The organism is Asaia sp. A2 (genome assembly GCF_057319415.1).
Genome location: NZ_JBXWTO010000003.1, coordinates 1 through 57,671 on the forward strand (window position 1 = coordinate 1; position 57,671 = coordinate 57,671).

Annotated in this window: 49 protein-coding genes, 1 tRNA gene and 1 pseudogene; 28 read left to right on the forward strand and 23 right to left on the reverse strand. The window is 59.2% G+C overall.

All coding sequences use genetic code 11. The features are described 5' to 3' along the window. Positions 1–110: pseudogene (locus ACWNRM_RS03485) on the forward strand (IS630 family transposase); the annotation flags it as partial. Positions 111–326: 216 nt separating this feature from the next. Here the strand turns inward: ACWNRM_RS03485 and ACWNRM_RS03490 are convergent. The 8 genes from ACWNRM_RS03490 to hisB form a co-directional block, all read right to left on the reverse strand. Beyond that, positions 327–402: transfer RNA gene (locus ACWNRM_RS03490), tRNA-Glu, on the reverse strand. A gap of 57 nt (positions 403–459) precedes the next feature. Beyond that, on the reverse strand, positions 460–837 hold the full coding sequence (locus ACWNRM_RS03495; RefSeq protein ID WP_485169679.1) for an HIT domain-containing protein: 378 nt from the start codon (positions 835–837) through the stop codon (positions 460–462). A gap of 3 nt (positions 838–840) precedes the next feature. Next, positions 841–1,323 (reverse strand): phosphoribosyl-ATP diphosphatase, encoded by a 483-nt coding sequence (locus tag ACWNRM_RS03500; RefSeq protein ID WP_485169678.1) that lies wholly within the window; start codon positions 1,321–1,323, stop codon positions 841–843. A 38-nt stretch (positions 1,324–1,361) separates the two neighbouring features. After that, positions 1,362–2,123, reverse strand: coding sequence for an imidazole glycerol phosphate synthase subunit HisF (hisF, locus tag ACWNRM_RS03505; protein WP_485169677.1), 762 nt, complete (start codon positions 2,121–2,123; stop codon positions 1,362–1,364). Then, a complete protein-coding gene (gene hisA, locus ACWNRM_RS03510; protein ID WP_485169690.1) occupies positions 2,111–3,466 on the reverse strand; it encodes a 1-(5-phosphoribosyl)-5-[(5-phosphoribosylamino)methylideneamino]imidazole-4-carboxamide isomerase in 1,356 nt (451 codons plus the stop codon). Before hisA ends, hisF begins: the two co-directional genes overlap by 13 nt. Continuing rightward, the gene (hisH, locus tag ACWNRM_RS03515; RefSeq protein WP_485169676.1) at positions 3,454–4,095 is read right to left on the reverse strand and encodes an imidazole glycerol phosphate synthase subunit HisH; all 642 of its coding nucleotides are present in this window, start codon (positions 4,093–4,095) and stop codon (positions 3,454–3,456) included. Before hisH ends, hisA begins: the two co-directional genes overlap by 13 nt. Then, positions 4,092–4,439: a hypothetical protein gene (locus tag ACWNRM_RS03520; protein WP_485169675.1), complete on the reverse strand. Its 348-nt coding sequence runs from the start codon at positions 4,437–4,439 to the stop codon at positions 4,092–4,094. Before ACWNRM_RS03520 ends, hisH begins: the two co-directional genes overlap by 4 nt. Beyond that, on the reverse strand, positions 4,436–5,032 hold the full coding sequence (hisB, locus tag ACWNRM_RS03525) for an imidazoleglycerol-phosphate dehydratase HisB (protein WP_485169674.1): 597 nt from the start codon (positions 5,030–5,032) through the stop codon (positions 4,436–4,438). The genes ACWNRM_RS03520 and hisB overlap by 4 nt, the downstream gene beginning before the upstream one ends. A gap of 78 nt (positions 5,033–5,110) precedes the next feature. On the opposite strand from hisB, the gene ACWNRM_RS03530 reads away from it, so the two are divergent. Together ACWNRM_RS03530 and ubiM are read left to right on the forward strand one after the other, a co-directional pair. Beyond that, on the forward strand, positions 5,111–5,719 hold the full coding sequence (locus ACWNRM_RS03530) for a nitroreductase family protein (protein ID WP_485169673.1): 609 nt from the start codon (positions 5,111–5,113) through the stop codon (positions 5,717–5,719). Continuing rightward, positions 5,716–6,954 (forward strand): 5-demethoxyubiquinol-8 5-hydroxylase UbiM, encoded by a 1,239-nt coding sequence (gene ubiM / locus ACWNRM_RS03535; protein ID WP_485169672.1) that lies wholly within the window; start codon positions 5,716–5,718, stop codon positions 6,952–6,954. The genes ACWNRM_RS03530 and ubiM overlap by 4 nt, the downstream gene beginning before the upstream one ends. A gap of 96 nt (positions 6,955–7,050) precedes the next feature. On the opposite strand, the gene ACWNRM_RS03540 is transcribed toward ubiM, so the two are convergent. Both ACWNRM_RS03540 and ACWNRM_RS03545 read right to left on the reverse strand, forming a co-directional pair. After that, positions 7,051–9,417, reverse strand: coding sequence for a mechanosensitive ion channel domain-containing protein (locus tag ACWNRM_RS03540; RefSeq protein WP_485169671.1), 2,367 nt, complete (start codon positions 9,415–9,417; stop codon positions 7,051–7,053). Between the two features lie 90 nt (positions 9,418–9,507). After that, a complete protein-coding gene (locus ACWNRM_RS03545) occupies positions 9,508–10,581 on the reverse strand; it encodes a quinone-dependent dihydroorotate dehydrogenase (RefSeq protein WP_485169670.1) in 1,074 nt (357 codons plus the stop codon). 265 nt (positions 10,582–10,846) lie between these two features. Between ACWNRM_RS03545 and ACWNRM_RS03550 the strand changes: the two genes are divergently transcribed. From ACWNRM_RS03550 to purF, 6 genes are all read left to right on the forward strand, one after another. Then, positions 10,847–11,095: a hypothetical protein gene (locus tag ACWNRM_RS03550; protein WP_485169669.1), complete on the forward strand. Its 249-nt coding sequence runs from the start codon at positions 10,847–10,849 to the stop codon at positions 11,093–11,095. 317 nt (positions 11,096–11,412) lie between these two features. Beyond that, positions 11,413–13,284, forward strand: coding sequence for a phosphomethylpyrimidine synthase ThiC (gene thiC / locus ACWNRM_RS03555; protein WP_485169668.1), 1,872 nt, complete (start codon positions 11,413–11,415; stop codon positions 13,282–13,284). 292 nt (positions 13,285–13,576) lie between these two features. Beyond that, on the forward strand, positions 13,577–13,906 hold the full coding sequence (locus tag ACWNRM_RS03560) for a DMT family transporter (protein WP_485169667.1): 330 nt from the start codon (positions 13,577–13,579) through the stop codon (positions 13,904–13,906). A gap of 90 nt (positions 13,907–13,996) precedes the next feature. Then, complete coding sequence (locus ACWNRM_RS03565) at positions 13,997–14,473, forward strand: hypothetical protein (RefSeq protein WP_485169666.1); 477 nt, start codon at positions 13,997–13,999, stop codon at positions 14,471–14,473. Positions 14,474–14,497: 24 nt separating this feature from the next. Further along, positions 14,498–15,025, forward strand: a complete 528-nt coding sequence (locus ACWNRM_RS03570) for a CvpA family protein (RefSeq protein ID WP_485169665.1) — start codon at positions 14,498–14,500, stop codon at positions 15,023–15,025. 105 nt (positions 15,026–15,130) lie between these two features. After that, positions 15,131–16,561 carry an amidophosphoribosyltransferase gene (gene purF / locus ACWNRM_RS03575; RefSeq protein ID WP_485169664.1) on the forward strand — a complete coding sequence of 477 codons (1,431 nt, stop codon included), beginning with the start codon at positions 15,131–15,133 and terminating at the stop codon, positions 16,559–16,561. Between the two features lie 18 nt (positions 16,562–16,579). Here purF and ACWNRM_RS03580 read toward each other — a convergent pair whose 3' ends face one another. Next, complete coding sequence (locus tag ACWNRM_RS03580; RefSeq protein ID WP_485169663.1) at positions 16,580–17,272, reverse strand: TetR/AcrR family transcriptional regulator; 693 nt, start codon at positions 17,270–17,272, stop codon at positions 16,580–16,582. Between the two features lie 170 nt (positions 17,273–17,442). Between ACWNRM_RS03580 and ACWNRM_RS03585 the strand changes: the two genes are divergently transcribed. From ACWNRM_RS03585 to ACWNRM_RS03620, 8 genes are all read left to right on the forward strand, one after another. Then, on the forward strand, positions 17,443–18,678 hold the full coding sequence (locus tag ACWNRM_RS03585) for an efflux RND transporter periplasmic adaptor subunit (RefSeq protein ID WP_485169662.1): 1,236 nt from the start codon (positions 17,443–17,445) through the stop codon (positions 18,676–18,678). Positions 18,679–18,687: 9 nt separating this feature from the next. After that, positions 18,688–21,843, forward strand: a complete 3,156-nt coding sequence (locus ACWNRM_RS03590; protein ID WP_485169661.1) for an efflux RND transporter permease subunit — start codon at positions 18,688–18,690, stop codon at positions 21,841–21,843. Between the two features lie 5 nt (positions 21,844–21,848). Beyond that, positions 21,849–23,324 (forward strand): efflux transporter outer membrane subunit, encoded by a 1,476-nt coding sequence (locus tag ACWNRM_RS03595; protein WP_485169660.1) that lies wholly within the window; start codon positions 21,849–21,851, stop codon positions 23,322–23,324. 16 nt (positions 23,325–23,340) lie between these two features. Beyond that, a complete protein-coding gene (locus ACWNRM_RS03600; RefSeq protein WP_485169659.1) occupies positions 23,341–23,682 on the forward strand; it encodes a hypothetical protein in 342 nt (113 codons plus the stop codon). A 185-nt stretch (positions 23,683–23,867) separates the two neighbouring features. Beyond that, positions 23,868–25,163, forward strand: a complete 1,296-nt coding sequence (locus tag ACWNRM_RS03605) for a TolC family protein (protein ID WP_485169658.1) — start codon at positions 23,868–23,870, stop codon at positions 25,161–25,163. Then, a complete protein-coding gene (locus ACWNRM_RS03610; RefSeq protein ID WP_485169657.1) occupies positions 25,160–26,449 on the forward strand; it encodes an efflux RND transporter periplasmic adaptor subunit in 1,290 nt (429 codons plus the stop codon). Before ACWNRM_RS03605 ends, ACWNRM_RS03610 begins: the two co-directional genes overlap by 4 nt. A 2-nt stretch (positions 26,450–26,451) precedes the next feature. Beyond that, positions 26,452–29,604, forward strand: coding sequence for an efflux RND transporter permease subunit (locus tag ACWNRM_RS03615; protein ID WP_485169656.1), 3,153 nt, complete (start codon positions 26,452–26,454; stop codon positions 29,602–29,604). A gap of 143 nt (positions 29,605–29,747) precedes the next feature. Beyond that, on the forward strand, positions 29,748–30,800 hold the full coding sequence (locus tag ACWNRM_RS03620; RefSeq protein ID WP_485169655.1) for an NAD(P)-dependent alcohol dehydrogenase: 1,053 nt from the start codon (positions 29,748–29,750) through the stop codon (positions 30,798–30,800). Between the two features lie 92 nt (positions 30,801–30,892). Here the strand turns inward: ACWNRM_RS03620 and ACWNRM_RS03625 are convergent, their stop codons facing one another. Continuing rightward, positions 30,893–31,708, reverse strand: a complete 816-nt coding sequence (locus ACWNRM_RS03625) for a DeoR/GlpR family DNA-binding transcription regulator (RefSeq protein ID WP_485169654.1) — start codon at positions 31,706–31,708, stop codon at positions 30,893–30,895. Positions 31,709–32,000: 292 nt separating this feature from the next. Between ACWNRM_RS03625 and ACWNRM_RS03630 the strand changes: the two genes are divergently transcribed. The 10 genes from ACWNRM_RS03630 (at position 32,001) to ACWNRM_RS03675 (ending at position 44,018) form a co-directional block, all read left to right on the forward strand. Beyond that, positions 32,001–33,722, forward strand: a complete 1,722-nt coding sequence (locus ACWNRM_RS03630) for an FGGY-family carbohydrate kinase (protein WP_485169653.1) — start codon at positions 32,001–32,003, stop codon at positions 33,720–33,722. A gap of 71 nt (positions 33,723–33,793) precedes the next feature. Then, positions 33,794–35,485 carry a glycerol-3-phosphate dehydrogenase/oxidase gene (locus ACWNRM_RS03635; RefSeq protein WP_485169652.1) on the forward strand — a complete coding sequence of 564 codons (1,692 nt, stop codon included), beginning with the start codon at positions 33,794–33,796 and terminating at the stop codon, positions 35,483–35,485. A 29-nt stretch (positions 35,486–35,514) separates the two neighbouring features. Beyond that, positions 35,515–36,471 (forward strand): hypothetical protein, encoded by a 957-nt coding sequence (locus tag ACWNRM_RS03640; protein ID WP_485169651.1) that lies wholly within the window; start codon positions 35,515–35,517, stop codon positions 36,469–36,471. Between the two features lie 189 nt (positions 36,472–36,660). After that, positions 36,661–37,425 carry a triose-phosphate isomerase gene (locus ACWNRM_RS03645; RefSeq protein WP_485169650.1) on the forward strand — a complete coding sequence of 255 codons (765 nt, stop codon included), beginning with the start codon at positions 36,661–36,663 and terminating at the stop codon, positions 37,423–37,425. Continuing rightward, positions 37,422–38,249 carry a DeoR/GlpR family DNA-binding transcription regulator gene (locus ACWNRM_RS03650; protein WP_485169649.1) on the forward strand — a complete coding sequence of 276 codons (828 nt, stop codon included), beginning with the start codon at positions 37,422–37,424 and terminating at the stop codon, positions 38,247–38,249. The genes ACWNRM_RS03645 and ACWNRM_RS03650 overlap by 4 nt, the downstream gene beginning before the upstream one ends. 22 nt (positions 38,250–38,271) lie before the next feature. Further along, on the forward strand, positions 38,272–38,739 hold the full coding sequence (locus ACWNRM_RS03655) for an RpiB/LacA/LacB family sugar-phosphate isomerase (protein ID WP_485169648.1): 468 nt from the start codon (positions 38,272–38,274) through the stop codon (positions 38,737–38,739). Between the two features lie 32 nt (positions 38,740–38,771). Then, positions 38,772–39,698: a substrate-binding domain-containing protein gene (locus ACWNRM_RS03660; protein WP_485169647.1), complete on the forward strand. Its 927-nt coding sequence runs from the start codon at positions 38,772–38,774 to the stop codon at positions 39,696–39,698. 17 nt (positions 39,699–39,715) lie between these two features. Continuing rightward, positions 39,716–41,221: a sugar ABC transporter ATP-binding protein gene (locus ACWNRM_RS03665; protein WP_485169646.1), complete on the forward strand. Its 1,506-nt coding sequence runs from the start codon at positions 39,716–39,718 to the stop codon at positions 41,219–41,221. Further along, positions 41,211–42,233, forward strand: a complete 1,023-nt coding sequence (locus ACWNRM_RS03670) for an ABC transporter permease (protein WP_485169645.1) — start codon at positions 41,211–41,213, stop codon at positions 42,231–42,233. Before ACWNRM_RS03665 ends, ACWNRM_RS03670 begins: the two co-directional genes overlap by 11 nt. A 63-nt stretch (positions 42,234–42,296) precedes the next feature. Then, positions 42,297–44,018 (forward strand): dihydroxyacetone kinase family protein, encoded by a 1,722-nt coding sequence (locus ACWNRM_RS03675; protein ID WP_485169644.1) that lies wholly within the window; start codon positions 42,297–42,299, stop codon positions 44,016–44,018. Between the two features lie 209 nt (positions 44,019–44,227). Here ACWNRM_RS03675 and ACWNRM_RS03680 read toward each other — a convergent pair whose 3' ends face one another. Further along, entirely contained in the window at positions 44,228–45,646 is a 1,419-nt protein-coding gene (locus ACWNRM_RS03680; RefSeq protein ID WP_485169643.1) for an amino acid permease, read from the reverse strand. Between the two features lie 199 nt (positions 45,647–45,845). Then, positions 45,846–46,691, reverse strand: coding sequence for an undecaprenyl-diphosphate phosphatase (locus tag ACWNRM_RS03685; RefSeq protein ID WP_485169642.1), 846 nt, complete (start codon positions 46,689–46,691; stop codon positions 45,846–45,848). 128 nt (positions 46,692–46,819) lie between these two features. Between ACWNRM_RS03685 and ACWNRM_RS03690 the strand changes: the two genes are divergently transcribed. Continuing rightward, positions 46,820–47,272 (forward strand): MlaD family protein, encoded by a 453-nt coding sequence (locus ACWNRM_RS03690; RefSeq protein ID WP_485169641.1) that lies wholly within the window; start codon positions 46,820–46,822, stop codon positions 47,270–47,272. 201 nt (positions 47,273–47,473) lie between these two features. Here the strand turns inward: ACWNRM_RS03690 and ACWNRM_RS03695 are convergent, their stop codons facing one another. The 9 genes from ACWNRM_RS03695 to ACWNRM_RS03735 form a co-directional block, all read right to left on the reverse strand. Continuing rightward, positions 47,474–48,574 (reverse strand): D-alanine--D-alanine ligase, encoded by a 1,101-nt coding sequence (locus ACWNRM_RS03695; protein ID WP_485169689.1) that lies wholly within the window; start codon positions 48,572–48,574, stop codon positions 47,474–47,476. Between the two features lie 61 nt (positions 48,575–48,635). Beyond that, positions 48,636–49,232: a DedA family protein gene (locus tag ACWNRM_RS03700; protein ID WP_485169640.1), complete on the reverse strand. Its 597-nt coding sequence runs from the start codon at positions 49,230–49,232 to the stop codon at positions 48,636–48,638. Positions 49,233–49,344: 112 nt separating this feature from the next. Next, positions 49,345–50,106, reverse strand: a complete 762-nt coding sequence (lra1, locus tag ACWNRM_RS03705) for an L-rhamnose 1-dehydrogenase Lra1 (RefSeq protein ID WP_485169639.1) — start codon at positions 50,104–50,106, stop codon at positions 49,345–49,347. A gap of 350 nt (positions 50,107–50,456) precedes the next feature. Continuing rightward, a complete protein-coding gene (locus ACWNRM_RS03710) occupies positions 50,457–51,446 on the reverse strand; it encodes a sugar phosphate isomerase/epimerase family protein (RefSeq protein ID WP_485169638.1) in 990 nt (329 codons plus the stop codon). Between the two features lie 94 nt (positions 51,447–51,540). After that, positions 51,541–52,482 (reverse strand): LysR family transcriptional regulator, encoded by a 942-nt coding sequence (locus tag ACWNRM_RS03715; protein WP_485169637.1) that lies wholly within the window; start codon positions 52,480–52,482, stop codon positions 51,541–51,543. A 50-nt stretch (positions 52,483–52,532) separates the two neighbouring features. Next, positions 52,533–54,002 carry a carbohydrate porin gene (locus tag ACWNRM_RS03720; protein WP_485169636.1) on the reverse strand — a complete coding sequence of 490 codons (1,470 nt, stop codon included), beginning with the start codon at positions 54,000–54,002 and terminating at the stop codon, positions 52,533–52,535. Between the two features lie 119 nt (positions 54,003–54,121). After that, on the reverse strand, positions 54,122–55,102 hold the full coding sequence (locus ACWNRM_RS03725) for a 2-hydroxyacid dehydrogenase (RefSeq protein WP_485169635.1): 981 nt from the start codon (positions 55,100–55,102) through the stop codon (positions 54,122–54,124). An 87-nt stretch (positions 55,103–55,189) separates the two neighbouring features. Beyond that, on the reverse strand, positions 55,190–55,996 hold the full coding sequence (locus ACWNRM_RS03730; protein ID WP_485169634.1) for a 2-keto-4-pentenoate hydratase: 807 nt from the start codon (positions 55,994–55,996) through the stop codon (positions 55,190–55,192). Between the two features lie 103 nt (positions 55,997–56,099). Continuing rightward, the gene (locus ACWNRM_RS03735) at positions 56,100–57,515 is read right to left on the reverse strand and encodes an MFS transporter (protein ID WP_485169633.1); all 1,416 of its coding nucleotides are present in this window, start codon (positions 57,513–57,515) and stop codon (positions 56,100–56,102) included. Positions 57,516–57,671: the final 156 nt, after the last annotated feature.

The window sequence follows — 57,671 nt, forward strand, 5'->3', positions numbered from 1 at the left end:
CCGAACGCACCCGAGACGGGCTTTGGAACAGGATCGGCAAACTCATCGATCAGGTCGCGCCCGCAGAATGCGCCAACTTCTTCACCGCCGCTGGATACAAGCCAGATTGAGAGGAAAACGCTCTAGCTGAGGCCGGGTGCTCAACACACCAGATTGCCGCCATCACAGGCCATGCAAGCCTGTCTGAAGTACAGCGCTACACCAAGGCCGTAGACCAAAAGCGCATCGCGAAAGAAGCTATGGAAAGAATGACAAGTGTCAAACCGATCTGAAAAAGTGTCAAACTTTCTCAGAAATGGCAGTTTTCTGCGGCTGTCACTTGTGATTGGCGTCCCATAGGGGATTCGAACCCCTGTTGCCGCCGTGAGAGGGCGGTGTCCTAGGCCTCTAGACGAATGGGACGAGGCGAGGTGCGTTCTATGATACCGAACGGAACCCCGCAAGAGGAAAAATGCAAATCTAGCGAACTAATTTCGCGCTGAGCTTTTCGCCGGCCAAAAGATGGACATGATAATGCGGCACTTCCTGCCCTGCATCGCCGCCGGCATTGCTGATCAATCGATAGCCCGTCTCGGTGACATCAAGGGCTTCAGCGACTTTCGAGATCGCTCGTGCAAAACCGGCGATCTCCGCAACGGATGCATGCAGGCCGAAATCCCCTGCACTGACATAGTGCCCCTTAGGGATAATCAATGCATGCACGGGGGCTTGTGGCGCGATATCCGGGAAAGCGAGGGCAAAGTCATCTTCGTAGATGGGCTTGACCGGAATCTCTCCACGCAAGATCTTCGCGAAGATGTTTTGCGGGTCGTATGGAAGGCGCAAGTCAACAGCCATCGGTCAGACTCCTGGCTCGACGGGGCGCGAGGCCTTTTCCTCAACACCGCTCATGGCTTCCCGGCGGCGTAACTCCTGCCATACGTCATGCGGTGTGACGCCAGCGTCCACCCACATCACAATGAGATGGTAGAGCACATCCGCACTTTCACTGACGAGCTCTGATGGTTTCCCAGCAACCGCCTCGATAAGACACTCGACCGCCTCTTCCCCAAACTTCTGGGCAATCTTCTTGCGCCCACGCGAGAGAAGTCGCGCCGAATGGCTCAATGATGGATCGGTACCTCGACGGGATTCAACAGTTGCGAACAGACGATCGAGAACCTGCGCATCAATCGGGCTCAGATCAGCTTCAGGCTTTTTGACGGCGTTCTTCTTGCCCTGCGCTTTCTTCGTGCTCGCACTCTTGGGCGCAGCGTTCTTGACGCCCTTCTTTCCGGCGCCTCCTTCAGTCTTGCGGGTCGTCCGTTTAGTGGCAAGCGCCATGATCGTCATCCGTTTGAAAACGAGGTGAAAGGAATGCGTTAGTTGGCTGGCCTCACAGGCAGTCCCGCAGCTTCAAGCGCTGCCTTGACCCCCGCAATACCGAATGTGCCAAAATGGAAAACGCTGGCCGCCAGAAGGCCACTCGCCCCGGCCCTGGCACCTTCCACGAAGTGCTCGAGCTCTCCCACACCACCGGAGGCGACGACCGGAATGGTGATCTTGCCGCAAACCTCACGCAGAAGGTCTAGGTCGAAACCCTTGCCTGTTCCATCGCGGTCCATGCTTGTGAGCAATATCTCGCCCGCACCCCGCGCCTGTGCCTCCTGCGCCCAGGCGACCGCATCGATCTCGGTCGGTTCCCGGCCGCCCTTGGTATAAACTTCCCAACCGCCCTTGCCATTGGAACGCGCATCAATTGCGACCACGACACATTGACTACCGAACCGGTTGGCTGACTCATTAATCAGGTCCGGGTTCACGACTGCGGCCGAATTCACGGCACATTTGTCAGCGCCGGCAAGGAGCAGTTTGCGCATATCCTCGGGCGCACGCACACCACCGCCGACAGTCAGGGGCAAAAAGACACGCTCGGCGGTGCGACGGACCACATCGTAGATCGTGTCGCGGTTCTCGACGCTCGCCGTAATGTCCAGGAAAGTCAGCTCATCGGCCCCTGCCGCGTCATAGACGACGGCCTGCTCCACCGGGTCCCCCGCATCGCGCAGCGATACAAAATTGACCCCCTTGACCACGCGACCATCCTTGACGTCGAGGCAGGGGATAACCCTCAGCTTGAGCATGCTGCCCCCTCGACAATGCTGAGCGCCTCTTTGAGCGATATACGCCCGTCATAGAGCGCGCGCCCTACGATCACCCCCTCAAGCCCAGCAACCTCCTGAGCAATCGCACGAAAATCACGCAGATGCTGCGCCGAACCAACGCCGCCGCTGGCAATGACAGGAATGGACAATACACGTGCCAGATCAGCCGTCTGTTCCAGATCCAGCCCTTCAAGCATGCCGTCGCGTGTGATCTCAGTGAAGATCACGGCAGCCACGCCGGCATCCTGCATGCGCAGGGCGAGGTCACGGGCATTGAGCTCGGAGACTTCGGCCCAACCTTCGGTCGCAACACGACCCTGACGCGCATCGATGCCCGCGACAATCCGCCCTGGGAAAGCCTTGCAGGCCTCACGCACGAGTTCGGGGTTCTTCACTGCAACCGAACCAAGAATGACCCGGTCCAGACCGGCTTCCAGCCAACGCGTGATGCCCGCCATATCGCGAATGCCACCACCAAGCTGCACCGGCAGATCGGTCGCAGCGATAATCGCCTCTACCGCGGCACCATTTGCCGATTTCCCGGCGAAGGCCCCATTGAGATCGACCACATGCAGTCGCGAACATCCGGCTTCGGCGAAAGAACGCGCCTGTGCGGCAGGGTTATCGGAATAAACGGTAGCTTCGTCCATCTCACCGCGTCGGAGGCGTACGCAGGCGCCGTCCTTCAGATCGATGGCCGGATAGAGGGTAAGGGCGCGATGGGGGGTGCTGTCCGTACTGGCCACGATATGATCCTTCCCGGAATATTTCTTGTGTCTCGCGCCACCACTTTCGGGAGAGAGGGGCAGGGTCATGAAGACACCCCGTACCACCCCGTCGTGATTGCGGGCATAAAAGGGGTGCGTGCCCCAGGGCTCGAAACCGAGCGAGCGGAACATGGACAACGCGGAGGCCTGTGTCTCCGGAACCTCACAGTTCAGCACGCGGCAGCCCAGCGCTCTGGCGGCCGCAATCACGGCATCGGCCAGAACATAACCCAGCCCACGACCGCGCATATAGGGTGCCACGAAATAACCCCTGATCTGCGCCGTCTGGGCTTGTGCCTCGTTATTGCGTGAAGGCCGCACAAGCTGGGCGCAGCCCTGTATCTGCCCCGTTTCATCGCGCACGACGAAAAACCGGGTTTCCGGCACGAGCAGCAGCCCGCTGAAATAGCGCTCGAGCACGGCCCGCCCGGGCGGCGTAAGCCAGCCCAGACCACCCCCGTCAATGATCGCCGCCGTCGTGATCTCGCACAGGGCGGCCATGTCACTGTCATCGATGCGCGACAGGCGCTCGGCAATGCGGGTCACGGCATCCAGCTCAGAAAGTTCGCCATGATTGTCAATCCGGTCTTCTGGCTCTTCTCAACATGGAATTGAGTGCCACACCGGTTATCCCGCGCAACGATTGCCGGCACGGCCCCGCCATAACTTGCTGTAGCGACGATGTCAGCAGGATTCCACTCTGTCAGAGCGTAGGAGTGTACGAAATAACCGTGATCGCCCTGTTCCAGCCCCGCAGTCAGCCTGTGCGCGCCGGGTTCGAACTCCAGAACGTTCCAGCCCATGTGAGGCAGGCAGAGCCCCGCCGCAAGCGCGAACTCCATCTTCGCGATACTGCCCTCTATCCAGCCGAGCCCCGGCGTGCGTCCGTGCTCAAGGCCCCATTCTGCCATAAGCTGCATGCCCACACAGATGCCCAGAAAAGGTGTGCCGCGATCCGTCGCCTCAACCAGCGCTTCACGAAGGCCACCACGCAGCCCGGAGGCGCAATGAGCAAACGCCCCCTGTCCGGGCAGGATGATATGATCAGCCTTCAGAACCGTCTCAGGATCGGCCGTTATCTGCACCTCGGCGTCCAGTCCGCGTTCCGCAACGACGTGGCGCGCCGTTTGTGCCGCTGAGGCCAGATTTCCACCATCATAATCGATGACTACAACGCGTCTCATAAGGCAGCGCGATCCTTGTCCATCAGCCTGAGGCGAGCTTCATCAGCCGAGCGCCCCATCCAGAGCCCGTTGCTGGCATAGCCCTTGAGCCGGGCATCCCAACCGATCACTTCAGCCCCGAACACGGCCAACACGACGTTGAATGCCCATGAAAGCAGCAGCCCGGCACCCCCGCTGTAACGCAAGAGAACCACGCTGATCAGCGCCGTCAGGGCGAAGGCAATCCAGCGTCCTTTGACGAGCAACGCCAGAGGACCGAAGAGAAGCAGGGACCAGTGGAAACCCTGCTTGACCATAAGCGGCGCCGCATTGCCATCGGCGCGATAGGCAAGATAGTCGTTCACAAGACCCCCTTCGTCGATGGAATCATGCCAAGTGCTCGCGGATCATGCGCGACCGCCATTCGCAGGGCGCGGGCAAATGCCTTGAAGCCGCTTTCTGCAATATGATGAGCGTTGCGCCCGGCCTTGCAGGTCACATGCAGCGCAATCGACGATGCCATGGCGAAGGCGCGATAGAATTCCTCGAACAAATCCGTATCCATCTCGCCGATACGCTCGCGCTCGAACGTCACGTTCCAGGCGAGATAGGGCCGGCCCGAGATATCCACGACCACCTCGCAAAGCGCCTCATCCAGCGGTACCAGCGCGTGTCCGAAACGGGTAATGCCCTTCTTTTCACCCAGCGCCTGGGCAAAGGCCTTGCCGAGGGCGATGCCGATATCCTCAACGGTGTGATGGCCATCTACATGGAGGTCACCGTGACAGCGCACATCGAGGTCGAATCCGCCATGCTTGGCAAGCGCGGTCAACATATGGTCGAAAAAACCTATGCCGCTATCGAGTTCGGCCTGCCCGCTGCCATCAAGATTGATCGCAACGGAGATATCGGTCTCACCGGTCTTGCGGTGGATGCGGGACTGTCGGGCGTCTGTCATGTTTCCTTCCATAAACTATTCGTCGCGAATACGCGATGGCCTCTTGGCGACCACGCGGGAACTTGCCATCTATCCCGTATGAGCAGCTCTCCCGCATCATCCCCCGCCCTTGATGTCCTGCTATCCAGGGCCTCGACCGATCATCTGAGTGCGCCCGCTCCCGACAAGGAGCAGATCGCCCGCATTCTCTCTGCCGGGCTGCGAGCGCCGGATCATGGGAAGATGCGGCCCTGGCGATACATCGTGATCAAGGGCAAGCATCGCGCGGAATTTGCCGAGCAGGTCGTCAAGGCCATGAGCGCCGCCGATCCAGAGGTCCCGCAGAAGAAGATCGACAAGCGCCGCCAGCGTTTCGGTGAGATGCCCATGACCATAGCCCTTGTCATGGACATCGACTCCCGAGGCAAGATCCCCGTCTCGGAGCAGGAACTGTCGGTCGGCGCAGGGGCCATGAACGTGCTGAATGCGCTTCATGCCGAGGGTTTTGGCGGTTTCTGGGTATCGAGCGACTTTGCCGAGCAGCCCTGTTTCCGTGAGGCCCTGGGCCTTCGGGATTCCCAGCGCCTCGCCGGGTTCCTTTTTGTGGGGACGCCGGACAAACCTGTTCATGGTAGCAAACGCCCCGACATTGCCGATTATATGGCCTTCTGGAAGGGCGAACCTGTCAGCTTCGAGGCCGACAAGTGACGCGCACAGGCTCAACGCTCGGTTTTGATATCACGATTGCCGGGGCTGGGCCGGCAGGGCTGGCCTGCGCGCTTTCTCTTGCCGAGAGTGGCTGGCGCGTCGGCGTTATCGATCCGGCACCCGATGCGGCCCTCAGCGCGCCTTCGTTCGATGGTCGTGAGATCGCCCTGACACATCACTCGCGCAGTTGGCTGCAGACGCATGATATCTGGCGTCACATCCCGTCCGAGTGCGTCTCGCCCCTGAAAACTGCCCGTATTGAAACCGGCCAGGAAGCCCCGGATCATCCCTCGGGGGCTTTGCTGTTTCGGGCCCCGGCAGGGCAGGACCTCGGCGACGCGACTGATGCGCTGGGTTATCTTGTTCCCAACCACCTGATCCGCACTGCGCTGCATCGCGCGGTTCAGGAGCAGGGCAAGGTATCGATCCTGTCGGGCCGCTCTGTGGCCAGAAGCTCCGGCACCAGCAATGTCGCGACGGTCTTGCTCGATGATGGCAGGCTCGTCGAGAGTGCTCTTCTGGTCGCAGCGGATGGACGGTTCTCACGTATCAGACAGTCTCGCGGAATTGGCGCAATCGTGCATGATTTCGGCAAGGTCATCATGGTCTGCCGCATGCGCCACTCCGAGCCGCATGACGGCGTGGCGCTGCAGTGGTTCGATGAAGGGCAGACAATTGCGCTCTTGCCGGTGGCAGATGACGATAAGCCCGGTCATTTGTCATCACTCGTGCTGACACTTGACCCTGCCGAGATCGCAGCGCTGAAGCAGCTTGATAAAGGTGCCTTTGATGAGGACATCACGCGCAGGACACAGGGTCGACTGGGCCCGATGAGTCTTGAAAGTGCGCGCTGTACCTATCCCCTCAAGACCGTCTTCGCCCATCGCTTTCAGGCCCCGCGCCTTGCCTTGATCGGCGATGCCGCTGTGGGCATGCATCCGATTACCGCCCACGGCTTCAATCTTGGGCTCAAAGGCCAGAGTATCCTGAATGAGGAAATCGGCTCGGGTGATGCCGATCCGGGCGCTGCCGATGTGCTCCGACGCTTCGAGCGCCGTCATCGCCGTGCCACGGCACCCTTGTTTGCCGCGACGAATGGTATTGCTTCACTTTACACCCATGACGCCAAACCTGTTCTGGCATTGCGCCGGGCGGGGCTGGCGCTTGCCGAGCGTCTGACACCATTCAAATCGCTCGTCACAGATTTTTTGATGGACCGTGACCACGCAGCCTGAGCCGTTGCCTGCAAAAAACAGGGTGGGAGATGAAACAAGGGGGCGGGAGATTGATCTCCCGCCCCCTCTTCCAATTCAGAGCCGAACGCTGTGACGTCAGGCTGGCTTGCCGAGTTCGACCCCGGCTTCCTGCAACACCCGGTAAGCATCCAGCATGATGGCATTGGTGACACCCCCAACATCGCGCACCGAGGCGACTTTTGCGGAAAGCGCGAGCGTTATACCCGTATCGGTAATCGCCGAGATGGCCACGCCGGGCGCGGGGTTCTGCAGGATATCCTCACGTCGGGTCATCATGTCCATCAACGCTGCCTGAGCCTTTGTCGCATCGGCACGCGGAGAAATCGTGACGGTTGCGGAAGCGGCGCTCAGCGCAGTGCCGAGCGTCGCATTGCGAACGGCGGAGGTGATGAACTGCGAGTTCGGGACAATCATGGTCGATCCGTCGCCCAGCCCGATTTCGGTCGAACGAACACTGATGCGTTTGACATCCCCCTTGATCGAGCCGAGTTCAATCAAGTCACCAACGCGGATCGGCCGTTCCGCCAAAAGGATCACACCTGAGACGAAATTCTGCACAATGGCCTGCAGGCCAAAGCCGATACCGACAGACAGGGCGCTCACGACCCAGGTCAGATTTTTGACCGTCACACCGGCTTCCGAAAGGACCATCAGGAAAACCGCGATCCAAGCAACATATTTGAAGATATTGAGAATGGACGTGCGAGCACCAATATCGAGATTGGTGGTCGGAAAAAGTCGTGATTCAAGCCACTGGCTGAAGGCGCCTATGGCGTAATAAGACGCGACGAGAATGACCAGACAAATTACCGCGGTGTTCAGCGAGAACTGTACGCCGTTAATGGTTTGGCCGACGAAAAGTCCCCGGACATTATCTGCAATCACCGGCACATCGAGCTTGCCCTGCGACAGGCAGACTGCGACGAAAATGATGATCAGACCGATATTCACGGCACCGGAGAAAATCACGCCAAACTGGGCAACCCGGTTGGAATGCACCCCGAGACGTGAAAGGCGTCGGGATATGACCGATCCCACAGAAAAGGTGCGGGCCGTGAATTCTTTTACCGCAATCGAGAGGAGAAGCAGGGACAGCAGGCTGACCGAAAGCGTCAACGCCCAGATTGCCACTGCGAACGCGAAGGCCAGGTAGCCCAAGGCGATAGCAGCCCAACTGACGAGAAGCACCAACCAGGCCATGCCATAAAACGCAGGCGCCATCCGGGCATCCGTACGCCCCGTCAGCTTGCGGCACAGCCCAACAAAGAGAAGGCTCACGACGATGGTGAACAGGGCTTCAACCAGGCGCCGGGCCGTGGTCGGGAACGCGTTTTCCTCTCCGACGATAAGAAAGAGTGTCTGCAGAAGCACGAGCACCGCAGCACCCCAGTCCACACCCCACAAGGCGCGCGTCACGTGCTGCGAAACACCGTCGACTGCTGTAGCGCGGCTGAGCGCAGGCAGACCAGCCCCGAGGATAAAGCCGCAAAGGGGCATGATACCAGCAAGACCGGCCACAAAAAGTGGACTACGCCCGCCCCCTAGAGAGAGGACACCCGAGGTGATCTCCCAAAGCACGAACATGAGAAGTCCGCAGGCGAGCCCGCTTAACGCGACTGGAATGAAGGACTGGTGGTTTTCCGGAAGTGGCTCACCGGTGAAACGCTGGGCGATGTTGCTTTCGGCACTACGAAATAGCCGATAGATCGGGCGTGAGAGCAGGGCGGTCAGGACAAAGACCCCGACAAGGGCGCCAAGCATCCAGGGCCAGTTATAAAGCACCCCGGCATAACCATTATTGAGCGGCGGTGCGAAAGTCAGTTTGAGTTCCGGCCCCTCATCGCGCAGATCACGCCAGAACGAGAGAGTGAGCGGAGAAGCGATACGTTCGGACAGGAGCGCTTGTTGGCTCACGCTGCCTCGACGCTGAACCTCCAGCTGTACCTGCTTGGCCTGCAGCCCCAATAGCTTGCCCTGAGTAACAGTGGATTTGATATCCTGCAGCACGGATTGCAGATGCGCGCGCTGCGCAACGATCGCCTGGCTTTCACCATCCGCCTTCGCGCCGATGATCTCAAGGTAGCTCTGATAGACTGTCTGATAGGATGTCGCCTGCGTTTGGATGGACTGGGCGACAGTCGCGATACCGTCAATCTGGTCGGATAGATCCGAGAGTGTCTCGCTTCCAAGCACAATATCAGTACGGTTGAGTTGACCGTATATATATTTCAGCCGTCCCTGCGCCGTCGTAATTTGTCGGTTGAGTGTGGCGGATACGGTCGTCCAGCCATAGCCGTCAGCGACTGAGGGAACCAGCGGCGACGCTGCCGGCGCATTATCCCCCGGTGCTGCCTGAGCCGCAAAAGCCGATACCGAAAGGGCAAAGACAAGGAAGAGCCCATGAAGGATTTGCAGGGCCGACCGCCTTTTCAGAGCAGACATCTCGATGATCGCCTCCAGTGTTTGTTCAGAATGATAAGGATGCAAACGGTTGGGGTGGCATTACGTTCGCATCCAGAGTTCACCGGCGGTTCAGCGTCCCGATGACTTCAGATCGCCGACCGATTCAAAACCTTCACGGGAGAGCTCGCGCAGCAGCTCTTCCTTGATGCGCTGCACCAGATAGGGCCCGTGATAGATCAGGGCGCTATAGACCTGCACCATATCGGCACCAGCCCGCAGGCGCTCGAAAACGTCGAAACCGCTTTCGACGCCGCCGCAAGAGATGACCGCGACACGCCCCCTAACGAGCGGCACAATCCGGTGAAGCATCCGCAACGCCAGCTGTGCCAGAGGACGGCCCGACAATCCGCCGGTTTCATGCGCAAAAGCCGAGCGCAGGGAAGGGGGGCGACTGATGGTTGTGTTATTCACGATGATACCCGCAGCCCCGCCCTCGATAGCCGCCTCGACAATTTCCGGCAGCGCATCAGGGTCGAGATCAGGCGCCAGCTTGATAACGAGGGGCGGGTGCTCGGCATTATGGCGCTTCACGGCATTGAGGATGTCAAGGAGCGTGCCTGCGCTCTGCAGATCACGCAGTCCCGGCGTATTGGGCGATGAAAGATTGATGGTGATGTAATCAGCCAGGGGAGCGACGCGCGAGACGAGATAAGGATAATCTTCCAGAGGGCGTGCACCGAGCTTGTTGATGCCCAGATTGGCCCCGACCGGCACTGCGCGAAGCGCGGCCTTACGCCCAGCCTGAAGCGAGCGGAACCGTTCAAGCCGCTGAACAAAGGCGTCGATACCATCGCCGTTGAACCCCATACGGTTGATGATCGCCTGGTCTTCCGTCAGACGGAAAAGGCGCGGCTTGGGGTTTCCCTCCTGCGGGCGCGGCGTCACGGTCCCACATTCGACATGACCAAAACCCATGCGGGCCAAAGCAAGCGGGGCGCGGGCATTCTTGTCAAACCCCGCTGCAAGGCCGATCGGATTGGGAAAACGCAGACCCATACAGCGAGTACTCAGCGCTGGCACATCCTTTGCGACGCTGGGCCCAAGCCCCAGAGCAAGCGCCTCAATGGCGGCCTCGTGTGCCGTCTCCGGGTCAAGGCCGTGGAACATCCGGGTTGAAAGTGTGGATAGAAACGCGCGCGCCATGACATATCCTGCAGGTAATTTCTGTGGGCCTCTCTATAACGTGGTGACCGGGTGGGTCGACCCCTTTCCAAGTCGATTTGCAAAACCTGATGTCACCACCCGACCTGTTTCCTGCCGTGGCGCACTATCCTGACAAGGGTTCTGCTCACTGCCCGAAAACGAGTAAAACGCGACACTGACATGCGATGGACCGTGGAAAGGCCGGGCACGACCTGTTATGCGAAGCGCCACGCTACGCACTCGGGCGCAATATGGAGACAGCATCATGTGGGATGAACCCTATCTCGAAACGTGCTGTCGCTCGACGCTGCATCGTGTACTGCTCTGCGAGGGCATAGGACGTCCGCAGGATTTGCGCGACCAGCCCTGTCTGGAACGCCTGCAGGCAATGGGCTTTGTGACTCTCGGCGACGACGGACGCTTTCACATCACGCCAGCGGGCATGAATCGCCATGATCAGGAAATAGGACAGCTCAAGCCAATGAGCGCCCGAGCTTCCCATGTGCGCGCCTGACAGGCCACGCAAGGGCTATCAACCCACCCCAACAATCTTGCAGGGGCGTAATCCTGCGTCGTTAATTCGATTGACAGTACGCGCCTAACCACGCCATGATCGCGTCCATACCAGGGGGGGCCTCGACAAGAGGCTGAGAGGCTGATGGCGGGATTTCCGCAGCGCAGCGACCCTTTCGCCCCGGCATGTGGGCGAAGAACCTGATCCGGTTCGTACCGGCGTAGGGATTGGTGTGAGCGGCCCGGTCCCCCTACACGCGACTTCCGTTCACTCTGCTCTTGCGCTGTCGGACATAACTCCACGCCGCAAGGGGAGACATGATGGACGACTCAACGCTTCATTCCACCAAGATCAATACGCTTGATCGCGCGCCCGCGCATGGCACGGTAACAACCGGCCCGATCTCGGGCTCGCGCAAGATTGTTTCCAGCCCGGCTGACCGGCCCGATATCACGGTGCCGTTTCGCGAGATCGATCTCGAATCCACCGCGAACGAGCCCGCGGTAAGGGTTTACGACACATCCGGCCCCTATACCGCCCCCGGCTATCATGCCGATGTATCCCTCGGCCTGCCCCGACTGCGCGACCATTGGCTGTCGCGCCGTAGCCTCATGAAAGTGACCGAGACCCGCGCGATCAAGCCCGAGGATAACGGTTTCGCCAAGGGCGATCATGCCGTGCCCCAATGCCCGGCCCCCCACGGCGTTCTGTGTGGGCAGGATGGCCACCCCGTGACCCAATACGAGTTTGCTCGTGCAGGGATCATCACGGAAGAGATGATTTTCGTCGCCCATCGTGAAAATCTCGGGCGCGCCGAAATGGTCGAGGGAGCCGAAGCACGTCGCGCAGATGGAGAGGATTTCGGGGCTGAAATTCCGAGCTTCATCACCCCGGAATTCGTGCGCTCGGAAATCGCAGCCGGTCGCGCAATCATCCCTGCCAATATCAATCATCCCGAACTTGAGCCCATGATCATCGGGCGCAACTTTCTGGTGAAGATCAACGCCAATATCGGCAATTCGGCTGTGACATCTTCCGCCGCCGAGGAAGTTGAAAAACTGGTCTGGTCCATCCGCTGGGGCGCCGATACGGTGATGGATCTCTCAACCGGTCGCAACATCCACAATATCCGCGACTGGATCTTGCGCAATTCGCCCGTGCCGATCGGCACCGTGCCGCTGTATCAGGCGCTTGAGAAAGTGGGCGGCGTCGCGGAAGACCTGACCTGGGAAATCTATCGCGACACCCTGATCGAGCAGGCGGAGCAGGGGGTGGATTACTTCACCATCCATGCAGGCGTCCGCATCGCCCATGTGCCGCTGACTGCGCAACGTACCACAGGTATCGTCTCACGCGGCGGGTCGATCATGGCCGCATGGTGCCTCGCGCATCATCGTGAAAATTTCCTGTACGAGCATTTCGACGAGATCTGCGACATCATGCGTCGCTACGACATCTCGTTTTCGCTGGGTGACGGGCTACGCCCCGGTTCGATCGCTGATGCGAATGACGCAGCCCAGTTTGCCGAGCTGGAAACGCTCGGCGAGCTCGCCCGTATCGCATGGGCGAAGGGCTGTCAGGTCATGATTGAAGGGCCGGGCCATGTGCCCATGCACAAGATCAAAGTCAACATGACCAAGCAGCTGCGCGAATGCGGCGAAGCCCCTTTCTATACGCTTGGTCCGCTCACCACCGATATTGCCCCCGGCTATGACCACATCACCTCAGGCATCGGCGCGGCGATGATCGGTTGGTATGGTTGCGCCATGCTCTGTTACGTCACGCCAAAGGAGCATCTCGGGCTGCCGGACCGATCTGATGTGAAGGTGGGAGTGATCACCTACAAGATCGCTGCCCATGCCGCTGACCTTGCAAAAGGGCATCCAGCCGCGCAGATTCGTGATGATGCCATCTCGCGTGCACGCTTCGAGTTCCGGTGGCAGGACCAGTTCAATCTGGCGCTCGATCCGGATACGGCCCGGTCCTATCATGACGAGACCTTACCAAAGGAAGCGCATAAGACTGCCCATTTCTGTTCGATGTGCGGGCCCAAATTCTGCTCAATGAAGATCAGTCATGACATCCGACGCAATGCCGAACGCGAGCAAGGTATGGAAGACATGAAAGAGAGCTTCAAGGCGCATGGTGGCAAGCTCTATCTGAGAACGGACGAGGTCGAACCGGCCTGACACGCTGGCCTCGGTGGCCCCGACCAAGGCCGCCGAACAACCCCCGAGCTCGGTCGTTCTACATGTCAAAGGGCTAGGGAGAATGGGGCAGGGGACGTCGGGTCGGGAGCCGCCATCCTGAGAGAAGCATCCCATCGACAGGTGATTTTTTTTGCCAATACCCAGGCTGGGTCATCGCGATCTGTAAACTCCTAGGGTGCAGGCCCGGCATAGCTGCCCGGGGGAATACGGACGACGTGACACTCCAATCGGGTTGCGATAAGGAAAACCCGGTTTAAGGGTCCGGGGTCTCATGACATATCTTTATCTTCTGATCGCCATCTGCTCGGAGGTGTTCGCCACCACGATGCTCAAGATGTCGGACAACTTCACGCGCGCCGTGCCCGGCATGCTGAGTGTTCTGGGTTATGTCATCTCGTTTTATGCACTATCCTTCACCCTGCGTACCATGCCAACCGGTATTGCCTATGCCATATGGTCCGGTGTCGGTATCGTGCTCATTTCCGCCATCAGCTGGATCAAGTTCCGGCAAGCCCTCGACACGCCTGCCCTGATCGGGCTCTCCCTCATCCTCGTTGGGGTTGTTGTCGTTAACGTGTTTTCGCGCTCGGTTGGACACTGACAGGCGACCCCGGTGAAAATTCACTGAGATGCACGCATTTAATTGACGATTAGCATGGCAAGTTCATATGCGGATAAGATGAAGGTGCCCATGGTTGACCCGCATATTCTCGACGTTCTCGTGGCCCGGCATGCCGCCACCGCCAAGCCTGTATCACCTGTCGTGACGGCCAGGCAAAAAAGTAACAAGAAACGTCAGAACACCTCAGACAAAGGGCGAGCGAAGGGCGGAGCCGCGAAACCCGCGAAAAGCCTCCCGGTGGTATCGCCATCTAAGGCCGTCTTGTCGGACGAGGCGCTGCGGCGTGACCTCGCTCACGCCACTATACGCTGCATTACCTTCTATTCTCTCGGTCAACCATCAGATCTGGTCGCGCAAAGCGCTGCATTTCTAGAGGCGCTCTCGAGATTATGGGCGCTCAGAGGCATTGACGTGGACGCCGTGTGGCGCGAGATCGATCATCGTGTGCAGCTCGGGAACCTGCTCAATCAGATCAATCGTGAAATTCCCGCCAGCGCCGAAACGACCCGAAAATATTGGCGACCATCTTCCACCAAACTTCCCTGACCGGATCTGTTTCAGAACAATATCATGGAAAACTCAGCCGATATTGCCGTTCTCTTTGTGCTTCTTGTCTCGGCGCTCTGGGGCGGTGCGCGAGGCTTCGCCCGCGAAGTCTTCAGCCTGGCTGCCTGGATTGGCGGCTTTGTGCTGGCCGCCCGCACGGCGCCACTGATCCTGCCATGGGTGTCACAGAAGATCAGCGACCCGCTCGCTGCGACAGCGCTTTCCTACATCGTCTCGTTTATCGTTATCGTGCTCATATTGTCTTCCATCGCGCAGCGCTTCGCCACCGGGTTGCGCAGCGTGCTAGTCGGCGGCACAGACAGGTTGCTCGGCTGCCTCTTCGGTGTGGCGCGCGGTTACATCCTGCTGGTTGTACTCTATCTGGTCTGTGTCTCCGTGGCTGGTGCGACCATGGCGCATCTGCTCATTGCAGGAAGCAGATCGGGGCCCTACATCCTCGACGGGGTATATCTTGTTCAGGAACTAATGCCATATTTCGCGCAACTTCATCTTGCCATGCCGCCCGCAACAGGTCATGAGGCTGCCTTCTGACAGACCCCGGTCCCGAATAACCTATCTCAGATCGCCCGATCGCCGCATCACCGATCGCCCCATTTCCGGTCGCCCAAGCGTGACCATGCCCAGGAGCGCCGCCCGATGATTGATCCCGCCACACTTGAAACTGCGAACCGCCCCTATGAGGAATGCGGCGTGGTTGGTATCTGGGGTGCCCCCGATGCCTCCGCCCTGGCAGCGCTCGGCCTCCATGCCCTCCAGCATCGCGGGCAGGAAGCTGCCGGTATCGTCAGCCATGATGGTGAGCGCTTCTGCCAGCACAAGGGTCTTGGCCTCGTGGGAGACGTATTCAGTGATGCGCGCGTCATGAGTACGCTCAAGGGAAGCGGGGCCATTGGGCATAACCGCTACGCCACGACCGGCGGCACATTGCTGCGCAACGTTCAGCCACTCTATGCCGATTTCGAGTTTGGTGGCCTGGCGGTGGCGCATAACGGCAATCTGACTAATGCAGCAACGCTGCGACAGGCGCTGGTCAAGCGTGGCTGCCTGTTCCAGTCCACGACGGACACGGAGGTGTTCGTTCATCTCATCGCCATCTCGCTTTATGCCACCGTGCTGGAGCGTCTGGTGGATGCCGCCAAGCAGGTGAAGGGTGCCTACTCGGTGGTGGCGCTGTCACCCGACTTCCTGATCGGGCTTCGTGATCCGCTTGGCGTCCGCCCGCTTATTCTCGGTCGCGTAGCAGATGGCGGCTGGATGCTGGCCAGCGAGACCTGTGCGCTGGATATCGTAGGCGCCGAATTTGTACGCAATGTCGAGCCAGGCGAGATGGTGATTATCGACAATGACGGGATACGCTCCATGCGTCCCTTCGCACAGACCAACCCGCGCTTCTGCGTTTTTGAATACATCTACTTTGCCCGCCCTGATTCGATCCTCGAAGATCACTCGGTCTATGAGGCGCGCAAGCAGATCGGTGTCGAGCTTGCCCGCGAGAGTGGTGTGGAAGCCGATGTGATCGTGCCGGTACCCGATTCAGGTGTGCCTTCTGCAATGGGTTTTGCCGCAGAGAGCGGTATCCCGTTCGAAATGGGTATTATCCGCAACCACTATGTCGGACGCACTTTCATTGAGCCAACGGACCAGATTCGCAATCTGGGGGTTCGCATGAAACACTCGGCCAACACGCCTGTGCTCGCGGGCAAGCGTGTCGTGCTGGTGGATGACTCAATCGTACGCGGCACCACATCGCGCAAGATCGTTGATATGGTGCGCGCTGCCGGGGCAACCGAAGTGCATATGCGTATCAGCAGCCCGCCCACGAAGCATCCTTGCTTCTATGGCATTGATACCCCCGAAGAGAGCCAGCTCCTGGCTGCGACCCACAGCATCGAAAAGATGGCCGAGGCCATTGGCGTGGACAGCCTCGCCTTCATCTCGTTCGATGGTCTGTATCGTGCGCTTGGGCATGACGGCCGCACCGGTGCACAGGGTCGGTACTGCGATGCCTGCTTTACCGGTGATTACCCAATTGAACTGGTAGACAAGGAAGGCAGGCTGGTTGCCTGACGAGTGCGAGGGGCCTTTTCAGGCCCCTTTTTCGTTCTCGAGACCGCAGAGAAACATCCTGACAACGCGGCGCAGATAACGCGGCGTTTCGTCCCAGTGCTGACGCGGCCGACAATGGCTCAGCTCGCACAGCATCGACGTCGCGAGCGAGGCCCCGAAAAGCAGATCGGACGCCTCCTCAACATCGTCGATCGCCAAGGCCCCTTCATCAACAAAGCGCTCAAGCCATACGCGCAGGGGGAACGGGCCAGCCGCGCTGGAGAAAAACTCGCGAACGAAGCGACTGACCTCGGGGTTGCGCGAGACTTCCGCGATCACCACACGAATCAGGCTCAGACGCTTTTCGGTCATCATCGCGACGGCCAGCTTTTCGAGCCCGTAAACGAGCTTGTCTTCTACGGTATCACCGCAAAGCTCAAGATCACGCAGACCTGAAAGAAGAAGGCGATCCCTGAGCAGTAGCTCAACCATCTCCTGCTTGCTTGCGAACATGTGATAGAGCGTTTTCTTCGACATGTTAGAGCATTGAGCAATACGGTCCATAGATGCGCCGGAGTATCCATGCTCCTGCAATACAATCTCTGCCGCATCAAATATTCTATCTCGCCTCTCGGTCTCGCATAATACTGGCGGTCGACCACAATGCTTGCGCAGTACAGCAGACTCCTGATCGCGGACGGGACTTTTGATGGTGTGGGGCACAGTTGACATCGTATTGCGAAAAACCGCTCCAGAGCTGCATCGGGTCCGTTGACCGGGGTTCGGAAACCGTATAGTTCCCTATGCCAGAGAAACTCAAGGGTTTCCGAAACCTTTTTTGGCGCGAGCGCACGGTTTGCGGTTACCCTTCATAAACATCGGTAATTTTGGATAGCGCCAGCATGCGAGCATTTCAGTCTTACACGCCACGTTTGCCGTGGTCTCTCAAGGCAACAACAAGTCTTTCATTGCGCCTGATTCCCCTGGCTCTCCTGACGTTCGATCTGGCAGGATGCAAACATAAGGCTGCCGCCCCCAAGCCGCCGCCGCAGACCGTTGGCATCATCACGGTCCATCCACACCCGCTGAAGTCTGCAACTTCGCTTCCGGGTCGTGTCGAGGCCTTCGAGCAGGCGCAGGTTCGTCCTCAGGTTGGCGGCGTGATCCTCAAGCGTGCCTTCGAGCAAGGAACGGACGTCAAGGCCGGGCAATTGCTCTATGTGATCAACCCCGCCCCGTACAAGGCCAGTTACGATCAGGCAAAAGCCCAGTTGCTGCACGCACAGGCGGCCGCATTGAGCATTCGCGCCCAGCTGGAACGTTATCGCCCGCTCGCTGCGGCTCATGCTGTCAGTAAACAGGACTACGATAATACTCTTTCGTCGTCGCGTCAGGCAGAAGCCGATATCGCGCAGGCCAAGGCCAATGTCGATAGCGCAGCCGTCAATCTGGACTGGACCCAGGTACGATCCCCCATCGACGGTCGTATTGGACGTATGCTGGTTACCCCCGGCACACTTGTCACCGCGGGTCAGACCACGGCCATCGCCACAGTCACGCGCATGGACCCGATCTATGTGGACGTGAACCTCGCCACCTCGGACATGCTGCGCCTGCGACGCGAATTTGCCAGCGGCAAGCTGGAAAAGGTGTCGGGCAATGCCGCGGCCGTTGAGCTCACCCTCGAGGATGGCAGCCGCTACGACAAGGCGGGTCAGCTGCGCCTGACTGAAGTCACGGTCGACCCCGCGACGGGCACCATGGTCGTCCGAGCCGAATTCCCCAACCCTGATCGCCTGCTGATGCCTGGCATGTACGTTCATGCCGAGGTCGCCGAAGGTGTCGACCCCAGGGCCATCACCATCCCGCAGCCGGCATTGCAGCGTGACTCCAAGGGCGATCCCTTCGTTTACGCGCTTGATGGCGACAACAAGGTGACCATGCGCTTCGTGCAGCTCGACCGCGCCCTTGATGGCGACTGGGTTGTGATGGGGGGCCTCAATAACGGTGACCGCATCATCGTTGAAGGAATCCAGAAGGCCCATCCGGGCGCCGTCGTGAAGCCGGTTGAAAAATCAGCCGACGACAAGGCCGCGGAAGGCAAGGCATCCGACACCCAGCCCGCGCACGCAGGATAAGAGTAGTTCATGTCTCGTTTCTTTATCGACAGACCGATCTTCGCCTGGGTTATCGGGCTGATCATCATGCTGGTCGGTGGCGTAGCCATTTTCCGCATGCCAATTGCCCAGTACCCGTCCATCGCTCCCCCTCAGATCGCGATTACGGTCGATTATCCCGGCGCTTCGGCCGAGACGGTGAACAACACCACCGTGCGTCCGATCCTGCAGCAGATGTTCGGCCTGGATCATCTCGAATATCTCTCGGCGTCGTCCTATGGCAGCGGCCATATGGAAATCGACCTGACCTTTGCGCAGGGAACAAACCCGGACATTGCGCAGGTTCAGGTGCAGAACAAGCTGCAGCTCGCACAGCCGCGCTTGCCGACAGAAGTGGTCAATCAGGGCCTGAGCGTGACGAAGGCCGTGAAGAACTTCATGCTCGTGATCGCCTTCATCTCGACCGACAGCAGCATGTCGGGACAGGATATCGCCGATTACGTGGCCTCGAACGTATCCGATCCGCTGTCGCGCGTTTCCGGTGTAGGTGACCATACGCTGTTCGGTTCCGAATATGCGATGCGCGTGTGGATGGACCCCAACAAGCTCTATAAATATTCGCTCAATGTCAGCGATGTTCAGACGGCCATCCAGCAACAGAACATTCAGGTCTCCTCGGGTGAACTGGGCGGTCTGCCCTCCACCAAGGAGATCGGCTTTGACGCCACGATCATCGGTCCGACCCGCCTGAGTGAACCTGAGCAGTTCAAGAAGATCGTGCTCAAGGTGCAGCAGGATGGTTCACAGGTTCTGCTCAGCGATGTCGCCCGTGTCGAACTTGGCGCGCAAAACTATAATCTGTCCTCGTTCTACAACAACCTGCCCACTGTCGGTATGGCACTCAAGCTTGCGCCGGGGGCAAACCAGCTGACGACCGAAACGGCCGTGCGTGCCAAGATTGCGGAGCTGGAGAAGTTCTACCCGCAGGGCCTCAAGACGGTTTACCCGCTCGATACCGAGCCGTTCATCACCCTGTCGATCAAGGAAGTTGTCATCACGCTGGTCGAGGCCATCGCGCTCGTCTTCGTTGTCATGCTGATCTTCCTGCAGAATTTCCGTGCCACGCTCATTCCGACAATTGCTGTTCCGGTTGTGCTTCTTGGCACGTTCGGTGTGCTTTCGGCGCTCGGCTTTTCCATCAACACCCTGACCATGCTTGCCATGGTGCTCGCCGTCGGCCTTCTCGTTGATGACGCGATTGTGGTGGTGGAAAACGTCGAGCGTGTAATGAGCGAGAAGGGGCTATCGCCCAAGGAAGCCTCGCGTCAGTCGATGGATGAAATCACGGGTGCCCTCGTGGGTATCGTGCTGGTCCTTACCGCCGTGTTTCTGCCTATGGCAGCATTCAGCGGCTCGACAGGCGTGATCTATCGTCAGTTCTCGATTACCATCGTTTCCGCCATGTGGCTCTCGGTGCTGGTGGCGACGGTCATGACGCCCGCACTTTGTGGCTCCATGCTCAAGCCAACCCACAAAGAGCACAAGACCGGACCAATCGCCTGGTTCAACCGCAATTTCGATCGCATGACCAATGGTTATCTGGGCGGGGTACGTCGCCTCGTACGCAGCCGTCTGATCAGCATGCTTCTTTTTGCCGTTTTTGCCTTCGGCGCCGTGTTTTTGTTCCTTCGCGTTCCCGGCGGCTTCCTGCCGGAGGAAGATCAGGGCATCATTTTTGGTCAGGTCACCATGCGTCCGGGCGCCAATAACGCGCAGACCGCAGCGGTCAACCGCAAGATCACCGATTATGTGATGCATAAATACGGTGACATTGCTCAGTCCGTTTTTGCCATGAACGGCTTCAACTTTGCCGGTCAGGGCCAGAGTGCTGGTGCATTCTTCATTCGTCTCAAACCTTGGGATGAGCGTCCGGGTTACAAGAACACCACCATGTCGGTGGCTGGCGAAATCATGAAACACTTCTGGATGGACCCGGAAGCGATCATTTTCGCCATCAACCCACCTGCCGTAATGGAGCTTGGCAACGCGGCTGGTTTTGACCTTGAGCTTGAGGATAACGGGCATCTCGGTCACAAGGCTTTGCTGGCTGCCCGTAATCAGGTTCTGGCCGAGGCTGCCAAAAATCCGCGCCTGATGGCTGTGCGTCCGATGGGGCTTGAGGATCAGCCGCAGTTCCATCTTGACATTGATCGCGCGCGTGCCAACGCACAGGGCGTGACGAATGCCGAGATCAACACGACCATTCAGGGCGCATTCGGCTCAATCTACGTCAATCAGTTCATGCGCAGCGACCGAGTCAAACAGGTCTATATCGAAGGTGAAGCCTGGGCGCGCATGACGCCTGAAGACCTGAACAAATGGTGGGTGCGCAACAGCACGGGCAATATGGTGCCGTTCAATTCCTTCGCCACGGGCAACTGGATTGTCGGTCCGCAGAAGGTAGAAGACTACAACGGTCTGAACTCCTTCGAGCTTCAGGGCCAGGGCGCCCCCGGCACAAGCTCGGGCGATGCCATGAAGGAAATGGAGAAGATCCTGACCCATCTGCCCAAGGGTATCGGGTACGAATGGACAGGTATTTCCTACGAGCAGGTTGCTTCCAGCGGATCGACAGGCCCACTTTATGCACTGGCCGCCATTGTTATCCTGCTGTGCCTTGCCGCACTTTATGAAAGCTGGGCGATCCCGCTTTCGGTGCTGATGGTGTTGCCACTTGGCGTGCTCGGTGCAATTGGTGCCACGCTTTGGCGAGGCCTGGACAACGACGTGTATTTCCAGGTGGGCCTGCTGACCACGGTTGGTCTTTCGGTCAAGAACGCCATTCTGATCGTGGAATTCGCGAAGGAGTTCTTCGAGCAGGGGGATTCGCTTGAAGATGCCGTGCTCAAGGCTGGTCGCGAACGTCTTCGCCCGATTCTGATGACGTCCATCGCTTTTGTCTGCGGTGTGTTCCCACTGGCTATCGCCACGGGGGCCGGGTCGGCGGCTCGGGTGGCCATCGGTACCTGCGTGGTCGGTGGCATGTTGTCTGCAACGCTGCTGGCCGTGTATTTCGTCCCGGTATTCTTCGTGGTGATCCTCAGGCTTTTCCGCGTGAAGCGCATGAGAGACCGCGTAGACCCGTACGAACACCGCAACGAAGCCGCTCGGGGAGAGGGCGCATGAGTTTCATGACCAACATTAGACCGGTGAGCGTCCTCCTGGCGTTCACCATGCTGGCCTCCTGTGATCTGGCGCCTAAATATCAGCGTCCAGCACAGCCGGTCCAGAATGCCTATCCGGCTGATACCGGTCAGGCGGCATCGCTGAGCGGACAAGCTGCGGCTGATATCGGCTGGAAGCATTTCTTCACGGATGCCCGCCTGCGCGCGCTGATCGAACTTGCCCTGCGCAACAATCGCGACCTGCGCAGTCAGGCCGCAGCGATCATCGAGGCCCAGGGCAATTACGATGTCCAGCACGCCTCACTGTTCCCCCCCATTGGGGTAACAGGGCAGGGTGAGTATTTCGCTCCCTCCGAAACCGCAGGCTTCTCCTTCGCCCCAGGCCTGGGGCGCGGCACGTCCATGCTGCGCTATTATGGCGCCAACATTGGCTTCTCTTCCTATGAAGTCGATCTATTCGGCCGTATCCGCAATCTCTCGCGCCAACAGGCAGAAGAGTTGCTCGGCTCGCGCATGAATGCGCAATCCGTGCTGATCAGCATGGTGGCGCAGGTAGCCAATACTTATCTGCAATGGCTGGCCGACCGCGAACTCGTGCGCGTAAGCAACCAGACCCTGACATCGCAGAGCGATACGCTGCGTCTGACGCGCATGAAATATGATCATGGCGAGGCCGATGCCCTCACGCTGGCCCAGACCCAGACCCAGGTCGAACAGGCAGCCAGCAACAAGGCACAATATGAGCGGCAGCTGGGACAGGATGAGCATCAGTTGCAGTTGCTCATCGGTGTCCCTTTGCCTGACACCCTTCCGGCACCTCAGCCTTTCGGGACCCAGACCCTGATGGCAGACCTGCCCGCAGGCCTGCCGTCGGATCTGATCGGACAGCGCCCCGACATCCAGTCGGCGGAGCACAACCTGATCGGTGCCAACGCGAATATCGGTGCGGCGCGCGCGGCGTTCTTCCCCAAGGTGACACTCACGGCGCAGGAAGGGGTCAGCTCATTGCAGTTCCGCCACCTGTTCACGCCCGGAGCACAGACTTGGTCTGTATCGCCCAACATAACATTCCCGATTTTCACATGGGGTCAGAACGAGGGTAACCTCAAAATCAGCAAGGCACGTCGCCTTGCCCAGATTGCGACCTACGAGAAAACGGTTCAGACAGCTTTCAAGGAAGTGTCGGATGCCCTGACGGCGCGTGAGACCTATCTTGCCCAGGATAGCCACCTCAAGAGTCTGGTTCAGTCATCGCAGCAGGCCTTTGATCTCGCCATGATGCGCTATAATACGGGCATTGATCCCTACCTCACCACCTTGACGCAGCAGCGCAGCCTGTACGACGCGCAGCAGAACCTCATCAATGTGCAATTGGCCCGATACCAGAATCTGGTAACGCTCTACCGGGCACTTGGCGGTGGGTGGAGCGCCAACGACGTCGCCAAGGCCCAGGCCATGCCGGGTGCCTCCAAACAAGGTTGATACAGGAATAGCTTTGATGAAACAGTCAACGCCGCGTCGTCTTGTCCTCTGTGCCTTCGGTGCAGGGGCGGTGCTCATGCCCGCCCTTGCCATTGCGCAGGATGATGGTGACGACAAGAAGAAGCCCGATATGCATCAACTTGCCCGCTCGTCTGCCCTGCCAAAAGCGGAAGCTGATTTCAGTATGTTCAAATATCGCCCCCCGGGCGACAAGGTCGTTGAGCAGGCAGACGCGCAGCGCATTCTTTTCAAACGACCCGATGGCACGCCGGACGGCTACGCCCAGCGTCGGGGAAATGCGATCATCTATTATGACCGCGCCGGCAAGGTGTCGCACGTTCAACCAATCGACAACTAGGCTGCATTACAGAGAGGCGGTGCCACGGGTATCTGCCGGACATACATAGGCAGCTGTTTTTATCTGGAACATGCGGGAGAGGATTACCTCACCCTTTCCGGCATGTTGCGTCTTTATTATTTTATTTATCATCCAGCCAAGTTTTGTCGTAGAGCAATGATCAGATCCGCCTAAGATCACTCATCATGTCAGTGATTCTCCGGCCAATACGGGCGTCCAGGCGCCGACCGCTCTCCTCAGGCTCCTCAGGCTCCTCAGGCACCAGATATCTCCTGAGCGCCACTCTCGTTCTCCTTGCTGCGGCTACACTGTCTTCTGCGAGCAGAGCCGAGAGTTTTCATGAGGCCATTCAGCTTGCGTGGGACCGTGACCCGGCCAATCAATCCTTTTCCATCGACGCCACGGCGTCACACAAGAACGCTCGTGCCGCGCAGTCATGGTTTCCTGATGGGCCGATCGTCGCCGGGCAATATCTCGATGACCATTTCATCGGCACCAATCTTGGCTACACAACCTATCAGGGCAGTATCAGCGTCCCTCTCTGGCTGCCCGGTCAAGGCACGGCCACCGTTCGCAACGCGCTGGCCGATGAGGCCGTCGCAAAGGCCCGGATCAAGGTTCAGCATCTTCTGAGCGCTGTGCGCATTCTCGATCTCGCCAGCGCCGCCACCTTGCTCGAAAAAAAGATCGGTAATCTGCGCGCGACAAGCGATCTCCTTGAGCGCGTGGTGCAGAGCTCTCATCAGGGTCTGCGTGCCGGTGAAATTGCGGCGGCTGATTTTGATGCAGTCGTGGGCGAGAAGGGCGATTTCGATGCGCAGATCGCCCAGTCAGAGCAGGCTCTTGAAAACAATCGCGCCGAGCTTGAGGCCCTCACCGGCACTGACGAAATTCCCGATATCCTCTCACTCGACGGGCGTATTCTGGGCACAAAAACCCTGACGCTCGACCCCACACGCGACCCACGTATCGAGATGGCCGCGGCAGTTTCGCGCAGCGCAAAGGCGGCGTATTCGCTCGCACGTCACTCCTACATGCCTAACCCGCAACTGGGCGTGCAAGTCGTCAAACAGGGCCAGTATGGCAGCCCCTGGGACACACAGGTGGGCGTCCAGTTCTCAATGGCGTTGCCGAGCGAGGCGCGTAATACGCCAATGGTCATGAAAGAGGTCAAGGCCATGGGTGCGGCCGAACGCGATGCCATACTGGCACAGCGCAAGGTCAAGACCGAATACCGTCAGACACGCGCCAGCCTCAGCTCAGCGCTGGCCATGCTGCGCAATGCCTCATCGGCGCGGCAGGCACTCGATGCCCGCGCCCATGACCTTGAACATGCGTGGAGCGTCGGTGAAACGCCGGTCATCGAATATCTTCGTGCACGCCGTGCGGCGCTCGAGGCCGGTCAGAGAAACGCCGAAGCCGATGTCATCTGGCACGCCGCAATGATCAGAATGAGCCTGATGGCCGGAAACTACCCATGATAATCAACCCCAAGCGCCACCTGTCTGCGCGTTATCGCTGCGCTCTCCTTGTCCTCACCAGCCTGTCATTCTCGCTCTTACCCGAGAGCGGGTTCGCGCAGGTCGGGCCAGTCTCGACGCCTCCCGGCACAGTCAGCGCGCCGGTCGCGACGAGTGCCCCGAGTGCAGAGGGCGGACCACAGAGCCCTGCTGACTGGCCGAATGCACCCATTGCGATTTCGCGGGAGGCACTCAGGCAGGAAGGTATTCATACCGCCGTAACGCGTCAGGGGGCTTTGCCACCGCATGTCGACGTGCCTGCCTATATCGATCAGGATGACCGGCGCAGCGCCCGGATCCACCCGGTGGGGCAGGGACGTGTGCAGAGCGTTCTGGTGACGCCGGGTGAGATCGTCAAAAAAGGGCAGGTGCTGTTCACCTATGACGATTTCAGCCTGAGCGATGCTCATCAGCGCCTTCTTTCGGCCGAAGCTGCGGTCCAGCAGGCCCGCGCCCTGCGCGACGATGCCCGTCTGTCCTATGATCGGGCCCGCGCCCTTCAGGGCGGCGCCATATCGCAGGGTGAGGCGCAGCGTCGCCGGTCGCGCCTTCAGGACGCAGAGGGCACGGTCAAACGCAGCGAGGCCATTGCGCAGAATGAGCGCGAGAGGCTGGCCCGGTTCTCTTCATCGTCTGAAAAGACCGAGGGGCTCCATTCATCCGTTATCTCCCCGATCGATGGCATCGTGAACAAGATTGTCGTGGGCGTGGGGGAGGAAGTGTCCGGCCGTGCCGCACCAGCCGTCGAAATTGACGATCTCTCCCGGGTCTGGGTGGTCTCGCAGGTTGGTGAGCAGCAGGCGACGCATCTGAGCCGGGGTGGAAGACAACTGACCTGGCCAGCTCCTGACGCCAAACCCATCGAGTCACGCATCGACCTGATTGAGGGTAGCGTGGACCCGATGACCCGCCATGTGCTCGTGCGCAGCCTGGTGGATAACAGCAAAAGACAGCTTCGGCCCGATATGCTCGTCAAGACACGGCTCTTCTCGACCGAAACCGTGCATGGCATCGTGATCCCGGCCAGCGCCATACAGAAAATCGGCTCGCAGCCCTGCGTGTTTATACGTCTGGATGAAACACATTATCAGGCGCGCAAGGTAACGACTGGCCCTGATCTCGATGGGCGGATTGTCGTAACGCAGGGACTGAAACCCGGCGAAACAGTCGTGACGGATGGCAGCTTCGTTCTGAAGTCGCAGGCCCTCCTGGCCCCCGAACCCAATCACGGCGAGGGCGGTCAGTAACCATGAAATTCATGCTCGCCCTCCTCAAGGGGCGCGCCGCCATACTCGGTGCGGTCGTCCTTCTCATGATCGCCGGGATTGCGGATCTGCGTTCGCTCTCGGTTGAGCCGGTGCCGGATATCTCGCCCCGGCAGGTGCTCATCTCGGTCCGTGCACCCGGCCTGCCGACCGAAGAGGTCGAGCGCCTGGTGACTTTCCCCATAGAGACCGTCATGTCCGGTATCGTCGGGGTGGATTCCATGCGCTCGGTCTCACGTACCGGCGTTTCGGTGCTCTATCTGCAGTTCAATGACGGCACCGACATTTACAGGGCGCGCGAGCTCGTGGCGCAGCGGCTCGATCAGGCACGCGCTGCCGTGTCTGTTCGCAATCTCGCCATCACGATGGGGCCGATGGCCACCGGTATGGGCGAGATCCTGCAGCTTCAGATTCACGGCGAGGGTCGCTCACTGGCCGCGCTGAACCGGATCATGACGTGGAACGTCGTGCCCAAGCTGCGCCTGATCCGTGGTGTAATCGATGTCAACATCAATGGTGGCGCGTCGCAGACCTATCAGGTCGCGCTCAACCCCATGGCGCTGCGTCAGTTCCAGGTTTCGGTCTCGGATGTGTTCAACGCGGTGGATCGTGACAACGAAGCCGCCGGGGGCGCGTGGATCGAACATAACGACGAGCAGAAAATCATTGTCGGGCGCTCGCTGATCGACAGCCTGCATGAGCTGGGCGAGGTGCAGGTGCGCAGCATGCCCAATGGCGGCGTGGTCCATGTGCGCGATGTCGGCACTGTGCGTGAGGGGCGTCTCCCGAGGCTCGGCGGTGTCACGCGCGATGGGGAGGGCGAAATCGTCAATGCCGTAGTCCTGTTGCAGCAGGGGGCCAATGCCAAGGCCACGCTCTCACGCATCAAGGCTGCCCTGCCTCAGATCATCGCCTCACTTCCTGAAGGCGTGACGCTCGAACCCTATTACAGCCGCGCCACCCTGACTGATGTCACCATTCACACCGTCAAGGAAAACCTTGTCCTCGGCGCGATCCTCGTACTGGTCGTGCTTCTGGTCGTGATCGGCGACTGGCGTGCCTCGCTCGTGATCATTTCGGTCATTCCATTTTCTCTCGTGGCCGCAATGGTAGGCATGCGTCACCTCGGCATATCCGCCAATCTGCTGAGCCTTGGCGCCATTGATTTCGGGATGGTGGTCGATAGCGCCCTTGTGATTGTAGAGAGCGTGCTTTCCAGTCAGGCTGGTGACGACGTACCGCTCACACGGCGTATTGCCGAGACGGTGCGCTCGGTGGCGCGACCGGTCATATTTGCCATTCTGATCATCATCATGGTCTATCTGCCGGTGCTCACGCTGGAGGGCGTTGAGGGCCGTATGTTCCGTCCCATGGCCCAGACGGTCATCCTCGCGCTTATTGCGTCGCTGATCTACGCGCTGATCGCCGTGCCTGCTTTTGCGGCGCTGATCATGAAGATCAAGCCTCATCATGCATCCGCGCACGAAACCCGCAATGAGGCGCATCCCTCCGATAGCGAGGCGCTGACAGGGACCGAGCACGACACCTTCTTCATCCGTTTCCTGCGCCGCGGTTTTGCCCCCGCCTCGCGCTGGTGCATGGATCATGGGCGTATGGTGGTGGGCATCGCCCTGCTGGTGCTGGTGGTTTCGCTTGGCCTGACTACACGGCTGGGCGGTGAATTCATCCCGCAATTGCAGGAAGGTGATCTGATCGTCACCTCGACACGTCTGCCCGGCATATCGCTCGACGCCTCGCTGCGTGCCATCACCCAGATCGAGAAGACACTCAGGCAATTCCCTGATATCCGGATGCTGGTCAGCAATAGCGGCACCTCCGCCATCCCGACCGATCCTCAGGGTGGCGAGCAGTCTGATACCTATGTTCTGCTCAAGCCGCGCAGCGAGTGGAAGACCGCCACAACGCAGGAAGGGCTGATACGCGCCTTCGATGCCGCCTTGCGCAAGAACAACCCCGGCTCGCTCTATTCATGGAGCCAGCCTATCCAGATGCGCATGGATGACCTGCAATCGGGTGTGCGCTCCCAGATTGCCATAGGCATCTATGGCCCGGACATCGATACATTGATGAAGCTCGCCAGCCAGACGGCCCGCGTAGTGGATTCAGTCAATGGTGCTGCCGATGTCGCCCCGCAGGATGTCGGCACGATCCCGTATCTGCATATCGATGTGGATCGTACCGCGGCAGCCCGGTTGAACGTCGATACATCCGAAGTGTTGGATGTCGTGGAATCCATCGGCGGCCATGTAGGCCCTCCAGTCTCGCTACAGGATGCGCTGATCCCCACTGAAGTGCGCATCATGGCAGAATCACGTGATGATCTGAATGATATCCGCCTGCTGCCCGTGCTGACCCGCGACGATCACTCGGTAAGGCTCGATCAGGTGGCCGACATCACCTTGCGTGATGGTCCGGCGGCGATCCGGCGCAACCAGGGAGAGCGTCGGATGATGGTACAGGCCAATGTGCGTGGCCGCGACCTCAGCTCCTTCGTTCAGGAAGCCCAGAGCGCGGTCAAAAACCAGATCAGGCTCCCGCCGGGTTACAGGATCGAATGGAGCGGCCAGTTTCGCAATCTGCAAACCGCGGTGGCACGTCTGGAAATTGTCGTGCCGATCACACTGGTCCTGATTTTCTGCCTGCTTATCCTTGCCCTTGGCGATATCTGGCTGGCGGCTCTGGTGTTCGTCAACCTGCCTTTCGCGGCAACTGGCGGCATCATTGCCCTGTGGGTTCGTGGCATGCCATTCAGCATCTCGGCTGGTATCGGGTTCATCGCTCTGTTCGGCGTCGCGACGCTTAACGGCGTGGTGCTGATTTCCTATATTCGTGACAAGCGGCTTGCGGGGTTCGATGCGGTTACCGCAGCCGTCACCTCGGCGCGGGAGCGTTTCCGCCCTGTCATGGCAACAGCCACGGTGGCGTGCCTCGGCTTCTTCCCGATGGCCTTTTCAATGAGCGAGGGCGCCGAGGTGGAGAAGCCGCTGGCGAGTGTGGTGATTGGCGGGCTGATTTCCTGCACCGCTCTAACGCTTCTTGTTCTGCCAACCCTCTATATAAGGCTCTCGGCCTGGCGTGAGCGCCGGACACGGGCGAGTTCGGCCCCGGCTGAATAGACACTCTGCGCAGCAGCGGGAAATGAACTCGCGAGCCTGACGAGACGTTAACACCGAAGGCTTATTGGCAGACACCCCAGAGACGGCGATCGTCTTTGGGGTGTTTGACGTTCCTCTGCCCAAGGCCAGGATGGAGAATCTCGATGCTTTCCTGTATCGGTTACGGGGCACAAGGTGCCTCTGAGCGCCTCGCTCCCTTCAAGTTTGATCGTCGCGACACCGGTCCTGACGATGTCCGTATAGACATTCTCTATTGCGGCGTTTGCCATTCCGACATTCATCAGGCCCGTAACGAATGGCACAACACCATCTATCCTTGTGTGCCCGGCCATGAGATTGTTGGTCGCGTCAGCGAGACTGGCGCATCTGTCAGCAAGTTCAAGGTTGGGGATCTGGTTGGCGTAGGCTGCATGGTTGATTCATGCCGCGAATGTGCCAGCTGCAAGGAAGGTCTCGAGCAGTATTGCGAGGTCGGCTTTGTTGGCACTTATAACGGTGAAGACCGTCAGGGACGTGGAATCACCTTCGGCGGCTACTCCAAGGCCGTTGTGGTCGATCAGGGATTTGTTCTCAAGGTTCCGGAGAACCTCGAACTTGCGGCTGTCGCGCCCCTGCTTTGCGCTGGTATCACGACTTACTCGCCGCTCAAGCACTGGAAAGTCGGTCCGGGCCAGCGCGTGGGTATTGTTGGCCTTGGCGGGCTCGGCCACATGGCTGTGAAGTTCGCTCGGGCGTTTGGTGCCGAGGTGGTTCTTTTCACGACATCGCAAGGCAAGGTCGAGGATGGCCTGCGCCTTGGTGCACATGAAGTCGTGCTCTCCAAGGACCCCGAAGCGATGGCCAAGGAAACGGGTCGCTTCGACTTCATTCTCGATGCTGTGGCCGCTGACCACGACATCAACGCCTATCTTAACCTGCTCAAGCGCGAGGGAACGCTCGTCCAGGTAGGCGCTCCAGAGAACCCGCTTCCCGTCAGCGTATTCAGCCTGATCATGAAGCGCCGCAACTTTGCCGGCTCACTGATCGGCGGCATTGCCGAGACACAGGAGATGCTGGATTTCTGCGGCGAGCATGGCATTACCTCGGATATCGAGATGATCGCGATGGATGAGATCGAAAATGCCTATGCGCGCATGCTCAAATCGGATGTGAAGTATCGTTTCGTCATCGATATGGCGACGCTCGAAAACGCCTGATTGCGGTAAGGGGCCGGGCAGGGGACGCTACCCGCCCGGCCTCAACGCCGGTTTAAGCTGGAACGATCAGGCACGCCGCCTGACGAGGTGCTTCAGCAGATCTCGACAGGAATACCAGCGGCTTCAAGATCTGTCAGCGTGTCGGATTTGATCTGGCTGTCCGTCAGAATACGGTCGAATTCCTGCAACGATGTCAGGCGGTGCAGACCACCCTGTCTGAATTTGGTGCTGTCCACCAGAAGCACACACTGATCAGCAATATCCATCAGGGCCCGCTTGACCTTCACCACATCCTGATCGTTCTGGAACGCCGTGTCGCCCGAGATCACGGAGGTGGACATGAACATGATATTGCCGCGCAGTGAGCGCGCAGCCTGCTCGCACACCAACCCGAAAAACGCGTTGCGCGAGTTGCTGTAATCACCTCCCAGACAGATGATCTTGATACCGGGGAAAGGGGCCAGCGCCTGGACCACCCCGACCGCGTTGGTAATGACTGTCAGAGGTGCACGCGCTGGCAACAAGGGCAGCATCTCGGCGACAGTCGTCGAATCATCAAGAATGATAACCTGACCGGGCTCGATCATCGACACGGCACGCTGGATAATCGCCTTTTTCAGGTTGGCGGCGCGATGCTGACGATAAGCAACGTTTTTCTCGGTCCGGGCACGGTTCTTGAGCGTGATGCCGCCATGGATCTTGTCGATCAGCCCCTGGCTAGCCAATGCATGGGCATCACGATGAATGGTCATACGGCTGACATCAAAATGCTCAGCCAGAAACTCGATGCTTGCATTACCCTGCTCGAACAAAAGATCAAGAATCTGCTGCTGACGTGATTTCAGGTTCTGGCGCTTGATCCCGGAGAAACCGTCCAGAGAGGGTACTGGCTTGGGGTCATCATTCATTCTGAAGAACTGCCTTTGACAGATTTTGCTTTGTTCCGATGGACCAAGCAGACCAATCGATAGATCACAAAAATATCACAAATATCTCACCTCGGCAAGAGATGCTGGAAACAGTTATCAGGCGCCATCACGGCAGATGGTATCTCGTCGGCCTGCATGTGCCATATCGAAAACGCCTACCAATACACCGAACGTATCATTTATCACAACTAATTGTGATTATCGAAACATTATACTTGGAGATAATCATAAGGAAAGAATATCGCCCTTCTCGTCAGAATGGAGCCTGATCATGAGCACTGGATATCTGATCGGGATCGACTGCGGATCATCGAGTGCAAAATCTGTGATTTTTGCGACAGATGGTCGGATTGTCGGTCTTGGTCACGCACGCGTTGCACAGATCACGGATACGCCGCGCCACGTTGAACGCGACATGGACAAAACCTGGCGCATTGTGGCAGGCACGATACGCGACGCGTTGTCCGACGCAGGCCTGAAGGGCGCTGATATTGCCGGTGTGGGCATCACAGCTCACGGTGACGGGCTTTTTCTGCTCGACCGCGACAGGCGCCCGCTTGGTCGTGGCATCATGTCCCTTGATAGCCGCGCCTATGGTATCCATGACGGATGGAAACGTGACGGGCGGCTCGACAGGCTCATGCCGATCGCTGGACAGCGCCCCTATCCCTATTCGGCCACCACGCTGCTTGCGTGGATCAAACGCCATGAGCCCGAACGCTTTGCCTCGATCGGGACAGTATTCTTCGCCAAGGACTGGCTGCGCTATTGCCTTACTGGGCAGGTGGCCACTGATCTGACCGAGGCAAGCACCGCCTTTACCGATCTGCAACGTCAGACCTACAGCCCCTCTATTCTCGCGACACTCGACTTGTCGGAAATAGCGGAAGCCTTGCCAACCATGCTCGATTCCTGTGCGCTGGCAGGCGCAGTAACCGCTGAAGCTGCTGCGCTGACCGGCCTCGCCGAGGGCACTCCTGTCTCAGCAGGTTTGCATGATGTCATTGCCGCGGCGGTCGGGTTGGGCCAGGTCCGCCCGGGTGACATGACCGTCACGGCGGGAACCTTCTCAATCAACGAGGTTCTTCGCGACGGGCCTGTGACCGGCCCCGAATGGGCGTGCCGCGCGGGATACCGCAAGGGGTTGTGGAACTGCATGGCAATATCACCTGCCTCTGCCAGCAATCTGGAATGGATGGCACGCTACGTGGAACCTGACGATCCAGAGGCGGCGGCCAGGCTGATCGATGCCTCCATAGCAAAATTTGCGACTGGCCGTACTGCACGACAGATACCGCTCTATCATCCTTATCTTTTCGGCTCGCCCTTCGAGACACCCGCTACCGCGTCCTTTCTTGGCGTGCAGTCTTGGCACGACCGTGCCGATCTGTTCCGCGCAATGATCGAGGGTACGATCTTCAATCACCGCCACCATGTGGAGGATTTGCTCAAGACCGGTGCTGTATGTCAGATCGGCATCTCGGGCGGTGGAAGCCGCCATCCCGAAATCGGACAGCTCTTTGCCGACATTCTCGGACGCCCTGTCATGACGTCGCCGGTGAGGGAAGCCGGCGCTCTGGGGGCCGCCCTTACAGCAACCGTGGCCTGCGGCATGGCGTCAACACTGGAGGATGCCGTGGATGCCCTTCATGTTCACCCACGTCGTTTCGAGCCAGATACGACGCTCGCCGCCTATTACGATGTCATCTATGACCGGTATCTCGCTATAGCCAAGGTTCTGGAACCCTTCTGGCCATCCCTGCATAGTGATCAGGGAGATGACTACACAGAAGCGGTCGCTGCATACGACGGGACGTCAGCAAATCAGGCTGAAGATACCACAATACCTCCATCCGCGGCAGAGACCAGAGAATTCTCGGCCTCGTCATCGGGGCCTGTGGAAGCCTCGACCATCACACAGACGATGAACGTGACGATCGCTGCCACTCAGCGGCCAGCCGTTCCCCCGGGTTCCGCACCCATGCATCCCTGACTGCCCCGCTCACAAGCTGTCTCATCGCTTGCCTTTCAAATACCCATGCTCATTACGGATCGCGAAACCCCATGACCCATTCTGCCGAACACCTCGACTCAGCCCATTTTGATGTGACGATCATCGGTGCGGGCATCAACGGGGTTGGCCTTTTTCGCGAGCTGGCTCTACAGGGCGTGAATGTTCTGCTTATCGAGCGCGAGGATATCTGCGCGGGCGCCTCAGCCGCTCCATCACGCCTGATTCACGGCGGCATCAAATATCTCGAGACGGGAGAATTTCGTCTCGTCGCGCAATCAACGCTTGAGAGGAACCTGCTGCTTCGCAATGCCCCGCATCTGGTCACCGCCTTGCCGACAGTGATCCCGATCCACTCATGGTTTGGCGGGATTGTGCCCTCAATCAAGCGCTTCTTTCGTTTCAAGAGCAAACTCGCAGATCGCGGCGTGCTGATCACCGAGATCGGTATGCAGATCTATGATTTCCTGGGACGGCGGGCAAAGGTGATGCCCCGCCACTCCCTTACACTAGGCAACAAGGTCAGGCAGAGCTGGCCGCATATGACCCGCAAGGTCATTGCGACCGGACGCTACTATGATGCCGCCGTCTCCCAGCCCGAACGACTGGGGTTTGAATGCGTCGAAGATGCGCTCAAACTCAATCTCGGCTGCGCAATCAAGACGTATAGCGAAGTCGAGGCCTTCAGCGAGGGCACATTGACCTTGCATGATCGCGTGACCGGCGACAGGGAACAGGTGCGCACGGACCTGATCGTGAATGCTGGTGGCGCATGGATCGACCGTGTCAATGCGCAACTCGGCCTCACAACACGCTATATCGGCGGCACCAAAGGATCCCATCTCGTCATCCGTCATGAAGGCTTGCTGCGCGAACTGAATGGGCAGATGGTGTATTTCGGTACCGCGGACGGACGGATCTGCCTGGCTTATCCCTTCCTTGGGCACGTGCTCGTCGGCTCTACCGATATTCCGGTGCAAGACCCAGATACCGTGCAATGCTCACAGGATGAGCAATCGTACATGCTGCGCATGCTGGCCGAGCTGTTTCCCGGCTTCTCGATTGGTGACGACGACGTGATCTACCGCTATTGCGGAGTCAGACCGCTCCCCGCGAGCAGCGCAGATGACCCTGGCGCGATCAGCCGTGATCATGTCATCCACACGGATTACGCAGGCATCACCCCGGTTCTGTCGCTAATTGGGGGGAAATGGACCACATTTCGTGGATTGGCGGAAGAGGTGGCAGACAAGACGCTCTGCATGCTGCACAAGAAGAGAGTATCCTCTTCGCGTCAGCGCCCGATCGGGGGCGGAGCTCACTATCCTTCACCTCGTACAAAAACAGCTTATCTGCGCAATCTCGCAGATAAATATGGCCTGAGCGTATCTCGCGCAGCCTCACTCCTTGAACGTTACGGCACGACAGCAGAGCGGGTTGCAGAATACTGCGCCAAAACGACTGATACGGCCCTGGTTAGTCTTCCAGAGTATACAAAGAACGAGATTCTCTACATCACACATGAAGAACTCGTGCGCAACGTGAATGATCTAGTCTACCGCCGCACGCCGATTGCCCTGCGCGGATTACTGACCCATGCAGTGATCGATGAGATTTGTGGCCTGATGGCTGGGCCGTTGGGCTGGACCGATGTCGAGCGGACACATCAGGCGGAAACCTGCTGGCACATTGCCCAAGCGCAGCACGGCATGACTGAACGCCGCCCCAGCTCAGGCGCTGTGTAAAGTCGGCATTGCGCCAGGGAAGGACACTCATGAACCGTTTTCGTCAGAAACTCGCCCGGATGAAGGCGCAATGCGACACGCGTGGCGATTTCATTCTCGTAGATGCGCGCGATGCAGATATGGCAGGGGGCATGTCAGCGCTCTTTCGCCCTGGTCAAGGGCCAATGACGAAAGCAGAATTTCTGGACGATATCTGTGACATCGTCACTCAGGATCTGGTCGACATGGTCCTTGCCTCTGTTTCCACGCATGAGGATCTACTGACCTCCCACGTTAGCGCCCTGCGCGACATCCAGCTTGCCGTGCGCTTCAATGACAGCTCCGATCTTTGGCGTGTCCGTGCGGGGAGCTTTGAAAACCAGACATCGTTGCCATTCAGGACAGCCACGTTCAATCAGGCACTTTGCAACTTCGGGCTGTACTCGCTGACGTTCAATGGCGAGGCAACCCATGACGTGATGGTTCTGGATCACTTTCGGACATTTCGCCGCGAGGCAAAAGAAACAGGTTTCGAGTATTTTCTGGAAGTCTTCAATCCGAACAAGGCCGACATTGATCCGGATGGTTTCGGCGATTTTCTCAATGACATGATCACCCGGTGCCTCGCCGGAATGCGTCGTGACGAAATGCCGCAATTGCTGAAGATCCCGTTCAATACGCGGGAAAGTCTCTCGGCGCTCTGCCGGTATGACCCGCGGGTTGTCGTTGGCATCATGGGCGGTGGCAGTGGCACGACCCGCGATTGCATGGAACTTCTCAGCCAGGCTCAGCAGGCTGGTGCTCGGGCGGCTCTCTTTGGCCGAAAGATCCTGCATGCCGAGGATCCCGCCCTGATGATTACCATGATGAGAAACGTGACGGACGGCGTTCTGACCCCGATCCAGGCTGTCTCATTCTATCATCAAGGACTGGAGGAAAGGGGGATCAAAGCACGTCGCCTCATGTCCCATGATTGTGAGATCACAGAACGGCGTCTCATGTCGTAACACCAGCAGACTTGGCACAAGATATTGAAATGGCTGCCAATATCGCAAATTCCAGTGAGTATTCTTTTTTCACTCATATCAATGTGAACGATCACAATGATATTTTCTCTATGAGAGTGTTATCTTCTCCCGTAAAGTAACATCCAGACGTTACGAACTGGCCGCCGTGCTGCGTGGAAAGAGGAAGCAATGCCCCGAAAGTCTCTCTGGATCGGAACAAGCTGGAAGATGAACAAGGGGCCTGGAGCTGCGCGCAATGCTGCCGCCCAGATCGCCAATATGAGTGTACCTGAGACGATTACCCCTTTTGTCATCCCTCCTTTCACCTCTCTCGAAGCAGTTGCGGCGCGCCTTGAGAACACGGGCTGGCATGTCGGTGCGCAGAACATGCATTGGGAAGACGAAGGAGCATGGACGGGCGAAATTTCTCCCCAAATGGTTCGTGAATGTGGGGCAGATCTGATCGAACTCGGCCACTCGGAGCGCCGCGAGCATTTCGGTGAGACCGATATCACGGTAAACCTCAAGGTACGCGCCGCTATCCGCCATGGTCTGCGACCGCTGATCTGCATTGGTGACAGCGCCGACGAATACGCGTTCAACGTGACGAACGAGATCCTTGCACGCCAGACCAAAATGGCGCTTCACGGCCTGACGTCGGATGAAATCGTTACGGTGCTCCTGGCCTATGAGCCGATCTGGGCGATCGGCGCGAAGGGCCGGGCAGCCGAGCCGGATTTTGTCGATGTTGCCCATAGGCGCTTGCGCCATGTGCTGGCAGAGCTTGTGGGAGAGGAGCAGGCGCGACGTGTGCCTCTTTTATATGGCGGCAGCGTCTCACTCGATAACGCCGGCCGCTACACGGCGCTCAGCGATGTAGACGGCGTCTTTATCGGTCGCTCGGCCTGGGATCCCTCTGGGCTCGAGGCCATCATCAGGTCTGTAGCGTCATGAGCGGCGCGAGCGGGGTCGAGAGCAAGGCCGTCTCGGCCAGACGACGCGAGATTCTGGATTACGTGCTCGAAAACGGGGGCGCGCAGATCGAGGAACTGGTGGATCGTTTCTCGACCAGCCGCATGACCATCCATCGCGACCTCCATGCGCTGTCCGAGCAGGGGTTGGTGCGCAAGGTGCATGGCGGTGTGACCATGCTGGCCAGCGGTGTGATGGAAACGAGCGTCGTCCATCGCATGCGCCGTGCCTCGCGCGAGAAACAGGCCATTGCCCGCCTTGCAGCAGGATTTATCAAGGCTGGCGATATCATCGCACTCGACGATTCCACCACCTCGCGCATCCTGTCTGAAAACCTGCCTTCAGGCATGCCGCTCACAGTGCTGACAAACAGCATGGGAATTGCGACGCAGATTGCAGGCGCACGCGATATCAGCCTGATATCATTGGGCGGCAAATATCACCCCCGCTTCGACGCCTTTCTCGGCATCCTGTGCGAGCAGGGGACCAAATCACTCAGGGCCAATACACTCTTCATGTCCGTCTCTGCCGTGCGTGATCTCGGCGCGTTCCATCAGGAGCAGGAGATCGTCAAGTGCAAGATGGCCCTTATGGAAATTGTCGATCGTCGCATCCTGATGATCGACAGCCAGAAATTCGATGTTACCGCATTGAACCGTCTGGCCAGCCTTTCTGACTTTGATGTCGTGATCACCGACTCAGGTGTGTCCGAAAGCCAGAAGAACCGAATGCTTGATGCTGGCATCAACCTGCATGTCGCCCATCTGGATGACGCAGCGCCCACCTCGCATTCTCCATCCCCCTGAAACACGTTCAAGGAAAACGATCATGAAAATTGCAGTTGGTGGCGACAGCGCCGGTGAGGGACTGGCTCAGCAGATCGTGGCGCATCTCAAGGCCAAGGGTGTCGATGCGGTCGATCTCTCGCGCCCCGTCGATGCGAAAAGCGAACTTTACGCGGAATTGAGCGAGCGCGTGGGTCACGCCATTCTCTCGGGCGAATATGAGCGCGGCATCCTGTGCTGCGGCACCGGTATCGGGGTCGCGATTTCGGCCAACAAGATCCCTGGTATCCGCGCAGCTCAGGCTCATGATGCGTATTCGGCCGAGCGCGCCGCCCTGTCGAACAACGCCCATATCATCACATTGGGTGCACGCGTCGTCGGGTCCGAACTGGCCAGGACGATTGTCGATTCCTTTCTTGCAAAAGAATTCGACCCGGCAAGCGCTTCCAAGAAGAACGTCGATGGCATCGATGCTCTTGATAAGAAGTATTCGCCAAACTCCATCAAGTAATGGATTAACACGACCACATAAGGTCTGATTTCATGAAAAAAGTCCTGCTCGCTACCGCATCCCTCCTTCTCGCTCCGATGGTCGCTCATGCGGCCCCGGAGAACGGGCCGATGCGTTTCGTCATGATCCCAAAAGCCGTGCACCCCTGGTTCGACAAGGCAAATAATGGTGCCCAGTCGGCTGCGCAATTGCTCAGCAAGGCTACCGGTCGCACCATCACGGTGGAATATCGTGCACCGCAGACGGCCGATGTCTCGACCCAGAACGACATTATCGAACGGGCCATTGCGACACACCCTGATGGCCTGATCCTTGACCTTCTCGATGAGAAGGGCAATCGCGCCACCATGCAGGAAGCGGTTGACGAGAAGATCCCGATGACGGTGTTCGACTCTCTTCCTCCCGAAGGCATGAATATCACGGCAGTCGGGGCTAATTTTTGCGAGCAGGGCACTCTGGCAGCCGAACGGCTTGCCAAGCTGATCGATCACAAGGGCGAGGTTGCCATCATGATGGGGGTGCCAACTGCACCCAACCATGCTCTGCGCGCCCGCTGTGAGCTCAAGGTATTTGCCAAGTATCCCGATATCAAGGTCGTTGCCACAGGCATCGACAATGACAGCATCGAAACGGCTCAAAAGCAGGCCTCGGCCATCATGCAGGCTCACCCCAATCTTGGTGGCTGGGTCGCCTGTGATGCTGCTGGTCCGGTGGGTATCGGTCAGGCCATTCGCGAGAGCGACAAGGTGGGCAAGGTCCAGGAAGTCGGGCTCGATAACCTGAGTGACATGCTTCAGCTCATCAAGGATGGCGTGGTGGACTCTTCGGCATCGAGCCGTCCTGAGATGCAGGGTTACTGGGCTGTAATCGCCGCCTGGCAAAAGGCGATGGGTCAGCAGACGCCCAAGAACATCGATACGGGTATCGACATCATCACCAAAGCCACACTCACCAAGTAAGCAATGGGAGCAGGGCCATGGTCCTCCTCAAGGCGACAGGCATACGAAAGACCTATCCGGGTGTCGTAGCGCTTGACCATATCGACCTGACCCTGGAACCCGGCAAGGTGCATATCCTTGCCGGGGAAAACGGGGCGGGCAAATCTACCCTCATCAAAACTCTTTCCGGACTGGTCAGACCCGATGAGGGGACATTGGTGATCGATGATGCCGATGCCCTTCACGATCACAAGCTGTTTCGACGGGTGGCCTACGTTCCCCAGGAACTCAATCTCTTCCCCTACCTGACCGTTGCGGAAAACATGTTCATGCCGTTTGCCCGCTCGGGCTTCGGCACGGTCACCGTTTCCGAAAAGGCCATGGAAGCCAAGGCCGCCGAGTATATCGCGCGTTTCGGTATTCACGCGCGGCCCGATCAGAAGGTCGCCGAAATCAGCGTGCCCGATCAGCAGCTTCTGCAGATTGCCCGCGCGGCAACCCAGGAAGATTTCGGGGTCATGATCCTCGATGAGCCGACCTCATCGCTTACAGCCCGTGAGACAGAACAGCTTTTCCGCATCGTATGTGATCTGCGCGACCAGGGCGTGGCCATCGTGTTCGTCTCGCACAAGATGGAGGAGATCTTTTCGCTGGGCGATACGGTCACCGTGCTGCGCAATGGCCGCAGCGTTGGCAGCTTTCCTATGGAGGGCATGACCGAAAGCGAACTGATCCGCCTGATGTCGGGCAGTACGGTCAAGCTGGACGAACAATTCCAGTCCGATCCGGAATCTCGCACGGGCGAGACGATTCTCAAGGTAGATAATCTGTGCGGGCCCGGGTTCGAGGATATTTCCTTTGAATTGAAAAGAGGCGAAATCCTCGGCTTCGCGGGTCTGGTTGGCGCAGGCCGTTCCGAAATCATGCAGGCCATGTTCGGTTTCCGCAAAGTCCGGAGCGGCCAGGTGATGCTTGATGGAAAGGTCATCGCCCCCAACAGGCCGGACAAAGCCGTCAAGGCAGGGATGATCTACCTCTCTGAAGAGCGCAAGCATCACGGTATCTTCCCGATGCTCAGCGTGCGCGAAAATATCGCGCTCGCCGTCACCGATGACATCTCCACAGGTGGACTGATCTCCCCCAGGCGGGAGAAAGAGATCGTCCGTGAGATCATCCAGCGTTTCGATGTCCGCACCTCATCAGCCGCGAAGAAGATCATGTTTCTCTCTGGCGGCAACCAGCAAAAAGCGATCATCGGCCGCGCCATGGCACGCAAGCCTCGCTTGCTCATATTCGATGAGCCGACGAAGGGCATCGATATCGGCACCAAGTTCCAGATCTACCGGATCATGCAACGCCTTGCGGAAGAGGGCGTCGGCATCATTCTGGTCTCGTCAGAAATGAACGAATTGCAGCGTTGCGCCACGCGCATCATCACCCTCTATTCCGGCCGTATCAACGGTTCCTTCGAGCACGACAAGACGGATGTCAGCACGCTGGTCGCCTCGATCATCGGCTCACCGGAGACCAGACATGTCGCATGAACCCTCAAACCTTCCGCGGGCCGATGGCACGACGGTCGTCGCGGCCCCCAGCAGCGGCGCCCGCATAAAGGCTCTGGCAGCCAATCCGCTCTGCGGTGTGATCGTGGCCCTCGTGGTCATCTTTGTCCTGTCCTGCTCGCTATCATCGCACTTCCTGACCGCGTTCAACATGAAGATCATCGCGCGCTCGCTGGCTTTCGTGGGGCTCGTCACGATCGGTCAGGCCATATTGATGATTCTCGGTGAGCTCGACCTTTCTGTCGGGGCCATTGGCGGCCTTGCCGGAGTAACAGGCGGCCTGCTCATGGTTCAGGCAGGCCTCAATCCGTGGCTTTCCCTCATTCTCTGCCTCGCACTCGGCACGGGGTGCGGGCTGCTCAATGGCCTGCTCATCACCAGGCTGCGCCTGCACTCGCTGGTGCTGACCATCGGCATGGCCGGTGTCTACGGGGGGGCTAATCTGGTGCTCACCAAGGGCGTGGCCATCACCGGAATCCCGAGTGATATTGCTTTCCTTGGCCGTGGCATGATGTTCGGTCTGCCCGTACCCTTCGTGATCCTGCTCGTCTGCCTTGCGATCGTGTCCTTCGTCATGATCCGCACCCCGCTGGGGCGCTATGTCTATGCCATTGGCAGCAATAATGCGGCTGCACGGATGCTTGGCATCAGGGTGGACGCCATTCGCGTGTGTGCTTTCGCAACGGCAGGTTTCCTTTCCGCACTGGCAGGTATCGTGATGGTCGCCCGCCTCGGAACAGCTCAGCCTTCCATCGGCGATACATGGGTGCTTGCCCCCATCGCAGCGGCCGTCATCGGCGGTGTCGCCACGACAGGCGGCCTTGGCAGCCCATTCGGCGCCGTTCTGGGCGCTGTCATCATCGGGATCATCGAAAACGTCATCGTGCTGTTCGGCATTTCGCCGTACTGGCAGTCGATCGTCAGCGGCGGCATCGTCGTGGCGGCCATTTCCTTCGATGCTATCGCAAGACGCTATTTCAACCGGGAAGCATGATGCGGCCGCTCCCTGACGGCGTGGCTCTCTGCTTCCATCGCGAACCTCAGCAAGGATAATATCATGACTAAGATCTGTGGCGACGCCGAGAACTTCGCAACATCGGCCCTGCGCGGATTTGCCAGCCTTTATCGTGACATCGTCCAGCCGGTCCGTGGTGGCGTGCTGCGTAGTCAACCCGGCGCCAAGGGCAAGGTGGCTCTGGTGGTTGGCGGCGGGTCCGGGCATTTCCCGGCATTCAACGGGTATGTCGGCACCGGCTTTGCCGATGCTGCTGTGGCGGGCGACGTCTTTGCTTCGCCCTCGACACAAGCCATTCTCCGTATTGCCCGGCAAGCCAATCTGGGTGGCGGCGTTATCCTTGGCTACGGCAATTACGCCGGCGACGTGCTGAATTTCAGTATCGCCGCAGAGCGCCTTTGTGCCGAGGGCATCGATGCCCGCATGATCGCCACGACAGACGATATCGCAAGCGCCCCTGCCGAGGAGGCCAGCCGACGTCGTGGCACGGCAGGCGATGTACCCGTTTTTAAGATCACGGGGGCGGCGGCCGAAGCGGGTCTCTCCCTCGACGAGGTTGAGGCGGTGGGCCAGCGTGCCAATGCACGCACGCGCTCTTTCGGTGTGGCCTTCGACGGATGCACCCTGCCCGGTGAAACCGAGAAGCTGTTCCATGTCCCGAATGGTCGGGTTGCGCTCGGCCTTGGTGTTCATGGAGAGCAGGGCATTGATGAGCAGGATCTCATGCGCCCCGAAGCGCTGGCCGCCATCCTGTGCGAGCGCCTGTTGAAGGAAGCACCCCCCAAGGCGGGATCGCGCATTACGGCGCTCTTGAATGGCCTGGGCGGGACGAAATATGAAGAGCTTTTCGTGCTGTGGGAAGCGATCATCCCCTATCTCGAAAATGCCGGATATACCCTGGTCGCGCCCATTGCCGGGGAATACATTACCAGCCTCGATATGGCCGGATGCTCACTGACGATCACATGGCTCGATGAAGAGCTTGAGCGTTTCTGGTGCGCGCCGGTGGATAGCGCGGCATTTCGCCGCAACGCGGTGACACGCGTGCAGGATCATGCCCTGTCGGTGCTGACAGATGCCCCGGCCGTTTACATGAAATCCCTCACCGACGCCGGACGCGATGGCGGTCGCTGCGTAGCGTCCATCATGGTCAAGCTCTCACACGCCCTGACAGAGGCCGAGGCCGAGCTTGGGCAGATCGACGCCCATGCGGGCGATGGGGATCACGGGCAAGGAATGGCCCGTGGGGCAGCTGCCTCGGCCAAGGCCGCGCTGGCCGCTGTCGAGGCCGGGGCGGGCCCTGCGACAGTGCTCGCAGCGGCAGCAGATGCCTGGGCGGATCGTGCCGGCGGCACATCGGGCGCCTTGTGGGGGGCGGGGTTGTTCGCCTTCAGCACAGCCTTCGATGACTCTGCCGTGCCCGATGCCCAGAGCCTTTCAACCGGCCTGCGTCGCGCAATGGAAAAGATTACAGCCCTCGGCAAGGCGAAGCCGGGTGACAAGACCCTTATGGATGCTCTGGTCCCCCTAGTGGAACGCTTCGAGCAGGGTTTGCGCCAGGGAGAGAGTGTCTCGAAGGCCTGGAGCGAAGCCGCCAAGGCATCGACCACCGCCGCCGAGGCAACGAAGGACCTTCTGCCACGGCTGGGCCGCGCACGCACCCATGGCGAGCGCAGCAAGGGTTACCCTGACGCTGGTGCAATTTCCATGGCGCTCAGCGCCCGTGTCGTGGGTGAGGCGCTTGCCTCGCTCTCTGTGAAGTAACATCGCAAGTCCAAACACGATGGCTCAAGAGGCCACTGCGTTTGAGACCAATTGAAGCAAGCCTGGAAGGGGGGGCTCTCATGCTCCCCTTATTCACGTTCCATGCCCAGCTTATCCACAAGCTTGCCCACGAACGCATCCACCAAATCTGTGGGTAATGTCATGAGCGGCACCAGGACGCCCCCTCGGTAGACGCCTGCGCTCATGCCTCAGGGGGAAAGTGATTCCTCTGTGGCAAAGCGGGAGTTGTGCCGGGAGTAGAACCAGTAGGTCGCAAATCCGAGCCCTGCATAAGCAATCAGCAACAGGGCCGGGACCGGATTGCCGTGCATCAGGGCGCGGGCCATGTCGGCAAAAAGCGGGGCAATCATCACGAGGCAGAACAGGATACCCAGCGTCGGGGTGACGCCAATCCACCATCCCCTGATGGTGACGCCCCCCAGCGGAACGCTGAAGCTTCTCGGCATATCGGGGTGCTTGTTGCGCTGCCAGATAACCGTGAAGCACACGATACCAAAGGCGGCTGCCGTGCCAATACTGACAAGATCGCTGATCACGTCAATCGGCAAGGTGGCTGTGGCAAGAGCCACCAGAATGCCGAGCAGGATCGTCCCGGTCCAAGGCGTATGGTAGCGCTTGTGCACATACGCAAAGATCGGGGGGAGCAGCCCGTCGCGGCTCATTGCGAAGAAGATGCGTGTCTGCCCGTAGAGCAGCCCCAGCAATACCGAGCAAAGCCCGATCGTGGCACCGAGATTGACGAACAGGGCAAGCCAGGGCTGATGCATGGCGCGCACGGCAATCGCGAGCGGATCGGCCACATTGAGCTGCTGGTAGGGCACGATACCGATCAGGATGGACGCTACACACACATAAACGATCGTGCATATCACAAGACTGCCGATGATCCCGATCGGTACATCCCGACGCGGGTTACGCGCCTCAGCCGAGGCGGTCGAGACGGCTTCGAACCCGACATAAGCGAAGAAGATGATCGAGGCTGCGCGAAACATACCGGGAATGCCGTACTGGAAGCCGCCCCGATATTCCGGAATAAAAGGATGCCAGTAGGAGGGGTGCAGTGCGAACAGACCGCATATGACAAACAGGAAAAGCACGCCGACCTTGATGAACACAATCACCGTGTTGACGCGCGCTGATTCCTGCACACCGCGCACCAGGCAGGCTGTCACCACTGCGATGGCCAATGTCGCAACAAGGTCGAAGCGCCATCCCGAAGTGATAGCCATACCGCCGCTTCCCGGTACGGTCTGGAAGGTTGCCTGGCTGAGCGCGGCCGGGACATGCACGTTGAAGCTCGAAAGCAGGCTCGTGGCATAGCCGGACAGTCCTGAGGCGACAGCAGCGCAGGAGATGCCGTATTCGAGCAGCAGCAACCACCCGACCGTCCAGGCGGCCTTCTCACCCATCGACACATAGGCGTAGGAATAGGCAGATCCCGAAACAGGCAGGCTGGAAGAAAGCTCACCATAGGAAAAGGCCGTAAAGAGGCAGGCCAGCGCCGCAATAATGAACGAGACAAGGATGGACGGCCCCGCATACTCGGCGGCGGCTGTGCCGGTCATGACATAAATGCCAGCGCCGATCGTGGAGCCAACACCGAGCATCACAAGCTGCGTGGCAGTCAGCGAGCGCTTGAGCCCGTTGGTTTCGTAATCAGCCGTAACCTGTTCGAGCGTCTTGCGTCGGCTTGCGGAGTTCGATGCGGAGGGTGGAAATTCGGCCAGGTCAGGAATGATACTAATCGCCCATAGTGGAAAAGCCGATCATGCCGGATCGGCTGTCAAAGTGGAAATTATTTCGTTATCAAAAGAGAACGAGTGCGACGAGGGAGACGGCACCGGCTCCCATGCAATAGAAGGCGAAAGGCGACAACGCCCAGCGCTCATGATTGCGGAAATAACGCAGCAGAACGGCCGTGCTGATGAGCGCCGTCACACCCGCCGCGATAGCCGCGATGATGGAAATGCGGATCATGTCCGGGCTGACACTCATATGACGGAGCTGCCACGCCTCATGCACTGTCGCCGCCAGAACCGCAGGCTGCGCCATGAGAAGCGAGAACCGGGCAGCTGTCTCGTGATTGAGCCCACAGACAAGCCCTGCATTGATGGTCGAACCCGAACGCGAGATACCAGGGAAGAGTGCCAGACACTGCCATAGTCCGATCACCATCGCATCGCGGGCCGACATATCAGCAATGGCACGCTGGGGCATGCGCCCCTTGTACGACCGCATCCACTCGGTCACGAGCAGGATCACGCCGTTCAGGATCAGGAAGATCGCCACAGCGGCGGGCGTACCAAAAATGACCTTGAGCTTGTGCTCGAACGCCGCACCGAAGATCACCACCGGAATGGTAGCCACAACCAGAAGCACCAGAATACGGATGGCTTCCTCTCGGCGGGCCGCACCATGCATCCCTATTGCACCGGTAAAAATGGCCAGCCAGTCACGCCAGAAGAAGCAGAATAGCGCAACCAGTGTGCCAAAATGCAGCATCGTCAGAAATGGCAGGAACAGCTCGCTCCGCTCGTCCAGATTCCAGTGAAGCAGGGCGGGAAGGAGGACTGCATGGCCGAGACTGCTCACGGGGAAGAGTTCGGTCAGTCCCTGGACGATGGCCAGAACCAGTGCTTGAAGCAGCGTCATGTCAGCTCAGTATGAAATAAATGTTTCCATCTCCTGCCTTACTGCGGCACGGATCGCAAGCCCGCGCTTGACCGTCACCGCAACTCGGGCGAAGAGTTCCGCTGTTATAACAGGCAGGTGACGCAGATATGGCAGCAAAAAACCGGGGCGGCGCGATTCTGGCCAGCACAATGGTGCTGGCTATCGCAGCGGGCTTTGCTGTCTTCGCCGCGGCGCAGCGACATGGCCCCTCAGGGGACACCCAGAAACTTCATGCCCGCTTCGTTTCTGCCAATGGGCTGAACGCGGGCGCTGCCGTCGTGCTGGCGGGCGTTCGCGTCGGCACGGTCCAGAAAATCAGCCTCGACCCGGCCACACAGATGGCGCAGGTTGATTTCTCCATCGACCGCCATCTGTCGCTGCCTTCCGACACGCTCCTGACCATCGCGGCCCCGACGATGACCTCGGAAAACGCTCTGGCCATCGAGCCTGGCACCTCCCGCGAGCGTCTGCCCTCTGATGGCACCATCACCAACACCCAGGCGCCTACATCGCTTGAGCAGCAGGTCAGCAACTATATCTTCGGGTCCGGCATCCAGTAGACTGCATCGCCCCTGAATGGGGGTGATCCAACAAGGCGGGCAGGGGGCTGAGGCACCGCTCGCAGGCTTATGCACGAACCTATGGCACCCCCAAAAATCGTCCGGCCTGACAACCAAGGTGGTTCCAGCAAAGCGCCATGCAGCTGAAGCGGGCGCTTGGGACGACAGCCATCAATCTGCGTCCGATACTGTCGAATATCCTCAGTCGTTAAGGGGGTAGAGTGCAAGAAGGCGTCTTTGCTTGCGCCAGTAGCGCAGCATCGTATAGGCCCCACAGGTTTTCCAGCCCCGCGCCCTGTTCAGCGCCCCGACCCGAAACGCCATGCGATAGTGGTAGAATTGCGCGCGATACGCCTCCCACAGCGTCGTGCGTGAATCCCATATATGTGTGGCCTCGGATCCGACGCCGTTGAGTTCGATGATCTCGAAATCCTCACCGCGTCGCAGAGCCTCGATCGAGGCCGCTTTGACGTCGATACGACCGAAATGGAATTCGCGGATATCGCCGATGATCTCGTCAAGGCGACGGGTAAGCGCGGGGGTGGCGTCGGCGCAACCGTTGCGGAAGATGGAGCCTTTGCAGTGGTTTCCGGTAAAGACAAGCTGCACCGGCTCCCCCTTGGCGGGAACCGTATCAAGACGATCCTTGAGGCGCGGCAGATAGATGTCCGGCAGCAGATTGGTGCGCGTATCGCGCATGATCAGCTCGCGTATGGTTGCAATACCATCTCCCTCAAGGACCGGCGCTTCCTTGTAGGTGATCGAGGTGATGCGCCCTGAGGCAGCGCCCGGCTCACGGATATAGAACAGTCCGGCCTCGACAGGCCCGGTGGCAAGTGCCTGCGCCATGATGCGCACATTCGACGGGAACGTGTCGAGCACCCCGAGCAGGGCGGCCTTACTCTGGACGAGTTTCACCCCTGTTCCGTTGCACCCGATATCGGGCTTGATCACGGCCGGGAAGTCGATTCCTCTGGCCCTCATGGCAGCGGCCAGTTCTGCCGCATCGTCCTTGCGGCGTCCCTTGCGCAGCATCTGCGTGACATAAGGCGCGATCCAGCGCGTGGCGACCGGACCGGCCAGATCGAGAATGCCGCTCTTGCTTTCGCCACAGAGCCCGCCCGTTTCAATCAGGGGGTTCGCCGCACTGGGTACACTGAAATCGCCATAGCGCAGGCCGAGACCGATCCAGTAAAGAACGATCGGCGTATAGAAAATGGACCCGGGCCAGAATTCAAACAACGAGAGAGGATGCGGCTCTTTCTGGGTTTGACCCTGATGGATTGCAGGCTTGCCGTCCATCGGGGGCTCATCGCGATCAAACGAGTCGGGCAATCCGTGTGTCTTCTGAAGCATCTGCCACTCAGTCACTGAAAGTCTGGAACCGGGCAATCAGGCGCCCGACGAAAAGGATTGTCAGTATGAACCCCGCGATGCCGAACCAGCGCCAGCTCGCCATATGGACCGACATCCAGCCACCCACATGTAACGACACGCTGAAAAGAAGCGAGGTCCAGATCAATGTAGCGACTACCGCGCTGGCAGCAAACGCGCCGAATGGTGCCCGGAAGAACCCGCAAGCCGTATAGAGCGGCAGACGGGCCCCGGGAATGAAACGGCTTATCACGACGGTGCGCACGACATTGCGATGAAACCAGCTGCGCCCCTTGTCATGACGCGGCATGGTCAGCCAGCGCCGGGCAGGGGGCCATTTCGCGCCCACAGCACCCAGGCCGTACAGCCCGAGATCGCCCACAGCCACGCCGATATAAAGGGAGACAAGCGCCAGCGCGACGCTGAGACGACCATCATCCACCGCCATGGCCGCAATCATCGTCGTGGCATCCTCAAGGATGAATGTACCGATGATGACAGCCAGTCCCTTGGACCACCACGCCGCACCGGCAATCGAGAGGAGGTGGTAAAGCGAACTGGTATGAAGAGGGGTGCCATCGGACATGGCGCATCATGTGCCACGGCAACCCCCAAAACGCCAACAGGGCAATTGCGAATCGCTCCCGACTTGCAGCGTTCGATTGTAACACCCTGCGGCGACGGAACGCCGCCGTAACCTATTGGAGATTTACAAAGCAGCCGCCATCGACCAGCAGGGCGGCACCCGTGACATAGCTGGCAAGTGACGAGCCCAGAAAGACGATTGGCCCCGCCAGATCCTCCGGCTCGCCCAGCCTGCCAAGAGGGATGCGCGCGATCATTGCGCTGGCCTTCCCCTCATCGGCCAGATCCTCCTGATTGATTGGCGTCCTTATGGTACCGGGTAACACTGAGTTGCAGCGAATGTTATGAGGCCCAAGGGCGATCGCTGTGGACTGCATGAGCGAGTGAACGCCCGCTTTGGTAGGCGTATAATGCGTCTGGAATTCTCCTCCAACCAGAGCCGAGATGGACGACACCGCAATAATCGCCCCACCGCGCCCCTGTCTGACCATCTGATTGGCCGCCGCCTGCACCATGAAATAGGCCCCGAGCAGATTAACGCCGATCGTCTTCTTCAACACGTCCGGCGGCAGGTCGAGAAAGGCGTGGAACGGGCAGATCCCGGCATTGCTGACAAACACGTCCAGACCGCCCAGTTGTGACTCGATAGCGCTCATGAAACGGTTGGCCGTTTCCGGCTCGGCCACATCGCCTTGCAGGTACAAGGCGCGCCGCCCGGTTAGCTCGATCTCATTGAGAAGACTGCGAACAGTCTCGGGGGCCACGATATCGGTTATAGCGACGTCAGCGCCCTGCCGCGCTGCTTCCAGGGCCGCTGCCTTGCCAATGCCTGAAGCGCCACCTGTAATCGCGAATACCTTGCCGTCGATCAGCATGAGCCTCGTCTCCTTTTATCTGGTCGCATGTCGGGCCCGCGCGCCCCGGCCTTGAAGGGGAGGCAAGCCGCGTCGCAAGCTGACCCTGCCTGCGTCACCTCATGTCCCTTGGACCCTGCCTCCTGTTTGACAGACCAGGTTCGAGATCGGCTTTCGCAAGGCACTCGGGGCTTTCCCTCAAACCGCGTTGTATGGCGGCGGGGTGCCACGCTCAATTCAGCTCTGCGCGAGCCCCGAAGGCGATGGACAGGATACCCGCAAGGAAAAAGCGACGCGTGTCATTGGCCACTTGGGAGAGAAGCCATTCTGTTCGGCCGCTGTCCAACCTGCTCAATCCCGCCGTACGAAAACTAGAGCGGCAGGATCTGGCGCAGATAGTCACGGTTACGGGCCGCGACACTCAGGCCGTCACCACCATAATGCTCGACCAGGAACGGGCTTGAATACCCATACTCCAGGGCCATCGCGATGGCGGCCCGGTAGCTGATCACACCCTGCTCCATCGGCGCTGGCGCGGTAACAATCATCCCGGTCGTCGCATCTTCGGTACGCAAATAGTTCTTCACATGCCAGTAACGCAGATAGGGAGCGAGCTTGACCATCATGCTGTGCCAGTGCTCGACCGGACGATGCAGCCGCATAAGGTTGCCAATATCGGCATTGATCCCGCAGGAAGGGTGATCGACATCCTGAATGAAGCGAACGCTGGACTCAGCCGTCCCGAGATAGGTGTCCTCGTACATTTCGAGCGAGAGCGTCACGCCCACGCTTGCTGCATGGTCGGCAAGTTCGCGGATACGTGAAACCGCCTTTTGCCACACAGCCTTATCTTCCGGGTCACGATGACCCTGAGCGGTCCAGAACCATAGTGCCTTCTTCTGGGCATCGTTCAGCGCTGTTGCGAAGCCAACCGCGATTTCACTTGCGCCCATTTCCGGCGCCACATCGATCACCCGATGGATATAGGCCAGATAGGCATCGGCCTTTGCCGGGTCAGGGTCAATCACGGAGCGTCGCGATGTCGAGATTGCGGGGATCGTCAGGCCGGCATTGGTGCAGAGCGCCAGAAACTCGCGTCGGCGTGCTGGCGTCAGGTCTGCCACACGCAGCCAGCTATCTGTCGGGTCGATTTCCGTGAATCCTGCGCGGGACACTTCCGATATCGCCTTGGCCCAACCCTCGGCGGGTTGATCCTGCACCGAACTGCCATCTGCCAGAACAGCGGGATATTGGATCATGGCCGCAGCGATCGGCCAGTTTTTTGCGTTGTAGCGGTGTTCGGACTTATTGCCTGTCGCTATGGATCGGGGGGTGGGGGCGTTCTCAACCGGGGCGGACATGATCACATTCCTTGCAACGATGCGTCCGGCACATTGAGAGTCGGCACCAGACGCGGCCAAGCAAAGACGGCGCAGATGGTCTTGTCGATCAGAGTTATCCGATGCCGCTATCGGCTTTTCCAATAGCCCGCTCCCGCAAAGCCTCCCACACGAACTGTGCTGCGGATGACAGGGCACGGTCTCGCATCCGGATGAGGTGATAGGGCCCGATGATATCAGGCAGCGAAACCGGCAATTCGCCAATCATGCCCGTGTTCTCAAACATCCTGAAAAGCGAGCGGGGCAGGACCGAGACCATGTCGGATTGCGTGAGCAGGTCGATCGTCGCGAGAACGGAGGAGAGTTCGGTCAGGCGCTGGGGCATGGGCAATCGCGCCATCGTGAATATACCCTCGAATGCGCGGCGGAGCGGGCTGGGCTGCATCTGCACGATCCATCGCTGCTGTATCAGCGCATCGAGGTCGAGCGCCTCCGCCTGGAACAGGATATTGTCGCACCCGGCAACTACCAGGAGCGGCTCATCGGATATCTCTTCAATGGTAAGGAGATCATGGCCGATACCCTCCATTGGGCGACCTAAGGCGATATCGATCCGCCCCGATTGCAGAAGGGTCATGAGATCATCGCTGGTGGTCACCCTGAGGGTAAGACTGATTTCGGGATGGCTGCGCGTCGTTGACGCCAGAACCGGGGTCGCAATTTCATGGAGTGCGGCGCCAATCGCGCCGATACTGACAGTCCCTGTCAGCCCGCGTTTGACGGCATGGAGGTCCTCACGCAGGCGCCCGAGGTCAGCCAGAATTTTTTCGGCGTGACGTATCGCAACCCGTCCGGCAGCAGTTGGGGTCAGACCGTGGGAATGCCGCTCAAAGAGCTGTGCCCCGAGGTCATCTTCCATATCCTGCAACAGTTTCGATGCGGTTGGCTGTGACAGGTTGAGTGAGCGCGCTGCACGATTGAGAGACGGCTCAAGGCTGATCTGCTGCAGAAGCAGGAGCTGCCTGAATTTCAGCCGGAAGATAAGCGCGTCCATCATGGACCGAAGGTGACGGCTTTGCTGCCCGCTGTCACCTCACAACGTTATCGTCAGAGCACGGCATGAATCTTGAGGCCGATTGCATCGACCTGCGGTTTATTCGCCTGTAGATTGGTGCGCCAGATATGCTGATAGTCAGGCTGGATCGAAAGCCCACGGAAAGCATGAATGCTGTAGGTCGCCTCGAACGTCATCAGGTGACTCTGCGGATAAGTGGCTGAACCGGGCAGGGAAAGACCGCGCCGGTATCGTATCCATTGTGACGCCACAAGCTGGCGACTGGCGAAGGTCTCTGACCACTCAATGCCAAACGTATCTTTCGGGCGTGACGGAATGATCCCGCGATCAACAATCCCGGCATAGACCTGCCAGTCATAGGCGCTGTTCTGGCCCTCGCTTTTCGTCGCACCCGCCAGCGCGTAAAGTCCCTGTAAGGGGCCATGACCATTGCGTATGAGCATCTGGTCACCTTGCAGCCAGATCTGCGTCTTGCCATTGGTCCATCGGTAGGGCTGACCCGTTGCGGCAGCGGGGTTCATATTGTTGTCGTAATAGAGATCACGATAGTTCGAAGAATCATAGGCCACACCAAACTTGTAATGCCCGACAAGCTGGTTTTTGCCGAAGGACGGGATCAGACCGATCTCGGTGGGCACATAAACGCCGGTATAGAGCTCTGTACCCATCCGGAAACCCGTGCGGTCATACTGGTTGGAATTGAGATACGGATTGACGCCGTATAACCCCGACTGGACATAAATGCCGTGCAGCGGCCAGTAACGCACACGCGTTCCCCAGGTCGAGCCCGGATAGGTGCCATAGCCCGCGGCTGTGCGCGTCAGCGATTTCGGAATGCCGCAATTGGATTTGTTCATGAACGTGCAGAACAGAGGCGAATTGGCAAAGTCGATATTGACGGGCATCTTGCCTAGCGCAATCTGCATGCGGTTATGCAGCAAATCCTGCGTGCCATAGACATAGACAAGATGCACCCCGACATTGCCGCCGCCGCCATAGATTTCCTGAAATCCGTTCAACGAGCGCTCGCCCAGATCGGACGCCAGATTATGCCCGGCACGATTGACGAAGACCGCATGGGTGATGAACCCTTTCCACCCCACAAGTCTGGACCAGTCGAGATCGATCTCGACGCCAATTTGATGGGCGTAGCCCGCGTCGCCCGCATGACCGGCATTGAGCACCATGGCGCTCTCGCTGGTATAGTCAGCCACAATACCAACCCCCTTGCGATTGAGGCGCTTGATCAGCCGCTCCCACGGCAAAACCATGCTTTCGACCGGAGGCGTAAACGCCGTATTGGCGTAGGACGTCGGTGTATCGAGGGCAAAAAGCGGCGCGGTTTCAGAGATCGGCCCACGATACTGCGCCCAGGCGTTCTGGGTCAGGGCGAGACATAAGAGGCTGCACCCCAGACCCGCCGGGAGGAGCCCCAAGCGACGGACAAGCGGGTTCATTGACCGCGCGACTGGCGCGGCCCTCGAAAAGAAACTCGACTTCATGAGCATCCATCCTTGCCTGCGCCTTGCGGGGGCACAGATCACGGTCACACGGCCTGTCGCCCGGCCCCACCCGGACTTTTCGTTTCGTTGCGTGGGGCCGGGCGCTGTGCTGGCGCTGCCTAACTTGCGGGTTCGGCCTCGCGCGCCGCCACCGGCACCGATGGCGCAGGAACCGCTACAGGGAACACAGGTGTCAATAACGGGGCATCCGCGAAATGAGCCGCCAGATTATCCAGCACGAGCCGCCCCATAGCTGTTCGCGTCTCGATGGTGGCGCTGGCGCGGTGTGGTTGCAGCACAACGTTACTCATCGACCAGAGTGCTTGCGGTACATGCGGCTCGTGAGCAAACACGTCGAGCGCGGCACGGCCAAGCCGCCCGTCCTGAAGCGCCCTGACAAGGGCCTCCTCATCGACCACGCTGCCACGCGCCACGTTCACCAGAAGCCCCTCTGGCCCGACAGCCTCGATGATGGCCTCGCTGATCAGATGGCGGGACTGCGCACCCCCCGAGGCCGCAACAACCAGAACGTCGCTGGCCTCAGCAAGCGCCTTGAGATCTGCCACAAACGGTATCCCCGGCAGAGAGAGGTCCCTTCGGCTGAAATACGAAACCGGCATGGAAAAGGCCTGCGCCCGCCGCGCGATGGCCTGACCGACCTGACCCATGCCAACAATACCGAGTTTCGCCCCACTGACCTTGCGCGACAGCGGCAACCCCTTGCTACCCCATAGCCCCTGTCGAACCAGCGCATCGCCAGGCAACAGGTCCCGCAGGGCAGCCAGCATAAGGGCCATCGCGAGATCGGCCACGTCGTCGGTCAGCACATCACGCGTAACGGTCACGGCGATATGGCGGCGCGCAGCCTCGACCAGGTCCACCGCATCGGTACCGATGCCGTTGATGGTGATGATCTCCAGATCAGGCAGCGCGTCCATCAAGTTGCGGGGCAGCCCCGTACCGCCGCCGGTCACCACCCCGCGTATCGACACGCCCGAAGGAAGCGTCTCACCATTCCAGCGATGAAGCACGTATCTTTGTTCAAGCTCGGCTTCCACGAATGGCATCATGGGTTCGATAAGAAGGATATGAGGTTTCACGGGAATGTCCTGTTCCTGGAGGAAAGTCTGGGTCCGACCCGATTGACGGGTTGATTTGTGTCTGGTGAGCCGATGTCAGCGCATCTGTCAGGGCAACTCGACCGTAACGGGGGGAAGATGGGCGATCCTTGCCGTGGCCGTCATGCCCGGTGGGACAAAAATGGTGTCGGTCATCGATCCCGTTGTGATCATGCAGCCCGCCATGAGGGGGATACCTCTTCCCATTGCGTGATTGGCCAGCCAGACCAGCAAACGACGCGGATCGCCCGCCGAATTGCCACCGATATGCTCGATCACACGACCATCACTGAAGGCGAGGCGCACCGTCTCGCAAACAGGGCTGAGACGCCGCCACGCCTTCGCGCCTTGGCCGATTACAAGTGCGCCGTGGCTCGCCTGATCAGCCAGATGCACGAGCCGTGGCTGAGAGCCGGGCCGCACAAAACGTGTGTCGATGATCTCGATGGCGGTATGGACACTGTCGATGGCGTCCATCACCTCGCCCAGCGACCAGGGCTGGTCGCGCCATGGCAGGTCATGTCCAAGCCGATAGACGATCTCCGCCTCAACCCCGCGATGACGACACAGACCCGGTGCCAGCGTCGTGTCATCCTCGAAAAGGGTCGCACGATGCAGGGGCGCAGCGAACGGAAGCCCGGTGGGCGATGGCGCACCAACCTTCCAGCCCACGATATCGCCCTGATCGGCAATCAGCGCAGCGGCAACAGCGTCCTGTATGCGATAGGCGTCATCCTCTGTCCGGGGTACCTCATTGTCATCCAGTGCCAGCAGCGGGGCGCGTGTACGGCGACCATTCAACAGACGCACCGCAGCTGACGCCGTATCGCAGACAGCGGAGATCTCACCGGGAGGTGCGAGGGCGAGCGTGATCATGCGGAAAATCCTGTTGGATCATAAAGGTGAACACTGTGCGCTGCCATGAGGCGCGGGATGACACCAGTGCATGCAGAGGCAGTCATCGCGTATATGAGGTTCCTCACAGCGCATCTTCCTGCGCCATCAGATCACGCCCTCTGGTTTCGGGCACATAGAAAGTCGCGAGGATGGCGAGGCATGCCAGAAAGACGACATAGACGGAGAGTGGGATCCACGCGTATTTGCCACTCCCGACGCCGCCAATATGAAACCTTGCAAACATTGCGATGAGAAATTGTCCAACCATTGGCGACACGCCGCCCGCGATGACGGAAGAGAATTCGCGCGTGAACGAGACCGCCGTGTAGCGATGGCGCAGCCCGAACATTTCCGGCAGCAGGGCTCCTTGCGTGCCGAACATTCCCCAGGTTGCCACCCCGAGTGCAAAGGACAGGGCGATCGCTGAGGGGATAGGGTGGCCCTGGCTGAAGACATACCAGACAGGCAGGGCGCTGATGGCCTGGAGCAGCGCAAAGCCACGATAGACACGCACACGCCCGAAGCGATCGCTCAGCCATCCTGCAACGGGAATGGTCACGCCGCCCACAAGTGCCGCGCCGATCAGGACCAGGGTGCCCCACTGGCTGTTCATGCCGATCGTGTGCACGAGATAGCTGATGGCGAGCACCTGATAGATCGATGAGCCCCCGTTTTCGGCCATGCGCAGACCCATTCCGGCCAGGATCGGCCGCCATGAGGCCGTCAGCGTCTCACGCAGCGAGCCGGCCTCCTCATGACGCTCATCTTCCTTGATCTTGGCGAAGGTCGGTGACTCCTTGAGCCGCATGCGCATGTAAAGCGCGATGAGAAGCAGGACAGCACTTCCGACAAAAGGAACACGCCAGAGCATGGTCTGGGTGATATCCGGAACACCGGTCAGCATGGCGTAATAGATGAGCCCCGCCGCGACTGTCCCGATCTGGATGCCGAGGAAGGGCAGGGCCGCGTAGTAGCCACGACGCTTGCGCGGGGCACATTCCGTCATCATGACGGCGGCCCCGGCCTGCTCCGCGCCTGCGCCGAAGCCCTGCGCCATACGCAGGAAAACGAGCAAAAGGGGCGCCATGATGCCGATGCTCTTGTAAGTCGGGATAAGGCCGATAAGTGCGCTGGCGAGCCCCATCAACGTGACGGTAAGCAGCAGCACGCGCTTGCGGCCGAAGCGATCACCCAGTCGACCGAAGAAAATTCCCCCAAGGGGGCGAACCGCGAAGCCGATGAAATAGGTCGCGAAACTCGCTACCAGACCGAGACCCGGAATATTGCTCGGGAAAAACAGCGGTGCAAAAATCAGGGCTGAAGCGAGGCTGTAGAGCGCAAAATCGTAATACTCCATGGCGCTGCCAATCGAGCAGGTCCAGGCAGCACGGCGCAATTCCTGGGCCGACATCTCGGGACGCTGCACGTCGTTTGTCTCGACGAGCGTAGAGCGCTTGGCGGCGGACGCGCCGCCTCTTTGCAGGGCGACGCTCACCATGATTGCCCCTCCCTGTTCCTGCGAGATACCGAGAGAAGGTCCCGGTGAGGGCGCTGCATCATAACCGACGTGAGATTGCGAAGGGTCATCACATACCGCCTTGCTTCACTTATTCGCCTTGGCGCTCCTGCATTTAGATCGATCCAAATTGTCTTT

Excerpts from the sequence above, each read along its gene's own strand:
- ACWNRM_RS03495 (WP_485169679.1), bottom strand. The coding sequence starts at position 837 with ATGGCTGTTGACTTGCGCCTTCCATACGACCCGCAAAACATCTTCGCG.
- ACWNRM_RS03500 (WP_485169678.1), bottom strand. The coding sequence starts at position 1,323 with ATGGCGCTTGCCACTAAACGGACGACCCGCAAGACTGAAGGAGGCGCC.
- hisF (WP_485169677.1), bottom strand. The coding sequence starts at position 2,123 with ATGCTCAAGCTGAGGGTTATCCCCTGCCTCGACGTCAAGGATGGTCGC.
- hisH (WP_485169676.1), bottom strand. The coding sequence starts at position 4,095 with ATGAGACGCGTTGTAGTCATCGATTATGATGGTGGAAATCTGGCCTCA.
- hisB (WP_485169674.1), bottom strand. The coding sequence starts at position 5,032 with ATGACAGACGCCCGACAGTCCCGCATCCACCGCAAGACCGGTGAGACC.
- ACWNRM_RS03530 (WP_485169673.1), top strand. The coding sequence starts at position 5,111 with ATGAGCAGCTCTCCCGCATCATCCCCCGCCCTTGATGTCCTGCTATCC.
- ACWNRM_RS03540 (WP_485169671.1), bottom strand. The coding sequence starts at position 9,417 with ATGTCTGCTCTGAAAAGGCGGTCGGCCCTGCAAATCCTTCATGGGCTC.
- ACWNRM_RS03545 (WP_485169670.1), bottom strand. The coding sequence starts at position 10,581 with ATGGCGCGCGCGTTTCTATCCACACTTTCAACCCGGATGTTCCACGGC.
- ACWNRM_RS03550 (WP_485169669.1), top strand. The coding sequence starts at position 10,847 with ATGTGGGATGAACCCTATCTCGAAACGTGCTGTCGCTCGACGCTGCAT.
- thiC (WP_485169668.1), top strand. The coding sequence starts at position 11,413 with ATGATGGACGACTCAACGCTTCATTCCACCAAGATCAATACGCTTGAT.
- ACWNRM_RS03560 (WP_485169667.1), top strand. The coding sequence starts at position 13,577 with ATGACATATCTTTATCTTCTGATCGCCATCTGCTCGGAGGTGTTCGCC.
- ACWNRM_RS03565 (WP_485169666.1), top strand. The coding sequence starts at position 13,997 with ATGGTTGACCCGCATATTCTCGACGTTCTCGTGGCCCGGCATGCCGCC.
- ACWNRM_RS03570 (WP_485169665.1), top strand. The coding sequence starts at position 14,498 with ATGGAAAACTCAGCCGATATTGCCGTTCTCTTTGTGCTTCTTGTCTCG.
- purF (WP_485169664.1), top strand. The coding sequence starts at position 15,131 with ATGATTGATCCCGCCACACTTGAAACTGCGAACCGCCCCTATGAGGAA.
- ACWNRM_RS03580 (WP_485169663.1), bottom strand. The coding sequence starts at position 17,272 with ATGTCAACTGTGCCCCACACCATCAAAAGTCCCGTCCGCGATCAGGAG.
- ACWNRM_RS03585 (WP_485169662.1), top strand. The coding sequence starts at position 17,443 with ATGCGAGCATTTCAGTCTTACACGCCACGTTTGCCGTGGTCTCTCAAG.
- ACWNRM_RS03590 (WP_485169661.1), top strand. The coding sequence starts at position 18,688 with ATGTCTCGTTTCTTTATCGACAGACCGATCTTCGCCTGGGTTATCGGG.
- ACWNRM_RS03595 (WP_485169660.1), top strand. The coding sequence starts at position 21,849 with ATGACCAACATTAGACCGGTGAGCGTCCTCCTGGCGTTCACCATGCTG.
- ACWNRM_RS03600 (WP_485169659.1), top strand. The coding sequence starts at position 23,341 with ATGAAACAGTCAACGCCGCGTCGTCTTGTCCTCTGTGCCTTCGGTGCA.
- ACWNRM_RS03605 (WP_485169658.1), top strand. The coding sequence starts at position 23,868 with ATGTCAGTGATTCTCCGGCCAATACGGGCGTCCAGGCGCCGACCGCTC.
- ACWNRM_RS03610 (WP_485169657.1), top strand. The coding sequence starts at position 25,160 with ATGATAATCAACCCCAAGCGCCACCTGTCTGCGCGTTATCGCTGCGCT.
- ACWNRM_RS03615 (WP_485169656.1), top strand. The coding sequence starts at position 26,452 with ATGAAATTCATGCTCGCCCTCCTCAAGGGGCGCGCCGCCATACTCGGT.
- ACWNRM_RS03620 (WP_485169655.1), top strand. The coding sequence starts at position 29,748 with ATGCTTTCCTGTATCGGTTACGGGGCACAAGGTGCCTCTGAGCGCCTC.
- ACWNRM_RS03625 (WP_485169654.1), bottom strand. The coding sequence starts at position 31,708 with ATGAATGATGACCCCAAGCCAGTACCCTCTCTGGACGGTTTCTCCGGG.
- ACWNRM_RS03630 (WP_485169653.1), top strand. The coding sequence starts at position 32,001 with ATGAGCACTGGATATCTGATCGGGATCGACTGCGGATCATCGAGTGCA.
- ACWNRM_RS03635 (WP_485169652.1), top strand. The coding sequence starts at position 33,794 with ATGACCCATTCTGCCGAACACCTCGACTCAGCCCATTTTGATGTGACG.
- ACWNRM_RS03640 (WP_485169651.1), top strand. The coding sequence starts at position 35,515 with ATGAACCGTTTTCGTCAGAAACTCGCCCGGATGAAGGCGCAATGCGAC.
- ACWNRM_RS03645 (WP_485169650.1), top strand. The coding sequence starts at position 36,661 with ATGCCCCGAAAGTCTCTCTGGATCGGAACAAGCTGGAAGATGAACAAG.
- ACWNRM_RS03650 (WP_485169649.1), top strand. The coding sequence starts at position 37,422 with ATGAGCGGCGCGAGCGGGGTCGAGAGCAAGGCCGTCTCGGCCAGACGA.
- ACWNRM_RS03655 (WP_485169648.1), top strand. The coding sequence starts at position 38,272 with ATGAAAATTGCAGTTGGTGGCGACAGCGCCGGTGAGGGACTGGCTCAG.
- ACWNRM_RS03660 (WP_485169647.1), top strand. The coding sequence starts at position 38,772 with ATGAAAAAAGTCCTGCTCGCTACCGCATCCCTCCTTCTCGCTCCGATG.
- ACWNRM_RS03665 (WP_485169646.1), top strand. The coding sequence starts at position 39,716 with ATGGTCCTCCTCAAGGCGACAGGCATACGAAAGACCTATCCGGGTGTC.
- ACWNRM_RS03670 (WP_485169645.1), top strand. The coding sequence starts at position 41,211 with ATGTCGCATGAACCCTCAAACCTTCCGCGGGCCGATGGCACGACGGTC.
- ACWNRM_RS03675 (WP_485169644.1), top strand. The coding sequence starts at position 42,297 with ATGACTAAGATCTGTGGCGACGCCGAGAACTTCGCAACATCGGCCCTG.
- ACWNRM_RS03680 (WP_485169643.1), bottom strand. The coding sequence starts at position 45,646 with ATGCTCGGTGTTGGCTCCACGATCGGCGCTGGCATTTATGTCATGACC.
- ACWNRM_RS03685 (WP_485169642.1), bottom strand. The coding sequence starts at position 46,691 with ATGACGCTGCTTCAAGCACTGGTTCTGGCCATCGTCCAGGGACTGACC.
- ACWNRM_RS03690 (WP_485169641.1), top strand. The coding sequence starts at position 46,820 with ATGGCAGCAAAAAACCGGGGCGGCGCGATTCTGGCCAGCACAATGGTG.
- ACWNRM_RS03695 (WP_485169689.1), bottom strand. The coding sequence starts at position 48,574 with ATGGACGGCAAGCCTGCAATCCATCAGGGTCAAACCCAGAAAGAGCCG.
- ACWNRM_RS03700 (WP_485169640.1), bottom strand. The coding sequence starts at position 49,232 with ATGTCCGATGGCACCCCTCTTCATACCAGTTCGCTTTACCACCTCCTC.
- lra1 (WP_485169639.1), bottom strand. The coding sequence starts at position 50,106 with ATGCTGATCGACGGCAAGGTATTCGCGATTACAGGTGGCGCTTCAGGC.
- ACWNRM_RS03710 (WP_485169638.1), bottom strand. The coding sequence starts at position 51,446 with ATGTCCGCCCCGGTTGAGAACGCCCCCACCCCCCGATCCATAGCGACA.
- ACWNRM_RS03715 (WP_485169637.1), bottom strand. The coding sequence starts at position 52,482 with ATGATGGACGCGCTTATCTTCCGGCTGAAATTCAGGCAGCTCCTGCTT.
- ACWNRM_RS03720 (WP_485169636.1), bottom strand. The coding sequence starts at position 54,002 with ATGAAGTCGAGTTTCTTTTCGAGGGCCGCGCCAGTCGCGCGGTCAATG.
- ACWNRM_RS03730 (WP_485169634.1), bottom strand. The coding sequence starts at position 55,996 with ATGATCACGCTCGCCCTCGCACCTCCCGGTGAGATCTCCGCTGTCTGC.
- ACWNRM_RS03735 (WP_485169633.1), bottom strand. The coding sequence starts at position 57,515 with ATGGTGAGCGTCGCCCTGCAAAGAGGCGGCGCGTCCGCCGCCAAGCGC.